Raw genomic sequence first — 56087 nt, 5'->3', positions numbered from 1 at the left:
CACGGCCTGGTCGTTGACATCAAGCCGTGCCTCCGGTTCGGCCCGTCCGGCGATGACTGCGGTACCATCCGGCTCCACACGCAGCACATCGAAGGTCGGCACGATGAGCGGCTTCAGTTCGGTGGAAGCGCTGGCGGCCTTCGGCTCAGCCGGCAGGTCGCTCTTGGCCGTCGTTGCAGGCGCCTTTTCCGGCGCGGTCTCCGGTGTGGGGTCTACCAGCTGGCGGGCGGCATCGCCGGTACCGTTTACGGCCTGCTTGATTTCCTGTCCGGCATTGTTGATGGCGTCGCCCACCGGCTGGTCATTCGTCGTGAGACGGGGCATGACGAAAAAAACCATGAGGAGCGTTGCAACGACGAGTACGGATACAGCCAGCCAGCCGGCACGGTTTTTCATTATCAGACCTCTCCAGACGGAAACCCGTCAAACATCACGGAATTACAGGTTTCATGCCGTGTTAACAAGCTTTTAGGCTCTTTTCCGCTTGCTCGAAGCTTGATTTCCCGTCACTTTTACAGGTCGGGGCGCTGCTTTGCCTCTGATGAGTATGCATGACGGAGAATCTTGTGCCAATTCGATCCATTTGTGTTTACTGCGGCTCGCAGCCCGGCCGTGACCCTGCCTATGTGGCAGCGGGCAGGGCGCTCGGCAAATCCATCGCGGCCCATGGCTTGCGACTCGTTTATGGCGGCGGCACCAAGGGCATCATGGGTGCGGTGGCGGCCGGCGTCCTGTCAAACGGCGGAAGCGTTACCGGCATTATTCCCGAATTTCTTGTCGATATGGAGGCAACGCGCCATTCTCTCGGGCAGTTGAGCGAGTTGATCATCACCAAGGACATGCATGAACGCAAACATGCCATGTTCGAGCGGTCGGACGCTTTCGTGACGCTTCCCGGCGGCATCGGCACGCTGGAGGAGATCGTCGAGATCATGACCTGGGGCCAGCTCGGCCGTCACCGCAAGCCGATGGTGTTTGCCAATATCGGTGGCTTCTGGGATCCGATGCTGGAGCTGGTCGATCACATGCGCGGCCAAGGGTTCATCCACAACGCTAGCCTGGTGCGCCCGCTGGTCATCGGGGAGGTGGATGACATCGTGCCGGCCATTCTCGATGCGGCCGGTGACGAGCCGGTCGATCAGGGCAAGTCGTCGGTGATCGAAAAGCTCTGAACTAATCCACGATAAACAGTGTCGCACCGGTTTCTGTCGAAGAGCGGTGCGGCTCGGCGCCATCGGCCACCTGATAGCTCATGCCAGGTTTGAGCACGAAGATACGCCCGTCAGCCAGTTCCGTTGTCAGTTCGCCGCTCAGGCAGAGCAGAATGTGGCCCTTCTCGCACCAGTGGTCCGCCAGATAACCCGGCGTATATTCCACCATGCGCACGCGGATATCTGCGAATTTCTGTGCGCGACGTTGCCATGCCGGTGTCGCCCGCATGTTCGGTGGGGGTGATGGTTGCCCAGTCGGTCGTGCCGAAGGGAATGTCGGAGATGCGCATCGAAGGATCCTCTATCAGCGGGCGCGGTAGGCGCGCAGCATAGACCAGGTGTACATCGCAAGCGCCACCCAGATCAGCGAGAAGGCAAACAGTTTCAACGGGCTCATCGGTTCGTGGAAAACGAAGACGGCGATGAGGAAAATGATCGTCGGCGTCAGATATTGCATGATGCCGATGGTCGAGAGCCGCAAAAGCTTGGCCGCATTGGCATAGATCATCAGCGGCACCGCGGTGGCAAGGCCGGCAGCGGCCAGAAGCCAGGCATCGGTCGTGGTGCCGTGGGTGAGGTGGCCGGCACCGCTCATTTCCATCCAGATGATATAGGGAAGGGCTGGCACCGACAGGATCGCCACTTCGAGGAAGAAGCCCTGGTTGGGGCCGACCGGCAGCGTCTTGCGCAGGAAGGAATAGGCACCCCAGCTGAAGGTCAGCGTCAGCGAAATCCAGGGCAGGCGTCCGGCGTCCCAGGTCAAGAGGGCAACGGCTGCGAATGCCAGCACGATGGCAGCCATCTGCACCGGCGCCAGCCGTTCCTTGAGCAGGATGGCGCCCAGGAGGATGCTGAACAGTGGATTGACGAAATAACCGAGCGCGCCTTCGATTGCATGGCCGGAGCCGACCGCGTAGACGTAAGTCACCCAGTTGACGGTAATCAGCGTTGCCGTGACGGCCGCCATCACCATGGTGCGCGGGGAGCGCAGCGCCGTTGCGATATCCCCGAAGCGGCGCGTGACGAGCAGGATGAGGGCCGCGAACGGCACCGACCACACCACCCGGTGGGCCAGCACCTCGAATGGCGAGAGATGACCGAGCGCCTTCAAATAAAGCGGCAGGATGCCCCAGAACGCATAGGCGGCAAAGGCATAGGCAAATCCGCGCGGCGTATCGCCCGCCGGGGCTTTCGGTGCAGCGGTCTCGATCGCCATGATGTCATTCCTTCACGTCAGTGCGGCCCGTCTACGACTGATGCACGCCGCTGACCAATTCATTTCGCTGAAGCATCTATTCGTGGGTCTGACAGGGCTGTCCCTGCAAGCCGCTTGAAAATTCACTCCGCCGCAAGCCTTCCTGCCATGTGGCGGTTCTTCATCAGCTTGTAGACGATGGAATCGACCAGCGCCTGGAAGGAGGCATCGATGATGTTTTCGGAGACGCCGACCGTCCACCAGCGGGTGCCCTCGCCATCGGTGGATTCGATGAGGACGCGGGTGATCGCCTCGGTGCCGCCATTGAGGATACGGACCTTGTAATCCACCAGTTCCAGATCGACGATTTCGGCGTTGAACTTGCCGAGATCCTTGCGCAGCGCGAGATCGAGCGCATTGACCGGACCATCGCCTTCGGCAACCGACATCACCCGTTCGCCATCGATCACGAGGCGCACCACGGCTTCGGAAACCGTCTTCATCTGGCCATTGGCATCAAAACGCCGCTCCACCATGACGCGAAACCCTTCTATGGCAAAGAATTCCGGAATAGTGCCGAGCGTGCGGCGGGCCAGAAGTTCAAAGCTCGCGTCGGCGCCTTCATAGGCATAACCTTCCGCCTCGCGCTCCTTGACGATGGTGATCAGCGTGTCGAGGCGCGGATCGTCCTTGGCGACCTCGATGCCGCGCCGCTTCAACGCGTTAAGGAAGTTGGACTTGCCGCCCTGGTCCGACACCATGACCTTGCGGAAATTGCCCACGGTTTCCGGTGGCACATGTTCATAGGTGCGCGGATCCTTCAGCAGCGCCGAGGCATGGATGCCGGCCTTGGTGGCAAAGGCGGAAGCGCCGACATAAGGGCACTGGTGGTTCGGCGAGCGGTTCAGCAACTCGTCGAAAGCGTGGGAGAGCGGTGTGAGGCCGGTCAGCCGGTCGCGGTCGATCGATGTTTCGAAACGGTCGGTATAGGTTTCCTTCAGCGCCAGTGTGGCGATGAGGGTGATGAGATTGGCATTGCCGCAGCGCTCTCCGATGCCGTTCAGCGTGCCCTGGATCTGGCGCACACCGGCCTCCACGGCTGCCAGCGAATTGGCAATGGCCTGTCCCGTATCGTCATGGGCGTGGATGCCAAGCGAGGTGCCGGGAATGCCGGCGGCGATCACTGATGACACGATGTCGCGCACCTCCTGCGGCTGGCTGCCGCCATTGGTGTCGCAAAGCACCACCCAGCGCGCGCCGGCCTCGTAAGCGGTTTTGGCGCAGGCGAGCGCATAATCCGGATTGGCCTTGTAGCCATCGAAGAAATGTTCGCAATCGATCAGCGCCTCGCGCCCGGACGCGATGACGGCGGCCACACTCTCGCGGATCGAGCCGAGATTTTCCTCGTTCGTGCAGCCGAGCGCCACGCGCACATGATAATCCCAGCTTTTCGCCACAAGACAGATGGCATCGGTTTTCGATTGCAGAAGCGCTGCCAGCCCCGGATCGTTGGCGGCGGAGACACCGGCGCGTTTGGTCATGCCGAAGGCGGTAAATTTGGCCGCGCGCGTGCGTTTTTCCGCGAAAAACGCCGTATCCGTCGGGTTTGCACCGGGATAACCGCCTTCGACGTAATCGATGCCAAAATCATCCAGCAGCTTGGAGATGGCGATCTTGTCCTCGACGGAAAAATCGACGCCCGGCGTCTGCTGGCCGTCGCGAAGCGTCGTGTCGAAGAGATGGATCTTTTCCCGTGTCATGTCGGTGCCTCCCCAGGCAGCAGTGTCTTGCCGTGTTTTCCCTCTCTGGCCTGCCGGCCATCTCCCCCACAAGGGGGGAGAATAGCTGAACGGTTGCCGTTCGCCCCACGGCACGAGCGCCCTTGCTCGTATCCGGGAGAAGGCGGCGCGGCACGGTTTCTCCCCCCTTGTGGGGGAGATGGCCGGCAGGCCAGAGGGGGTCTTCCAGTCTCAGTTCTTGCCCGCAAACCGGTCCGTCGCGCGGATCAGCTGGTCGAGAATGCCGGGCTCCAGATAGGCATGGCCGGCGCCCTCGATCAGGTGGAAATCCGCCTTCGGCCAGGCCTTGTGCAACATCCAGGCATATTTAGCCGGGCAGGGCATGTCGTAGCGGCCGTGGATGATGACGCCGGGAATGTCCTTCAGCTTATAGGCATCGCGCAGCAATTGCCCTTCCTCCAGCCAGCCGGCATGGACGAAATAATGGTTTTCAATACGCGCAAAAGCCAGCGCATACTCTTCCTCGCCAAACGGGCCGGAATAATCCGGGTTAGGCAGAAGCGTGATGGTTTCGCCTTCCCAGAGGCTCCAGGCGAGCGCTGCCTGCACCTGTTCCGCGCGGTCTTCGCCGGTCAGGCGGCGGCGATAGGCGGCCATCATCTCGTGGCGCTCTTCTTCAGGGATTGGCGCCTGGAAACGCTCGAACTTGTCGGGAAACATCTCTGAGACGCCGAACTGATAATACCAGTCCAGTTCGGCCTTTGTCAGCGTGTAGATGCCGCGCAGCACCAGTTCCGACACCCGTTCGGGATGCGTTTCGGCGTAAGCCAGCGCCAGCGTCGAGCCCCAGGAGCCGCCGAACACCAGCCATGTCTCCACGCCCATCATCTCGCGCAGCCGCTCGATATCGGCCACCAGATGCCAGGTGGTGTTCGCCTCCAGCGAAGCGTTCGGCGTGGACTTGCCGCAGCCGCGCTGGTCAAACAGGATCACATCGTAAAGTGCCGGATCAAACAGCCGCCGCTGCGTCGGCCCGCTGCCGCCGCCGGGGCCGCCATGCAGGAACACGGCAGGCTTTGCCCCCTTGGTGCCGACGCGTTCGAAATAAACGCGGTGGCCATCGCCGACATCCAGAAAGCCGGTCTCATAGGGTTCGATCTCGGGATAGAATGTGCGCAACTCGTTGGTCATCTCATGCGTCCTGCTGAAGAAATCGGGTCATTCGTCTTCCGGTGGCCACTGGTCCGTATCATGGTCGGGGTGCTGGTAGCTTTCGATGGAGGCGAAGAAGGCTTCCATTTCGGGGCTGGTATGGGCCGGCTTGTCGAACAGCTGGTCGATCCACGGTAGCCGCTTGTCGTGGTTGACCTGCACCTGCGGCTCGAGCATTTCCGGCTGGTCAAACGCGCCGATGGCAAGCTCCACGCCGCCGGGATGCAGGTAAGCGAGTGGCGTGCCGCATTTGCTGCAAAAGCCGCGCTTTACCTTGGCCGAGGATCGATAGAGGCTTGGCCGGCCGCGCGTCCAGGTCAGATGCGCCTGATCGGCGGTGACGAAGGCGCCGAAAAAGCTACCAAATTGTTTTTGGCACATGCGGCAGTGGCAGATCGAAGGACGCCCGAGCTTTTCCGCCCGAAACCGCACCGCGCCGCACTGGCAGCCGCCGGTAAACACGCCTGTCATGGTCATGGTTGCGTTCCCATCTCTGGCCACTCGGCCGTGTCATGGTCGGGATGCTGGTGGGAGACGATGTCAGACAGGAACGGCGCTTGTTCGAGGTCTTCCTCGGTCGGATGCCCCGGCAGTTCGTGCAGATGGTCCACGAAAGCGATTTTTCCCTCGGTGCCGAATTGCATGGTCGGGGGAAAGGCTGCCGGATCGTCAAAAACACCGGCCGCGATGGCCATACCATCCGGCGCCTCATAGGTGAGCGGCGTGCCGCAATCGCCACAGAAGCCGCGCGAGACGACATTGCTCGACCGGAAGATTTTTCGCTCGCCGCGCGTCCACTCGAAGTCTGTGCCGCGAACCGACACCAGCGGCGCGTAATAGGCACCAAACGCCTTCTGGCACATGCGACAATGACAGATCGAGGCATCCTTCAAGGGGCCGCTCACGCGAAAACGAATGGCGCCACATTGGCATCCGCCGGTCTGAATCTTGGTCATGCTGTCGGCCTCCTTTTGTCTGCGCAGTGTCGTTTCGTTTCGGCTTGCGGTTGGTGATGGCGCAAGCCGCCCCCTCATCCGCCTGCCGGCACCTTCTCCCCGCGGGGGAGAAGGGAGGTAAACATTTGCCCTCCCAGCCAGCCGCCTAGAGAGTTAAACATCGGCCCCGAGCCCTCCCGCCAAGAGCGGTAAACATTTGCCCCGAGTCTGCCGCCAAGAGAAGAGCCTCGACGGCTGCGACATTCCCCTTCTCCCCTCGGGGAGAAGGTGCCGGCAGGCGGATGAGGGGGGCAGCTTGCTCCACCACACACCGTCTCCGCCGTCGACGGAATTTACCGCTTCACTTCCCAGGTCGTCACCCGCTCGCCGGTTGCCGGATCCTTGCCATCCTTCAACTGGATCCCCTTGGCCAGCAACTCGTCGCGGATCTTGTCGGCTTCGGCGAAGTTCTTGGCTTTGAGGAGTTCGAGGCGTGCTTGCACTGCCGCGTCCAGATGTTCTGAATCTATTCCCAGTTCGTTCAACTCAACAGCCAAGACTGCGCGCTCAATGGCTCCGGTGATTTCCGATTTTTGGTGCGCGCGGACATTCGCAACGATGCTTGCCAGCTGTTTATTTTCAAGGCCCAAGAAGTAAAGCGATGCAGCCAGATCCTCGCCCGATGCGCTACTTTTTTGTATCGCTTGTATGGCCTGAGGCGTGTTCAAGTCATCGTTAAGTGCTGCGATAACTTCGGGGATCACATTACCTGTATCCGGCCCGTGCCGACGCATAACATTGTGAAAGCCGAAGTTGATCTGATACGCCTCCTCCAGCCGCTTCACCGAAAAATCAATCGGCTCGCGGTAATGCGTCATCAGCATGGCCAGCCGCAGCACTTCGCCCGGCCACTTGCGTCCGCCAAAATTGTCCGTCTCCAGCAACTCGTTAATCGTCACGAAATTGCCGTCCGACTTCGACATCTTGCGGCCTTCCACCTGCACAAAACCGTTGTGCATCCACACGCTTGCCATCACGTCGGTGTCGTAGGCGCAGCAGGATTGGGCGATTTCGTTTTCGTGGTGGGGGAAGATGAGGTCCAGACCGCCGCCGTGGATATCGAACTGGTGCGGGCGCGCCTTGCCCTTGGGCGAAAGCCTGTCCTTGATCTCTTCCCAGAGGTATCGGTCGGCCATGGCCGAGCATTCGATATGCCAGCCGGGGCGGCCGTAGATGGCAAATGTCTCGCCCTCGAAGGTAAAATCGGCGGGCCAGCCGGGTTCGGTGTCGGCCGATTGTTTCCACAGCACGAAATCGCCCGGGTTCATCTTGTGGGCTTCCACGGCCACGCGCGCGCCGGCCTGCTGGTCTTCCAGCCGGCGTTTGGAAAGCTGTCCGTAATCGGCCATGGAGGCGGTGGCAAACAGCACCTCGTGGCCTTCCGAACCCTTGGCCACATAGGCGTGGCCTTGGCTGAGCAGGCGCTGGATGATGGCGATCATCTGGGGAATGTTTTCGGTGGCGCGCGGTTCGTGCGTCGGGGCAAGGCAGCCGAGGCGCGCCACATCCGCCTTGAACTGGCTTTCCGTCGTGCCGGTCACGCCACGGATCGCCTCGTTGAGGCTCATCGAGCCATCGGCGATTTTGGGGCCGAAATCGCGCAGCGCCCGCGCGTTGATCTTGTCATCGACGTCGGTGATGTTGCGCACATAGGTGACATGATCTTCGCCGTAGATGTGGCGCAGCAGCCGATAGAGCACGTCGAACACGATGACCGGCCGCGCATTGCCGATATGGGCAAAATCATAAACCGTCGGGCCGCAGACATAAAGGCGCACGTTTTCGGGGTCGATGGGCTGGAATTCCGCTTTCTCGCGGGTCAGCGTATTATAAAGCTTGAGCGTGTCGCTCATCGAAATTCTCCCGAAACAGGTATGGACTCGCCGGCCCGGTTCCTGTGTCTTCTTTGAATTTCGAGAGACGAGAACGGCCAGGCCAGCGGTGCGCTAGCGAATAATTTTCCCGCAGATGATGCAGAGGCCGTTTTTCATGGACACGGTTATGGCGCGCGCCAAAGCCGCGGTCAAGGGGAGGGCAAGGCGCAATTGTTCGTCGGCTGGCGCCAAAGCGAAATATTCGTTCGGGCGCTTTGCGCGGTGCGGATGATCAAGGTTGCAGCGGGATCTTGTCCTTGGCCGGCAGAAGGCCGAGCACCAGCGCACAGCCGGCAATGATGACGGCGCCGCCCGCCACCTGCATCAGCGTCAGTGGCTCATCGAGAATAAGCGCACCGACCAGCACCGCGACAACGGTCACGGCAAATTCCACGCTGATCGCCCGCGTCGCGCCAATGCTGGCCACAAGCCCGAAATAGAGCACGTAGGTGAGCGAACTCATCAGGCCCGCCAGCGCCACGAGATAAAGGTAATCGATCGGCTGCGGCGAAACCGGCACCGGCACCACAAATATCAGCGGCAGCGCAATGACGCCGCCGGCCAGAAACGCGCCGATGGTGACTTCCCAGGGGCCGGTGTCTTTGAGGAAGCGGCTCGCATAATTGCTGCCGAAGGCGGCGCAGAAGGTGGAAAACACCATGGCAAGGCAGCCGAGCACGAAGGCGAAGGTGACAGGCACAGCTGGAAAACCAACCAGCATGACAATGCCGAGCGTGCCGAGCAGCAGGCCCGCGACCCGCGCCGGTGTAATCCGCTCCAGCCCCCAGACCTGCGCAATCACCATGGAAAACAGCGGAATGGAGGCAACGAAAATCGCCGCCATTGCCGTGCCGATGCGCGGCGCCGCATAGGACAGCCCGATCAACTGCCCGGCAACGGTCGTGGCACCCACCACGGCAAGCGGTATCCAGCTTGCCGGAAACGACAGTTTTCGGCCTGTGCTGCGTGCGAGGATGACAAGGATGGCAGCGGCGATGAAGCAACGGAAGGTGACGGCCCCCACCCAGCCGAATGCCGCCACCACTTTCAACAGCAGCACGAAGGAAAGGCCCCAGGCGAGAGCCAGAAACACATAGGCGGCAATGTCACGGGGGCGCATGCGGGGAAATTCCGCTAAAGGGAGGGCGAAGGAAACGGACGGCCGGATTATTCCGGCAGGCGGTAATCGAGGAATTTATTGTCGCGCACAACAAAAAGCCGGCCGGTTTCCGTCATGTCGGGCGCGCAGAGCGGCAGAAGTTTTGCGGCAACCTCGGAAGGATGCGGCAGCGTTGCCGGGTCTTCACCGGGCATGGCCTGCGCACGCATGGCCGTGCGGGTGGCGCCGGGGTTGACGTTGATGACGCGCAGTTTCGTCTTTTGCGTTTCGGCAGCCCAGATGCGGCCGAGCATTTCGACGGCGGCCTTGGAGGCGGCATAGGCACCCCAGAAGGGGCGCGCATCATTTGCAACGCTGGAGGAGAGGATGAGCGCGCGTCCGGCATCCGATTGCAACAGCAGCGGCTCGACGGAGCGGATCAGCCGCCAGGTCGCCGTGACATTGGTCAGCATCACCTTGTCAAAAACCTTTGCCTCGATATGGCCGACAGGCGAGATCACGCCGAGAATGCCGGCATTGGCCACGAGAATATCGAGCTTGCCCCAGCGCTCATGGATCGAGGCGCCGAGCTTGTCGATGGCGGCCATGTCGGTCAAGTCGAAGGGAACGAGGGTTGCCGTGCCGCCTGCCGCCTGAATGGCGTCGTCCAGCTCTTCCAGCCCGCCCACGGTGCGCGCGCAGGCAATCACATGCGCGCCGGCCTTGGCCAGAGCCAGTGCCGTGAAATAACCGATGCCGCGCGAGGCGCCGGTCACCAGCGCAATGCGTCCCTTGAGATCAATCGTCATTACCCGTTCCGTCCCGTCATGCCGGCGAAAGCCTTGGCCTTCGCCGGTCCTCCTCAACCGTTGCTGGCGAGAACCGAGACTTTCCGTCCCATCGGTTCCCCATGCTTGTCAAGCAGGCGCGTCGGATAGTCGCCGGTGAAATAGTGGTCGGTAAATTGCGGCCGGGCATTGTTGCGGGCTTCGCCGCCAACGGCCTGGTAAAGCCCGTCGATGGTGAGAAAGGCCAGCGAATCGGCGCCGATAAAGCGGCACATGGCTTCCATATCATCATACTGGTTGGCCAGTAGCTTGTCGGCATCCGGCGTGGCGATGCCGTAGAAGTCCGGATAATAGATCATCGGCGAGGCAACGCGCAGGTGCACTTCCTTCGCGCCGGCATCGCGGATCAACTGTACGATCTTGAGCGACGTCGTGCCACGCACGATCGAATCATCCACCAGAATGACGCGCTTGCCTTCGATCATGGCGCGGTTCGCCGAATGCTTCAGCTTCACGCCAAAGGCGCGGATCTGCTGCGTCGGTTCGATGAAGGTGCGCCCGACATAATGGTTGCGGATAATGCCGTATTCGAAGGGAATACCGCTTTCCTGCGCATAACCAAGCGCTGCCGGCGTGCCGCCATCGGGCACCGGCACCACGACATCGCCTTCGACAGGCGATTCCTTGGCAAGGTTGATGCCCATGTTCTTGCGCGCGACATAAACGCTGCGGCCGCCGACGACGGAATCGGGGCGGGCGAAATAGACATATTCGAACAGGCAGAGCCGTTCCGGCTGCATGTTGGTGGATTTACGCGATTCGATCTCGATGGACCCGTCCGGCTGGATCTCGCAGATGATCACTTCGCCGTTTTCCACGTCGCGGATAAACTTCGCGCCGATCATGTCGAGTGCGCAGGTCTCCGAACAGAAGATCGGCTTGCCGTCGAGTTCACCCATCACCAGCGGGCGGATGCCGGTGGGGTCGCGCGCGGCAATCAGCTTGGTGCGGGTGATGCCGAGCATCGAATAACCGCCTTCCATCTGGCGGATCGCATCGATGAAGCGGTCTGTGGTGGAGGCATAACGCGAGCGCGCAATCAGGTGCAGCACCACTTCCGTATCGGAGGTGGACTGGCAGATGGCGCCACCGGCGATCAGCTGGCGGCGCAGCGTTAGGCCGTTGGTGAAATTGCCGTTATGGGCAACGGCAATGCCGCCGACTTCCAGTTCGGCAAACAGCGGCTGCACGTTGCGCAGCGCCACTTCGCCGGTCGTCGAATAACGCGTGTGGCCTATCGACATATTGCCCGGAAGCTTCGCCAGCGTCACCGGGTTGGTATAGTGGTCGCCGACCAGACCCATATGCTTTTCGGTATGAAACTGCGTGCCATCGAAGGACACGATGCCGGCCGCTTCCTGGCCACGGTGCTGCAGGGCATGCAGGCCAAGCGCCGTCAGCGTTGCCGCATCGGGATGGCCGAGAATGCCGAACACGCCGCATTCCTCATGCAGCGTATCACCATCCAGATCGAGAAAAACATCATGTGCAACCGGCTGATTCATGTCTGCAGGTCCTTGGGGGCTGGTTCGGAACGGGGTGTGTTGCGAATATGGGTGTTATCGGTTGAAACGGAAAGAGGCCGGCGGGGAGCGTTAACGCTTCATCCTCTCATCCGGCCTTCTAAGCTGTGTTTTATCACAAATAGCGATGCTTGGCTTCCCTTGGAATGGTTACAAAGCGTCAATTATTTGGCGTCGTGGTTGCCGGAGCGTCATCGGACGGCGCCTGTTCCGCTCCGGTCGCGGGGGCTTTTTCGCCATGACCGAGCAGGCGGTCGCGCGCCTGCTGCTCGACGTTTTCCGGCAGCGCGGCTACGAGACGAGAGACCAGCGTATCAAGGAAGGGCTTGGACTTGGCCTGAGTGACCCAGGCCGGCTGCGACTGGACGCCGACCAGCCAGTTCCAGAAGGCAACGGCAACAACCAGAAGCAGGATGCCGCGGGCAGCCCCGAACAGAAAGCCGAAGGTGCGATCAAGCGCCCCGATGCGGCTGTCGATGATGAAATCGGCAATGCGGCTGGTGATGAAGGTGATGATGATCAACGCGATGAGGAAGATGACGCCGAGAGAACCGGCCAGCGCGATGCGGTCATCCGTCGTGTAGTTCTTCGCATAGGGCAGAAGAAACGGATAGAGGTAATAGGCTGCGGCAATCGCGCCTGCCCAGCTGGCAATCGACAGCACCTCGCGCGAAAAGCCGCGCACCATGGCGAGCACTGCTGAAAACAGGGTGACGCCGATGACAATGCCGTCGAAAATCGTGATGGGCATAAATGGTCTACTCCAAGACTGACCCGGCCTTAAGGCCAAGGGGTACACTGGTGGCTGAACGGGCGCAAGAACATGCCTTGCGGCCCGCCTTTGCGGCACCTCTTACAACAGCGAGCCCGCCGGTGGAAGATCAATCCTCATCCGGCTGTTTCCCCAGGTTCTTCGCAGAACCGGCTATTTTTACGACGAGATCCGGCAGCCCATCGATCTCGCTCCAGCGGCTCTTGCCGCCTTTCGGAATTTCGGCAGACGAGGAGGGCAGAACCGCTGAGGAAAAGCCGAGCTTTTCCGCTTCCTTCAGGCGCTGCGCCGTCTGCGAGACCGGGCGCACGGCACCGGACAGGCTGACTTCTCCGAAATAAACGCATTCGGCCGGAAGCGGCGTGTTGGCAAGGGAGGAAACGAGGGCTGCGGCCACCGCCAGATCCGCGGCCGGCTCGGTAATCCGGTAGCCACCGGCGACGTTCAGATAAACATCGTGCTGGCCAAGCCGCACGCCGCAATGGGCTTCGAGAACGGCAAGGATCATCGACAGGCGCGAAGAATCCCAGCCGACGACGGCGCGGCGCGCCGTGCCGAGCGACGTCGGTGCGACCAGCGCCTGTACCTCGACCAAAACTGGCCGCGTGCCCTCCATGCCGGCAAAGACCGCAGCACCGGGCGCTTTCGAATTGCGCTCGCCCAAAAACAGTTCGGACGGGTTGGACACTTCGCGAAGGCCGATATCCGACATTTCGAACACGCCGATCTCGTCGGTCGGGCCAAAGCGGTTCTTCACCGTGCGCAGGATGCGGTAATGGTGCCCGCGGTCGCCCTCGAAATAGAGAACCGCATCCACCATGTGTTCCACCACGCGCGGGCCGGCGATCTGGCCTTCTTTCGTGACATGGCCGACCAGCACCATGGCCGCTCCGGTCTGCTTGGCAAAGCGGATCATGGCCTGCACGCCGGTGCGCACCTGGGTCACGGTGCCCGGTGCCGAATCGGCGGTGTCGCTCCACAGCGTCTGGATGGAATCGATGATGACGAGGTCTGGCCGTTTGCCTTCGCCGATGGTGGCGAGAATATCCTCGACATTGGTTTCCGCGGCCAGCAGCACGTCTGTGGAGGCAGCGCCCAGACGCTGGGCGCGAAGGCGCACCTGCGCCACCGCCTCTTCGCCGGAGACATAGATGACCCGGTGCCCGCGCCGCGACAGGGCAGCGGCCGCCTGCATCAGCAGCGTCGATTTGCCGATGCCGGGATCGCCGCCGACCAGCACCGCCGATCCGCGCACGAAACCGCCGCCGGTCGCCCGGTCGAGTTCGCTGATGCCGGTGAAAATGCGCGGCGCTTCCTCGGTTTCGCCCGATAGCGTGGTCAGCGCCACCGCGCGGCCCTTCTTCGGCACCTTGCCGGGGCCGGCACCGATACCGCCCATCGGGTCTTCTTCAACGATGGTGTTCCATTCGCCGCAGCCATCGCACTTGCCCGCCCAGCGGGAATGCACCGTGCCACAGTTCTGGCAGACGAATTGGGTTTTTGGCTTTGCCATGAAATGTCAGTCTTCTTGTTGGTCTTGTGCAAAAAGGTCGGAGGAGAGGTTTTGGTGGCCGTGCAGAACGCGCAGGATCGTGATGACCTCAGGCGTCACATGGAAGAACAGAATGCGGGATCGATAGGCGACGCTGCGGATATCCGCCCCCAGTTCGCTGCGCCCGCGCCCGCTCAGGCCACCTTCCGCAAGCGATCTCGCCTTTTCCTCCAGCCCCATAATCAAACGATCGGCGGCGTCCGCATTGTCCAGCGCGAGATAACGGTAGATGCTGGCGAGATCGGCGCGCGCTGTGTCAGTCCAGAGGAGCCGGCGGGGCTTAATAGCTGCTACCCTTCGCGGCTTGCCTCTTTTGTCTCGGTTTTTCTGCGGCTAGTTGCCTTACGTCCTGCAGCAGCCCGGACGCCGACGCGTATTCATACACACGGCCTTCCTTGACGTCGTCCAGGCCTTGCCCGACGAGGCGGCGCAGTTCCTGCGTTTCATTTTCCTCGCGCTCAAGCGAGCGAAGGCCTGCCCGCAGCACATCCTCGGCGCTCTTGTAGACGCCGGTGCGCAGCTTGGCCTCGATGAAGGCCCGATCTTCCTCTGTCAGCTGGATCTCGGTCATTTCGATCTCCTTTTGTTCTCTTATAGCGCGGCCGGGGACCGCTGACCAGAGGTCAAATCAAGGAGTCGAGGTAGCGGCGCTCGTAGCGCAGGCCAAGGCCGGTGAGGAGCTCGTAACCGATGGTGCCGCCCGCGCGCGCCACGGCGTCAAGCGACAGGTTTTCGCCGAACAGTTCGATATAGTCGCCGGTGGAGATGAGGCCTGCGGGAAGGTCGGTCACGTCGAATATGGTCATGTCCATGGTGATGCGCCCGACAACGGGAACGGCGTGCCCGGCGATAAAACCGACGGCGCCTTCGCACCCGTTCTGGCGTAACGGCACGCCTGCACCGGAAAGACTGCGCAGATAACCATCCGCGTAACCAACGCTTGCGACGGCCAAACGGCTGTCGCGCAAGAGCGTCTGGGCGCCGCCGTAACTTACCGTTTCGCCGGCTTTTGCGTCGCGGATCTGCAGGATGCGCGCTTCAGCCGTGACCACGGGTCGCATGGGGTTTGCCACGCCGCCCACCGCTGCCCCGCCATAAAGCGAGATGCCGGGACGGGTCAGGTCGAAATGGTATTCGGCACCGAGCAAAATGCCGGCAGAGGCCGAAAGGCTCGCCTCGACGCCGTCGAATGCGGCGCTGACGCGGCGAAACAGATCGAGCTGGGCGCGGTTGGCGCTTGCTTCAGGCGTATCGCCGCTATGGAGATGCGAAAGCACGAGGACGGGGGAAAAGCTTGCGGGCCGCGATACATCCTCGGCCAGTTCCATCGCATCTTCCGGCGAAAGGCCAAGCCGGTTGAAGCCGGTGTCCACTTGAAGGGCGCAAGGGTGTTCGCCGCGTTCAGACAGAACCGACATCCAGAAGGCCAGTTGCTCCTGCGAGGCAAGAACCGGCACCAGATCGTTTTCGAAAAACAGCGCTTCCTGGCCCGGCCATATGCCCGACAGGACAAAGATACGGGCCTGCGGCGCGTATGCGCGCAGTGTCGCGCCTTCGGAGGCGAGCGCCACGAAGAAATCCCGCGCGCCAGCGTGATAGAGAGTGGCGCCGCAATCTTCTATGCCGAGCCCATAGGCATCGGCCTTGACGACGGCACCGGCGCGGGCACGGCCGGACAGACGCGACATGTCGCGCCAGTTTTCCGAAAGCGCGGCAAGATCGACGGTCAGGCGTAGTGGCGCGACGTCGAAATCCTCGACCGGCATCTGCGGGCCTGCATCTTCGCCGTCGTCCCACTGGTTCTCGTCAAATCCGGTCATCGCCTGCATCATCCCGTTCGGCGCCCTCTCGGGCCATGGCCGGAAACTATCACCTTTGTTCATGGCGACCATGACGAAGCACGAGAATTTGGCTCTATGCACAATGTTTCGCAGCCGCACGCCGGCGAAACTCCAGCCGCCTCACATCGCAGACGAGGTTTCGCCCGCTTGCACGACATTGTTTCCATCGCGGCCACGAGGTGCGGGCTGTTGCTGCAGCTGCAGCGTTATAACAGTCTTCTCACCCAGAGGCTGCGCCCTAAAAACCGTGTGCAATCCATATCTTCGCGGCGAGGATGTATTTTGGATGCCTTACGATGAAAATGGGAAAATTGAAAAAAATGCGCGGAACCTTTTTCGCCCGTCTTCATTTCAGCGTCCCGAACGGTCCAAGAATTGGGATAGGAAATCCCGATCACTTGGACGAGGCTTTTGAACCGTCAGGCTGATTGTAGAGTGTAGAAGGCTGATGACAGGGCAGGGCGCGCATCGTCCCGTCGCTTCAGGATGTATTGTCTGCATCCGCTTTCCCACCCCTGCAACTACCAGGTTTTAAATCCTCGTGCCCGTTCGGCGCAGGGCATCGCTCTCATGGAGCGCTGTCGGCGGATCTGTCCGGCAATGATGGGCCGGACCTCACGAACACAGCAAGTCTCATGATGAGAGGAAGCGGTTTAAGCGTTTTGCCCAATCATCGGAGACCCCATGTCCTTCCTGACCCATGCCAAGATCCGCACCAAGGTCCTGTCCCTCATCTTGCCACTCTCCCTCGTCGGCATCGCCGGTGTCGGCACGGTCGCCTATAGCTACAAGTCGGCTGATACGGATTATTCAAAGTTTATTGCCTCGGACGCCGTGGTGGCCGTCGAGATGGCACGCGCCAACATCGCGCTGGTGGCTGTGTCTTCCGATCTCGGCCAGATGCTCATCCAGGCCGAAATGTCGCGCAATGTCTCCGATCTGGTGCAAAGTTATAAGACGGATATCGAAACGGTCGGGCAAAAACTTGCTGTGTCGCGAAACCTGACGCCGGAAAAGGCGGCCGAAATCGATGCGTTTTCGGCCCGCATCGCCGACGTCACCACACGCTCGGATCAAATTGTCAGCTTCATCGGCCAGGGTCGCTTCAACGAGGCACGCCGGCTGCTGATCGATCTAGGCCCTGTTGTCGGCGGCCTGCGTGCCGATATCCGCAACTGGAACCAGAAAAGCCTTGATGCAATGCTGGCGAAATCGGGTGAGCTGACCGACCAGACCGATGCGGCGATCTTCTATAGCCTGCTTACGCTCGGGATCATCTTTGCCGCCGGCATCCTGATAGCGCTGCTGGTTGCCGCGCGTGGCATCACCCGTCCCATCGATGGGCTGCGGACCCGGATGCTGTCACTCGCCAACGGCGAGACGGCAGCCGATGTGCCGGGCCTGGAGCGCCGTGATGAAGTGGGCGACATGGCCAAGGCCGTATCGGTGTTCCGTGACAATGCCATCGAACGCCAGCGCCTGGAAGCCGAGGCGGAGGCCAATCGCAGCCTGTCCGAAACGGAGCGGCTGGAGCGCGAGCGGATTGCCGCCGAAGATGCCGCCAACATCAAGTTTGCCGTCGACAATCTGGCCGCAGGCCTGTCGCATCTGTCGGAAGGCGATGTGTCCTATCGCATCGCAAGCCCGTTTGTCGAAAAGCTCGACGGCGTGCGCCGCGATTTCAACGGCTCTGCGGAAAAGCTGCAGGAGGCGCTGACGCGGGTTGCCAAGAATGCCCGCGGCATAGATGCCGGCACCAACGAGATCAAGTCTTCTGCAGATGATCTGGCAAAACGCACGGAACAGCAGGCGGCAGCCGTCGAAGAAACCGCGGCAGCGCTGGAGGAAATCACCACCACGGTTCGCGATTCCACAAGGCGTGCGCAGGAGGCCGGCGAACTGGTTGCCCGCGCCCGTACCGGTGCCGAACAGTCCGGTGATGTCGTGCGCCAGGCAGTGGTTGCCATGGAAAAGATCGAAAAGTCCTCGAGCGAAATTTCCTCGATCATCGGTGTTATCGATGAGATCGCTTTCCAGACGAACCTTCTTGCGCTGAATGCCGGTGTCGAGGCGGCACGGGCAGGTGAGGCCGGCAAGGGTTTTGCCGTGGTGGCACAGGAAGTACGTGAACTTGCGCAGCGTTCTGCGACGGCTGCCAAGGAAATCAAGTCGCTGATCAACACGTCGAACGGTCAGGTCAAGGAGGGCGTACAGCTCGTCGGCGAAACCGGGCGTGCGCTGCAGACGATTGTGAGCGAGGTGCAGGAAATAAACCGGCATGTGCTCGCCATTGTCGAATCGGCGCAGGAGCAGTCGTCAGGCCTCCAGCAGATCAACACGGCGGTCAATCAGATGGACCAGGATACCCAGAAGAATGCTGCCATGGTGGAGGAATCCACTGCCGCCAGCCATAGCCTATCGATGGAAGTCGCCTCCCTCAACCAGATGCTGGCGCAGTTCAAGCTGAGCACGCTTGAGCAGCCGGCGACCCTTCGCCCTGCACGGGCCAGCGAAGCCCCGGTCGCCTCGCCGGTTCACGCACTTGGCCGCAAGATCGTCGGTGCGATGCGTGGCAATGCGGCCTTGGCCGTTGATCGCAACGATTGGCAGGAATTCTGATCTCAGCTAACAGACGACATGAAAAGGCCGGCGTACCCAGAGGGCGCCGGCCTTTTGCTGGACTGGTCCTGGAAGGCTTAATGCTCTTCGTATTGGGTAAAGCTCGGGTCGGCGAGATCGGCAAAGCGGGTGTATTCCGACTGGAAGGCGAGTTTGACGGTGCCGGTCGGTCCGTGACGCTGCTTGGCGATGATCACGTCGGCCGTGCCCTTCACCTTGTCCATGAGCGCTTCCCATTCCGGGTATTTCGGGTCGTTGATGTCGCGCGGCTCCAGGTTCTTTACGTAATATTCCTCGCGGAACACGAAGAGGACCACGTCGGCGTCCTGCTCGATCGAACCCGATTCGCGAAGGTCGGAGAGCTGCGGGCGCTTGTCCTCGCGGTTTTCCACCTGACGCGACAGCTGGGAAAGCGCCACGATCGGCACGTTGAGTTCCTTGCCGAGCGCTTTGAGGCCCGTGGTGATCTGTGTGACTTCCTGCACGCGGTTCTCGCCGGATTTGCCCGACCCTGTCATCAGCTGGATATAGTCCACCACCAGGCAATCGAGGCCGCGCTGGCGCTTCAGACGGCGCGCGCGGGCAGAAAGCTGGGCAATCGAGATACCACCGGTCTGGTCGATATAAAGCGGCACCTTCTGCATCATCTGGCTGCAGGCAACGAGCTTTTCGAAATCGGCCTCGGTAATGTCACCGCGGCGAATTTTTGACGACGAAACTTCCGTCTGCTCGGAAATGATACGGGTGGCCAGCTGCTCGCAGGACATTTCGAGCGAATAGAAGCCGACGACGCCACCGTTCTTGGCCTTGTAGGACCCATCCGGCTGAACCTCCGGATCGTAGGCGGCAGCGATATTGTAGGCGATGTTGGTGGCAAGCGAGGTTTTACCCATGCCCGGGCGTCCGGCAAGCACGATCAAGTCGGAGCGCTGCAGACCGCCCATCTTGCTGTCGAGCGACATGATGCCGGTCGAAATACCTGAAAGATGTCCGTCGCGCTCAAACGCCTGACCGGCCATGTCGATGGCCTGCGCCACCGCATCGGAAAACGCCTGGAAGCCGCCGTCGTAACGGCCGGTTTCGGCCAGCTCGAACAGGCGCCGTTCGGTATCTTCGATCTGCGTCTGCGGCGGCATGTCGAGTGGCGCGTCATAGGCAATGTTGACCATGTCCTCGCCGATGGTGATCAGCGCGCGGCGCAGCGCCAGATCGTAGATGGCGCGGCCATAATCCTCGGCATTGATGATGGTGACGGCGTCGCCCGCAAGGCGGCCGAGATATTGCGCCAGCGTGAGGTCACCGACCTTGGTATCGGCCGGCAGGAATGTCTTGATCGTCACCGGATGGGCGATCTTGCCCATGCGGATGATATCGCCGGCCACCTCGAAAATCTTGCGGTGCAGCGGTTCTTGGAAATGCACGGCCTTCAGGAAGTCCGACACCCGGTAATAGGCATCGTTGTTGACGAGGATCGCACCCAGAAGAGCCTGTTCCGCCTCGATATTGCTCGGGGCTTCGCGGTAATGCGGCTCTGCCGGCGAGGCATTGCCAAGCTTGCGCGCTACTTCATTCATCGACATCATCCATTTCATCGGTTGCCGGGGCACCCTAGTCCCCACGGGGCAGGCGGGGAATGGCCCGATCCTCTACCCACAGGGATTCACAGGCCAGGAGCAGCGATATTCGTTATGCGTGCGATTCGCGGTTGACTGTTGCCAGCGGTGCGAATCGCCATGGCGCGGGACTATTTTACAGCAGGACGCACAAAAAAACGCCCGGAGAAAACTCCGGGCGCTCGATCGGGGCCGAAAAGGCCTGATCTTATTCGTCGTCGCCTTCGTCGTCACGGTCGGCGTCCGGATCGAAGAAATCTTCCGGACGAAGTGCGTCTTCGTCGATGCCGTAGATGGCATCAGCCGAGGTGAGGCTTTCGCCCTTCGACTGGCGCTCAGCTTCTTCGGCCGAACGGGCAACGTTCAGTTCAACGGTGATTTCAACTTCGGCATGCAGGTGCAGAACAACCGTGTGCAGGCCAATGGCCTTGATCGGGTTGTTGAGGTCAACCTGGTTGCGGCCGATGTTGAAGCCTTCGGCAGCCAGAACGTCGACGACGTCACGGGCAGCAACCGAACCGTAGAGCTGGCCGGTTTCGCCGGCAGCGCGCACGACGATGAAGGACTTGCCGTTAAGAACGTCGGCAACCGTCTGGGCTTCCGACTTGCGTTCCAGGTTGCGGGCTTCGAGCGTGGAACGCTCGGCTTCGAAACGGGCCTTGTTGGCAGCGTTCGAGCGCAGGGCCTTGCCGAGCGGCAGCAGGTAGTTACGGGCGTAACCATCGCGAACCTTTACGGTTTCGCCCATCTGGCCAAGCTTGGCGATGCGTTCAAGAAGAATGACATTCATGTGGATATCCTTTCAGTGTCAGTCGGTGTGTTTGTATGCGAGTCTATCTGTGGCCTGATCAGGAACCGGGTTTGTCCGGCGTCCGTGTCGGGGTGAGCGCGATGGTGCGGCGTGTATCGGAGAGGCCAACGAAGAGAATGGCGAGCACCGGAAACAGCAGCAGCGTGGAGAGGTAAACGAGGATGAGGCCCGGCAGGCGCCAGTCCTTGTCCTTCAGGCGAAAATGTAGGCCGGCAAAACCTGCCATCAGGAAACCGGCGCCGAATGTGCCGCAGATGGTGGCGCCGACCATGGCGGGCACGCCGCCGATGAACGTGAGCGCAATGCCGGCGAGGAAAACGAAGATCGCGTTGCGGTTCATGCGCAGTGCTGACGGCATGTCTTCGCGGGGACGCAACGCCCGGCCGCTCCGCGAGACGATGCGCACGGCAAAGTAAAAAGCGGCAAACAGCATCAGCACCCAGATGCCACCCTGGATCAGCGGCAGCATCAGCACGATCATTGACTTGGTCTGCGCAAGGGCGGCTGCATCCGGAACCATTGCGGAATTCTGCTGGTTGAAGTTTTCCACCATGGCATCGACCATGCGGTTGGTCAGTTCCGGGCCGTAGCCGATGACGGCGCCCAGAATGATCACCGCAACGGTGACCAGGCCGCAGAGATGCAGGAGAATATCGGAGATCGGATACCAGGCGACGAGATCGTCGGGGCCGCCGAGTTCAGAGGCCGGACGGGCAAGATTTGCAAGATGCGACAGCCAGCCAGCCGGGATCAGCGTGAAGATCGCCATCGCCAATGCAAACAGCGGCGAGATCAGCAAAGCGCCGATGACGGCGGCCGTCAGGATCGCGATGATGGCAGTGCGGTTGCCCCAGCCAAGGCCGGCGACCAGAACGGGAAGGGCGGAGGAAGCGTAGAGGACGGAGGCAAAGGACGGCTGCGCATTGGCGCCCAGCACAAGCAGGGCGGCGGCAATGCCGGCAAGGATGCCGGTGGTCAGCACTGTCTGGTTCAATCCGGTCACGTCTCGCTGTCCTGCTGTCGAGCAGTTAGGGGAGAGGCTTTTCAGCCCGTTATCCCCAACATGGGTTTTAGAAGGAGTTCCGATCCGCGCCCAACGCGAAAGGGAGATGGGGAAGGCACGAATGCCTTCCCCGAAGCTGTTTTTAGGAAATGACGTAGGGCAGCAGGCCGAGGAAACGGGCGCGCTTGATGGCCTGGGCCAGTTCGCGCTGCTTCTTCTGGGAAACGGCCGTGATGCGCGACGGTACGATCTTGCCACGCTCGGAAATGTAGCGCTGCAGGAGACGGACGTCCTTGTAGTCGATCTTCGGAGCGTTTGCGCCGGAGAAGGGGCACGTCTTGCGACGGCGATGGAACGGGCGGCGTGCCTGAGCAGAGGATGTATCAGCCATTGTGTTTTCTCCTTGTGCTCAATTACGCGCGGTCTTCGCGCGGACGACGCTCGAAGCCACCTTCACGGGGACCACGATCTTCGCGCGGGCCACGGTCAGGACGGGGGCCGCGATCGCGGTCGCCGAACGAACGTTCCGGACGGTCGCCATCACGACGCGGACGGTCGTCACGGTCGCGCTTCTGCATCATGGCAGACGGGCCTTCTTCGTGCTTCTCGACGGCAATCGTCATGTAGCGAAGGATGTCTTCGTTGATGCGCATCTGGCGTTCCATCTCATGCACGGCAGCTGCCGGTGCATCGATGTCCATCAGGGCGTAATGAGCCTTGCGGTTCTTCTTGATGCGGTAGGTCAGGGACTTGAGGCCCCAGTTTTCTACGCGCCCGACTTTGCCGCCGTTTGCTTCCAGAACACCCTTGTACTGTTCGACCAGGGCGTCGATCTGCTGTGCGGACATATCCTGCCGGGCAAGGAATACATGTTCGTAAAGAGCCATGGTAGCTTTGCCTTTCTTGCTGTTGTCGTGTGCCCGGAATTCGGCGGCTAAGCCTCAACGACTGGTCTTGGATGGGGTTGCCCCCGGCAAGAAAAGCGTGTGATCGAGACGGTCGAGAGCGGAGACACGGGAGACCGGAACCCTTTTGGTTCCTGCGGTACGCCTTATCGGCGCGCCTGCCCTCCGTACAGCCACCAGCCAGAAGACCGGGCGGTTCGAACAGGCCGGCTTATACGCGCATTTTCGCCAAAGGCAAGGGGAGGGCTGGAATTTCAGGGGAGAGATCAGCCGATCTTCAGAACGGTGCGGCCGTTTTCAATGGCAAAGCGGCTCGTCAGTGATGTGCCGTCCAGCGTGACGGAAATAGCATCCTCACTGCCGTTGATACGCGCCGTCAGCGTGTTGCCGGAGACGGTAATGCTCAAATCCTGTTCGCTCAGGCCATCGAAGCGGATGGAGAGCGGACCGTTGCTGGCAAGTGTATCCTTGCCCCCGCCGCGCCCGAAGGCATAGTCCATCACGGCATCGGAGCCGGTCTGGCGAAGCGTCACGGTGTCGTTGCCGGCGCCGCCGGTTGCAAAGATGCGATTGCCTTCAAGGTTCAACGTATCATCGCCGTCACCGCCATCAAGGCCGATGATGGTGTCGGCGGAGACTGCGATCGTGTCCTTGCCCGCGCCGCCGAGGACGTCGAGTGCCAGCTGCGCCTTGATCTTGATGGTGTCGTCGCCCGCGCCGCCATCGACGGAGCCGATGAAGCCGCCGGCCGCCTGCAGAGTGTCGTTGCCATCGCCCAGCGCGATGCCGGATATGCTGGCGCTTTTGAGTGTCAGGCTGTCATTACCGGCCGCTGTATCAAGATCATAGAGCGCGCGCCCGGTCATCGTCAGCGTATCGTCCGCCTCCGTGCCACGGGCAGACGTGATGTAGCCGAGCTGTTCCTCGACATCAGGGGCGGCGGTCGCATCCGGGGAGCCGAAGGTGAGGATCTCGACGATGCGGGCAAGCGCTTTTTGGCCGGCCGTCTGTTCGGGGGCTGCCGTTCCCCCTGACGTGGCAAAGGGCGCGCGTAACGATGTACCAGCGGCGGAAACGGGTTTTGCCGTCGAAAACAGCGTATCGACGGTATAGGCGGCGTTTGCGCCGGAAAAGAAGCTGCTGATCGCGCTCATCTCGTTCGCCTTGATCGCGCGCCGGTCAAAAGGCCAAGCGCATTCTGCCGCCATGGTATCGGCAAAGCCTTAAGCAGACACTTAAACAGGATGTTCGAACCCGATGCGATCTGCGATTGCCGATGGCGTTACCAGCGTATGAACATCAACCCGCAGGCGCGATTCTGGCACAGGTGAGAAGTCCGGCCGACGGGTCGTGGCGTAGAGGGTGATTATCTGCCGTCCGTACCGGATCCCCTGCCATGGTCTACGTTTCAATCACCGGATTTCGCGCTTTGTCCATCTGGACGGTGCCACGTTTCTGGTGGCATGCCCTTGGTTCGATGCGCCAGGCCCAGACTGCGCCGGGCAATCTGTCGGTGGATGCGCGCCGGATCGATGGTGTCCAGCATACGCTTTCCGTCTGGAAAGACCGCGCTGCGATGAGCGCCTATCGCGGGTCCGCGGCCCATCTGGAGGCGATGCGGGTCTTTCCGAAGATCGGCACCGGCCATTCCTTCGGCTTTTTGACGGATGAGGTGCCAGTCTGGAGCGCCGTGCCCGGGCTGTGGCGTGCGGAAGGCGAGCACCGGGCCACCGAAGCGGCCCGGCGAGCGCACGTCTGAAGGTCAGATCGGCATTGGATACTGGCGGTGAATGGCGGCAATTGCCGTCATCACCTCGTCGGAGAGCGTGATATCCGCCGAGCCGATGTTCAGCTTCAACTGCTCCATCGACGTGGCGCCGATGATGGCCGCCGCCATGAACGGCCGCGTCAGGCAGAAGGCGAGCGCCATCTGCGACGGGTCGAGGCCGTGGGCCTTGGCAAGCTCCACATAGGCCCGCGTCGGCGCATCCTGTTCCGGCACCAGCCGACCGCCGATATTGCCGTTGATCGAGCCGCGCGAGCCCGCAGGCTTTTGCCCATCGAGATATTTGCCCGAGAGAATGCCACCGGCGAGCGGCGAATAGGCCAAAAGCCCGACATCCTCGTGATGCGACATTTCCGCCATGTCGAGATCGAAGTGGCGGTAGAGCAGGCTGTATTCGTTCTGCACGGTGGCAACCCGCGGCAGGCCTTTCTGTTCAGCCAGCGTCAGGAATTTCTGCGTGCCCCAGGTGGTTTCGTTGGAAAGCCCGATGGCGCGGATTTTTCCGGCCTTCACGCAATCGCCGAGCGCTTCCAGCTTTTCGGTGATCTCGTCCAGTGTCTGCGTCTTGTCCTGGTTGAAGGGGTTATAGCCCCAGGCGCCGCGGAAATGGAAATGGCCGCGGTTCGGCCAGTGGACCTGGTAGAGATCGATATAATCCGTCTTCAGGCGCGAAAGGCTCGCATCCACCGCCTCGTGAATGGCCTTTGCGGTGATCGGCGCGCCGCCGCGAATATAGGGGCGGCCGGCACCGGCGACCTTGGTGGCCAGCACCACCTTGTCGCGTTTGCCGGTCTTTTCGAACCAGTTGCCGATCAGCCGTTCCGTATCGGCATAGGTTTCCGGAGAGAGAGGCGTGGTGGGGTAAAGTTCAGCCGTATCGAAAAAGTTGACGTCGTGATCGAGCGCGTAATCCATCTGCTCGAAGGCTTCGACTTCAGTATTCTGCGAACCCCAGGTCATCGTCCCGAGGCAGATTTCGGACACGGAGATGTCCGTGCGGCCGAGTGTCTTGAATTTCATGAGAGCGGTCCCGTCCTGGCAGGCTGTGGTGAAAAGCGAGGCGAATGTAGGCCGGTTTTGCTGCAACGCAAGACAAACAAGCACGGAATACCGCTATTGCGCGGCAAAGCATGAGCCGGCCGGTTCATGCAACCAATCCTGCCCGGGAACATTCTGTCTTTTTTAGCCAAAAGCGTGGCCTTTTGAAGAGGATGGGAGGACTGGATGACGGATGTGACGAAACCGGGCGGGATGGGCGAACAGGTGAGGGACGCCGGCGAGCCGCCGAAACGGGGGCAGTGGAAGCTCATCGGTCCCGGCATCGTGGCAGCCGCCACCGGTGTCGGGGCCGGCGATCTTGTGGCCACCCTGATTGCCGGATCGCGGTTTGGTTATGCGCTGCTCTGGGCCGCCGTCATCGGTTGTATCGTCAAGATTGCGCTGGCTGAAGGGTCGGCGCGGTATCATCTCGCCACCGGTTCGACCATGCTCGACGGCTGGCGCTCGCTCGGCCGCTGGACCAGCTGGTATTTCGGCATCTACATCCTCGTCTGGGGTTTCGTCTATGGCGCAACGGCAATGAGCGCCACGGCGCTGCCGCTGGTTGCTTTGTTTCCCATCCTGCCGCTTTGGGCCTGGGCGATGATTTCCGGTCTGGCCTGCGCCAGTTTCGTGGCGCTCAATCGCTACGAAATGTTCGAAAACGTCATGAAGGTGCTGATCGGCATCATGTTCGTCATCGTCGTCGGTGTGGCCATCATGGTGGGTCCCAATATCGGCGACGCGCTGACCGGTCTCATCCCGGCCATCCCGGAAGGCTCGGCTATTTATACGCTCGGCCTCATCGGCGGCGTTGGCGGCACCATCACCATGGCCTCCTATGGCTATTGGGTGAACGCCAAGGGGTGGCGCACGCCGGCCTGGATGGGCGTCATGCGGCTTGATAACCGCGTCGCCTATGTCGTCACCGGCATTTTTGTCATCGCCATGCTGATCATCGGCGCCGAAATGCTCTATTCCGCGCAAATTGCCCTTTCTTCAGGTGACCGCGGCCTGCTTGATCTCGACCGGGTGCTGGAGGAGAGGTTTGGCCCCTTCGTGTCGAAACTGTTTCTCGTCGGCTTCTTCGCCACGTCCGTCTCGTCCATTCTTGGCGTGTGGAACGGCGTATCCCTGCTGTTTGCCGATTTCGTGCGTAACCATATCCAGGGCGAAACCGGCACGCGGGCCGGTCTTGAGAAGACGCCGGCCTTCCGCTTCTACCTGTTCTGGCTGACCATCCCGCCGATGGTGCTGCTTTATTTTGGCCGCCCGTTCCTGCTCGTAATCATCTATGGTGCGCTCGGCGCCTTCTTCATGCCGTTTCTGGCGCTGACCCTGATCTGGCTGTTGAATTCGTCGCGTGTTCCGGCAGAGTGGCGCAGCGGCTGGCTGTCGAACGGACTGCTCGGCATTGCCGCTCTTCTGTTCATTGTCCTGTGCATCAACGAGGTGATCGGGCTCATCGCATAGGGCGGAAATGGTGCCCGGCCTTGACTTGGCCGCATAGAATGTGAATGGAAAGGCAAAAAAGGGAAGGAAATTACATCCCATGAGCATTGCATTCACATTTCCCGGCCAGGGAAGCCAGGCCGTCGGCATGGGCAAGGATCTGGCGGACGCCTTTCCGGAAGCCCGTGCCGTCTTCGACGAAGTCGATGAGGCGCTGGGCCAGAAGCTCACCGACATCATGTGGAACGGCCCGGAAGAGGCCCTGACACTGACGGCGAATGCGCAGCCGGCGTTGATGGCGGTCTCGATGGCCGTCATGCGCGTGCTGGAAGCAGGCGGATTGTCGCTTGCCGACAAGGTTTCTTATGTCGCCGGCCATTCGCTCGGCGAATATTCGGCGCTGTGTGCTGCCGGCACCTTCTCGCTTTCCGATACGGCCCGTCTGCTGCGCACCCGTGGCGATGCCATGCAGTCGGCGGTTCCCGTCGGTGAAGGCGCGATGGCTGCCATCATCGGGCTTGAACACGCCGATGTCGAAGCGGTCTGCCTTGCCGCCCGCGATAGCGGCATCTGCCAGATCGCCAATGACAATGGCGGCGGCCAGCTGGTCATTTCAGGCTCCAAGGCGGCTGTCGAAAAGGCAGCAGCGCTTGCAACCGAAAAGGGCGCCAAGCGCGCCATCATGCTGCCGGTCTCGGCCCCCTTCCATTCCGACCTGATGGCGCCGGCCGCTCACGCCATGAGCCACGCGCTCGACAAGGTGGCAAAACACAATCCGGTCGTGCCGCTGATCGCCAATGTGCGCGCCGCGCCCGTTCGTGATGCCAATGAGATCGCCCAGCTGCTCGTCAGCCAGGTCACCGGCCAGGTGCGCTGGCGCGAAACCGTCGAGTGGTTCGGTGCAAACGACGTCACCACGCTTTACGAGATCGGCACCGGCAAGGTCCTGACGGGCCTGGCGCGCCGCATCGACAAGTCGGTCACCGGCATTGCCGTCAACACGCCCGCCGATATCGACACCGTTTTGAAGACACTCCTCGGCTGATTGCAAAGGGATACACCATGTTTGATCTGACCGGCCGCAAGGCCCTGGTAACGGGCGCCACCGGCGGCATCGGCGAGGAAATCGCCCGCATGCTTCATAAGCAGGGCGCAACCGTCGGCCTGCACGGCACCCGCGCCGAAAAGCTTCAGGCGCTGGCCACGGAGCTTGGCGAGCGCGTTTTTGTGTTTCCGGCGAACCTGTCCGACCGCGCCGAGGTAAAGGCGCTTGGTGAAAAGGCCGAAGCCGACATGGGCGGCGTCGATATTCTCGTCAACAATGCCGGCATCACCAAGGACGGCCTTTTCGTGCGCATGAGCGACGAGGACTGGGATGCGGTTCTGGAAGTGAACCTCACCGCCACCTTCCGCCTGACGCGCGAACTGACCCATCCGATGATGCGTCGCCGCTTTGGCCGCATCATCAACATCACCTCGATCGTTGGCGTCACCGGCAATCCGGGCCAGGCCAATTATTGTGCCTCCAAGGCCGGCATGATCGGTTTTTCGAAGTCGCTGGCCCAGGAAATCGCGTCCCGCAACGTCACGGTCAACTGCGTCGCGCCGGGTTTCATCGAAAGCGCGATGACCGGCAAGCTCAATGACAAGCAGAAGGACGGCATTCTTGGTGCCATCCCGATGAAGCGGATGGGGGCGGGTGCCGATATCGCCGCCGCCGTTCTTTACCTCGCCTCCAATGAAGGCGGATATGTTACGGGCCAGACGCTGCACGTCAACGGCGGCATGGCAATGATCTGAATGGGTTGGGTCCGCCACGCCCTCCAGCAGCATTGCCTGTTGGTGGCGGGGTGGCGGGACAATTTCTGGCTTTGCGGCACGATAAAACCGTGTTAAGCGGGCCATTGACTGTGAACAGTCACCCCGAATATTGATGGACTTGGTGCAATTTGCGCATCTAAAGTTTACAGTCTTGTTTCGGGTGAGCGAGTTTGCCCTTAAGCCGGCCTCTTTAAAAAAAGGCGGTCAAGGGTTTCAACAGGGTGCGGATGCCGGTGAGGCAATCCGGAAAGATAAAGGTCGAGGAAACCGACATGAGCGATATCGCAGAGCGCGTTAAGAAAATTGTCATTGATCATCTCGGCGTCGATGCCGACAAAGTTGTCGAAGGCGCGAGCTTCATCGACGATCTGGGCGCCGACTCGCTCGACACCGTCGAACTCGTCATGGCCTTCGAAGAAGAATTCGGCGTTGAAATTCCTGACGACGCTGCTGACTCGATCCTGACGGTCGGCGACGCCGTCAAGTTCATCGAGAAGGCCCAGGCCTGATTTCGATCGATATCTGACGAACACGCCCTTCGGGTGATTGTTCATGAGCGGCCCGGCATGCTCGGGCCGCTTCGATATTGTGATATAACATAATACATGCGGGGTGGGACGCTGGCATGAGGCGTGTCGTTATCACCGGTACCGGAATGGTATCTCCTCTTGGCTGCGGCACGGAAATCAGCTGGTCCAGGCTGATCGCTGGCCATAATGCTGCGCGCCGCGTTACCGAATTCGAAACCGAAGATCTTCCTGCCAAAATCGCCTGCCGCATCCCCACGGATCCCGCAACGGAAGGCGCTTTTATTGCCGATGACTGGGTCGAGCCGAAAGAGCAGCGCAAGGTCGATCCGTTCATCGTTTATGGCATTGCCGCTGCCGACATGGCGTTGGCCGATGCCGGCTGGCATCCGCAAAGCTATGAAGACCAGTGCGCCACCGGCGTGCTGATCGGCTCCGGCATCGGCGGCATCGAAGGCATCGTGGACGCCGGCTATACGCTGCGCGACAAGGGCCCGCGCCGCATCTCGCCTTTCTTCATTCCCGGACGCCTGATCAATCTCGTTTCCGGCCATGTTTCCATCAAGCACAAGCTGCGCGGTCCGAACCATTCGGTCGTCACCGCCTGCTCGACGGGCGCGCACGCCATCGGTGACGCAAGCCGCCTCATTGCGTTCGGCGATGCCGATGTGATGGTGGCCGGCGGTGCGGAAAGCCCGATCAGCCGCATTTCGCTCGCCGGCTTTGCCGCCTGCAAGGCGCTGTCCACCCAGCACAATGACGATCCGACCAAGGCCTCGCGCCCCTATGACCGCGACCGCGACGGGTTCGTTATGGGCGAGGGGGCAGGCATTGTGGTTCTGGAAGAGCTTGAGCACGCCAAGGCGCGTGGCGCCAAGATCTATGCGGAAGTCGTCGGCTACGGCCTGACGGGTGACGCCTACCACATTACCGCTCCATCAGAGGATGGTGATGGTGCCTTCCGCTGCATGAGCGCTGCCGTCAAGCGCGCCGGTCTCACGCCGGCTGATCTTGACTATATCAATGCCCACGGCACCTCCACCATGGCCGATACGATCGAGCTTGGCGCTGTCGAGCGTCTTGTCGGCGATGCCGCCTCCAAGGTCTCCATGTCTTCCACGAAGTCGGCCGTCGGCCATCTTCTGGGAGCCGCGGGCGCTATCGAGGCAATTTTCTCCGTGCTTGCCATTCGTGACAATATCGCGCCGCCGACGCTCAATCTTGACAACCCGGATGTCGAAACGAAAATTGACCTCGTTCCGCATGTGGCGCGCAAGCGCGAGATCAACGTGGCACTTTCCAATTCCTTCGGTTTCGGCGGCACCAACGCCTCCCTCGTGCTGCGCCGCTACGAAGGCTAAAACGACAGACGGGTCTGCCGGGCTTCTGTGCCGGGCTGTCGTCTTCTGAACCGTGTTTTTGCCGTATTGCTTGAGCAAAAGCGCAAGCAATACGCAAGTCTCAGAAGGAGTGCCGGTGACCGACACGAACAACAGCAGCGACATGGCTTCGGGCCGCGGCACCGGTTCATCCGGCGGCGGCCCTTTCATTCCGAAATCGCCCAACGAGGCGCTGAAGCCGGAACGCGTGCCTGAACCGCCGCGTCGTTCGAAAAAAGCCCGCAGCCAGATCGTCATCTTCCTCAACTTCCTGATGACGATGGTGGTGCTGGCCTGTGTCGTCGGTGTCGCCGGCTTCTATTATGTCATCACCACCTATCAGCGGCCCGGGCCGCTTGAAACCAACAGCCATGTCATCATCCGCCAGGGGGCCGGTCTGGTCGAGATTGCCCAGACGCTGGAGCGCAACGGCATCGTCTCGGATGCCCGCATCTTCCGTTACGTCACCGATACCTATCTCGGCGATACCAAGACGCTGAAGGCCGGCGAATACGAGATCAAGGCGGGCGCTTCGATGAAGGAAGTGGCGGCATTGCTCGAATCGGGCAAATCCATCCTCTATTCGGTCTCGATGCCGGAAGGTTTGACCGTGCAGCAGATGTTTGCGCGTCTCTCCGACGATCCGGTGCTGGAAGGCGACCTGCCGCAGGAAAAGCCGGTGGAAGGCAGCCTGCGGCCCGATACCTACAAGTTCTCGCGCGGTACCAAGCGGACCGAAATCCTGTCGCAGATGCGCGCCGCCCAGGAGCGGCTGATCGACCAGATCTGGGAAAAGCGTGATCCGGACCTGCCGATCAAGACGAAGCAGGAATTTATCATCCTCGCCTCCATCGTCGAGAAGGAAACCGGCAAGGATGACGAGCGCGCCCATGTCGCATCCGTCTTCATCAACCGTCTGAACAAGGGCATGCGCCTGCAGTCGGACCCGACGATCATCTATGGCATATTCGGCGGCGCCGGAAAGCCATCCGACCGTCCGATCACCCGCGCCGACCTCGACAAGCAGACACCGTACAACACCTACCAGATCAAGGGCCTGCCGCCGACGCCGATCGCCAATCCGGGCCGCGCAGCACTGGAGGCGGTTGCCAATCCGTGGCGCACGAAGGATCTCTATTTCGTCGCCGACGGCACCGGCGGCCACGCCTTTGCGGCAACGCTGGACGAGCACAACGCCAATGTGCGCCGCTGGCGCCAGATCGAGGCGCAGCGTCCCGCAGGAGGTGCGGCTGATTCCGAAGTGACCGATGGCCAGCCGGGCGGCGCCGAGGCGGAAAAGCCGGCCAACAACAATTAAGATCGCGGCTGCCGTCCGGCAGCCGTCAGCGTTTGAGGAATGTGGCATGAACGTTCAGTCCATGACCGGCTTTGCCCGGCATGAGGGCGTCGTCGGGCGCTATCGCTTTGCCTGGGAACTGCGCTCGGTCAATGGCAAGGGGCTGGACATGCGCCTGCGCCTGCCGCCCGGTCTCGAGCTTCTCGAAAACGACATCCGCAAGCAGGTTGCGGCCCGCCTCAACCGCGGCAACATCCAGGCAAGCCTGTCTTTGTCGGTTGCCGAGGCGCGCGTGGAGGCGGTCGTCAACCGCGATGCGCTGGATGCGGTGCTGGCGCTGCGGCAGCAACTGGGTGACCTCGTGGACCCGGCGCCGCTGAAGCTCGACAGCCTTCTCTCCATCCGTGGCCTGGTGGAGATCAAGGAAGCAGAAGACGGGCCTGAGGCAGCCGAGGCGCGCAATGCAGCCGTGATGGCGGGGCTTGAAACAGCGCTCGACGATCTCGTTGCCATGCGTCTTGGCGAGGGGGCAGCGCTAGCCGCCATCCTCGACCAGCAGGTGCGCACCATCGAACAGCTGACGCAGGTGATCGAACAGGATCCCTCGCGCACGCCGGAAGAGACAGCGCGGCGGCTTTCCGCGCAGCTTGCGCTCCTCATCGACGGTGCAGGCGGGCTGGACCGCGACCGGCTTTATGCAGAGGCTGCACTTCTTGCCACCAAGGCGGATCTGCGCGAGGAACTGGACCGGCTGAAGGCCCATGTGGCTGCCGCCGACGAGCTTTTGGCCAAGGGCGGGCCCATCGGCCGGCGGCTGGATTTCCTCGCCCAGGAATTTAACCGTGAATCCAACACGATCTGTTCCAAATCCAACTCGGCTCAGGTCACGGCTGCTGGTATAGAGCTGAAAGTGGTCATCGATCAGTTCCGAGAACAGATCCAGAATTTGGAGTAGCGCATGAGCCCGGCGCCGTCATCGCCCGTCAAAATCGCCCGTCGGGGCCTGATGCTGGTCCTGTCCTCGCCCTCAGGCGCGGGCAAATCCACCATTGCCGGCAACCTGCTGCGTGACGATCATAGCCTCGAAATCTCCGTCAGCGTCACCACACGCGCCAAGCGCTCGAGCGAGATCGGCGGCAAACATTACCACTTCATCACCATCCCGCAGTTCGAGCGGATGCGTGACAATGGCGAACTGCTGGAATGGGCGGAAGTCCACGGCAATTTCTACGGCACCCCACGCGAGCCGGTGGAAGCGGCGATGGCGGACGGCCGCGACATGCTGTTTGATATCGACTGGCAGGGCGCATTGCAGCTGCAGGACAAGATGAAGGCGGACATCGTCTCGATCTTCGTTCTGCCGCCATCGATGACGGAACTGCAGTCGCGCCTGCATCGGCGCGCCGAAGACACCGAAGAGGTCATCCGCACCCGCCTTCTCAATTCCCGTTCGGAAATCGCCCACTGGCGCGAATACGACTATGTCATCGTCAACGACAATCTGGATGAAGCCTTTGGCCATGTCAGCTGCATCGTGAACGCCGAACGCATCCGCCGTGACCGTCGGTACGGCCTGTTCGATTTTGTCGAGAACCTGCTGCAGGAAGAGCCGGAGCTTTCCGCCCGCGCCTGAAGCATCATTCGCCAACAGACAAAAGGGCACCGGCATCTTTGGATGCGGTGCCCTTTTCGTATGGTTTCGGTGCCGTCAGATGAGATTGGCAAGCGTCACGAATTCCTCGACCGACAGTGTCTCGGCGCGTCTTGCCGGATCGATGCCGGCGCGGTTGAGCAGTGCTTCGCCGCCAACCGGTTTCAGGCTCTGGCGCAGCATCTTGCGGCGCTGGCCAAAGGCTGCAAGCGTCACCCGCTCCAGCTTTGCCACATCGCAGGGCATCGGCGTTTCGCGCGGCGTCAGATGCACCACGGTGGAGGTTACCTTCGGCGGCGGGGTGAAGGCCTGCGGCGGAACGTCAAAGGCCATGCGCGCCTCCGTGCGCCAGCCGCAGAGCACGCCAAGCCGGCCAAAATGGTCATCATTGCCCTTGGCGACGATCCGCTGGCCGACTTCCTTCTGGAACATCAGCGTCAGCGATTGCCAGAAGGGCGGCCAGACCGGCGGCAGCAGCCAGTTGATCAAAAGCTGCGTGCCGACATTATAGGGCAGGTTGGCAATGATCTTCACCGGGCCGTCAGGAACAAGCGACTGGAAATCCGTTTTCAGCGCATCGCCCTCGATTACCTCAAGGCGACCGGGGTAATGATCACCGATCTCGGCAAGCGCCGGCAGGCAGCGGGAATCGCGCTCGATGGCGATCAGCTTCTTTGCGCCGAGCGACAGGATAGCGCGCGTGAGACCGCCGGGGCCGGGGCCGACCTCGATCACCGTCGTCTCCTCTAGCGGTCCTGCGGTGCGGGCAATCTTCTGGGTAAGGTTGAGGTCGAGCAGAAAGTTCTGCCCGAGCGCCTTTTTCGCATCAAGGCCAAAGCGATCGATGACATCGCGCAGTGGCGGAAGACCGTCGAGTGTCGCCATGGTCAGGATGCGTCCCTGGCCGTATCGGCAAGGCTTGCGGCAAGCTTCAATGCGGCAACGAGGCTCGTTTCGCGCGCAACACCCTGACCGGCGAGCCCGAAGGCCGTGCCATGGTCCGGGGAGGTGCGGATGAAGGGCAGGCCAAGCGTCACATTGACCGAATCGTCAAAGCCGAGCGCCTTCGCCGGGATCAGCGCCTGATCGTGATACATGCAGATCGCCACGTCGTAACGGGCGCGCGCCTCGTCATGGAACATGGTGTCGGCGGGCAGGGGACCAAAGGCATTGATGCCGTGCTGGCGCAGTGTGCTGATGGCGGGCTCGATCAGATCGCGGTCCTCAAGGCCGATCGCGCCGTCCTCGCCCGCATGCGGGTTGAGGCCGGCAACGGCGAGACGCGGATGCGCCATGCCAAAGCGCGTGCGCAGGTCATGGTCGGCAATGCGGCAGGTCTCGATGATCAGGTCCTGCGTCAGCGCCGTCGCCACATCCTTCAGCGGAATGTGGATGGTGACGGGGATCGTGCGCAGCTTGGGGCCAGCCAGCATCATGACAGGTGTGAAGGGCGTTCCGGTTGCTTTCGCCGCGAGATCGGCGAGAAATTCCGTATGGCCGGGAAAACCGAAACCGGCCTCGTAGAGCACGGATTTTGCAATCGGGTTGGTCACGACAGCAGAGGCCTTGCCGGCAAGGCAAAGCGCGACGGCCGTTTCGATGGCGGTAATCGTGCTGCGGGCAGAGGCCACATGCGGACGCCCGGCCTCGATTTCCGCGCCGATGGCAACCGGCAGAACAGGGAAGGCATCGGCAAAGATCGCGGATGCCGTATCCGTATCCGCCTCGCGAAACGCCACGTCGAGGCCGATCAGACGCGCGCGCGCGGCAATGACCGCGGGATCACCGATGTAGAGGAAGGGCCGCAGGCCAAGCTGCCGGCGTTTTGCCCAGGCGACAAGGGCGATATCCGGGCCAATGCCGGCCGGATCCCCCTGGCTCAGCGCCAGCGGGCGATCATCGCCATGAAGACCGGTCGAGGAGACGTCCCGAAGGCCGCTCAAGGATAGACGATCTGCGCCTTGCTGCGCAGGTCCTCGAGATACTTGGCGTCGTTGGGGTTCTCGCCGTTCTTGTCCTGCTTGCCGATATCTTCGGCGCGGAAGACGACTTCGGCGGCCGTATCGTCAGATACCTGGCGCTTGGTGCAGATCGCCAGGAATTCGATGCCGCGCTCGGTCTCGCGGGTTGCCGTCGTGCCATTGGCAGACGCCTTCTCGATCAGCGGTTTCCATTCAGGGGGAAGTTCCGGCTCCATCACGCGGCCGAGGCTGCGCACGGACACATCGCGCATGGTCTTGGCAAAATCCTTTGCCTGGTCGCAGCCCGGATAACGCGAGCGCGAGGATTCGGCTTCCGCCTTGCGCTTGCCAAGGATTGCCCCGCGTTTGGCCGGCGGTACGACAAAAATGATCTGCTGGAGGAAATATTCGGTGGTAACCGGCTTTTCCTTGTTCTGCATCATGCGCTTCACCAGCTCTTCCGACGACATCTTGCCGCCAGAGCCATAACGCGCGTTGACGAGGCGTGGCCAGCTCATCTGGATGGCGATGAAGGCCTTGAAGTGATCGACGCCGACGCCGGCCTTGTCGAGGATCTGTGCCATCTGGTCAGGCGACAACTTGTTGCTTGCTGCAAAGCGGCCAAAAGCCTTGTCCACCTCGTCGGTGCTGACCGACATGCGCACGCGGGCGATTTCCTCCCGCTTCAGGGCTTCCTCGACCAGTTCGTCGCGGGCCATCTTCTCCAGGTTGCCTGTCTTGCGCTGCAATTTGAGGAAGGCGACGCGCTTGGTGACGTCGGTGCTGGTGATCGGCGTCTTGTTGACCACCGCCACCACCTGGCTTGCGGCAAAGGCCTGCTGCGGTGCCGGTGTCACGACGAAGGAGACAGCGAGTGCGGTCGCGGCAAGGGCCGCCCGGCGCAAGGCTATGCTGGCAAACATCATTCGTTCCTCCTGCGGTGGGGCGTCACCTTCAAGGGTCACCCGCTCATCCGGTAATGTACATCGCGTTCGATTGCATAATTCATGCGGCGAAACAATGACCTTCGCAAGGGCCGGCAAGCCGGAGCCCCTGCGTTTCGCCCGCAGGCTCCGCAAAAGCTCCGGTCAGTGCCCGATCCGTTCAATTGTCGCTGCTGTCTTCCGAACCGATGGCGATTTCGCCGAGCGTGCGGAATGTGAGGCGGGCCGTCACCGTCCAGTCGTTCGGATCGGTATTGGCCGGCTCGTCGCTGTAGGCCACCGTGAACACAGTGCATTCGTCGGCATAGGTCATGCCGATGCCGCGCCGGATGACTTCCTGCTTGTTCATGTCCCAGGTCGCAGACGTCGCCAGAGACCAGTTTTCGTTGACGCGCAGGTTGTTGCTGGACTTCAGGTATTCGCCCTTGTCCACCGACCCGTATTCCGGCTGTGGCTGGATATTGGTGTAGACAAGCGAGCCGCTTGTGCGCGCCAGGTTGTAGTTGAAGCCCACATCGGCGCGGCGAAGGTCGAGCGATTTTTCATCGAACCGGCCCTGCACTGAAAGGCTGTAACCCTTGGGCAGATCGATGGCGGCCATCCCGACAAAATCGGAGACGTCCGATTCGAGGCCCGAATCGGCGCCGACATTAACCAGGTCAGGCGTCGAGAACGAGTTGAGGCCCGCCAGCTGGTAAGACTGCCCGACGATGCCGCGAAGGCCGATGCCATTGTCGAAGGAACCGTTGTAGCGGATGCCGACATTGGCGCGCGTGCCGCCTTCAACGCGGTCGTAACCGGAGAACTTGTCGCGGTCGAAAAGCGAGGTCGCATCAAAGACGAAGCTTTGCGCATCCTCGTTCGGCAGGCCGCCGGCCATCTGCTCGTCGGGGCGCACGTAAAGTTGCGCGATCGGCTCAAAGACATGCGTGCTGTTGTCGGTGCTGAGGAGGATCGGGTAACGCGCCTCGAGACCGGCTGTCAGCATGTAGCGTGTATCGGCATTGCCGCCGCTGAAGTCACCGTCATAGGATACGCCGTTGAAGCTTGGCGCGTCCGAGCCCGTGGCGCGAAGCGCATCGCCGCGCGCCGCCAGAAGCGGCGTCAGCAGCAGGCCTTCGTCGGTGGTGAAGGTGCGTTCCCACTCGGCTTCGGTGGTGAAACGGCTATAGCTGCCTTCCAGGCCGCGGAAGCGGGTGGCGCCACCTTCGGAGTAGAAATCATCTTCACGACGCGAAAGGTTGGTGAAGTTCGACGTGATCGACAACTGCCCGCCAAACACCGGCTCGGGGGCATAATATTTGTAGTCGATGACCGGGTAGACGATCGCCTGCTGCTTTTCGGCCTTCCGCGAAGAGGTGTTGTCCTGCACGTCGAAATAGTAGTTGTGCAGATCGAAGGAATTGCGGTTTCCAAGGCCCGTCAGGTAGATGTCGTTGGTGAAGGGCGTCGAATTGACGCCGGTCAGCCGGTAGGTCTTGGAAAAATTATTGTCCGTCTGGAGCATCACGTTCCAGCCGAAGGTCCATCGCGGATTGATCTGGAAATGTGCCTTGGAGGCCACCATGGCGCGCGTGCTGGCGCGTTCGTCGCTTGTCCCGGCGTCAAAGGCGCTGCGGCTCTGCTGATCGATGGCGGCAAAGCGCAAGATGTGATCGCCCGTCTCGAAACGGTTGCGGATCTCGCCCTGCAACAGCAGACCCTGCTTGGTATAGTAGGTCGGGCTGATCGTCGCGTCCATGCTGGGCGAGAAGACCTGATAGTATGGTATGGTCGTGCCGAAGCCGAGCTTGTCGGTGAGGCTCATGCGCGGAAACAGGAAACCCGACTTGCGTTCGACCGTTTCGTCGGGAACCGTGACGAAAGGCACATAACCGATCGGCATTCCGAACAGTTCAAACTTGGCATGTTCAAGGCGGATCGTGTGGTTCTTGCCGTCGCGGATGACGCGCTGCGCCTTCACCTGCCAGAGCGGTGCCTTGTCGGGTCGCTGGGCGCAGGGCAGACAGGCGGTGTAGACGCCATTGTTCAGCACCATCTTGTCGTCGGGCAGGCGTTCGGCGCTTTCGGCGGCCAGGCGCGTGTTATCGGTCGTCTCGACGCGCAGCGAATTGACAAAGCCTTCGCCGAAATTGTCGGTGACGTCCATCGAATCGGCATAGATGCGCGCCCCGTCGGGCTCGATCAGTTCGATATTGCCCGTCGCCATGACGCGACCGGTCTTTTGATCGTATTCCACGCGCTGGGCGACCATGCGGTGGCGATTGTAATAGATCTGCACGCCACCGACGGCGGTGACGCGCTCGATATCCTGATTATAGGTCAGTTCATTGGCGCGCAGGAGCATTTTCGCTCCGTCGGCGACTTCAGGCGCCAGAGGCGCGCTCTGGGCCAGAACAGGTGAGGGGCCAACGACAACAAGTGCTACAGCCGTGCTTGTCAGCAGGGCCGCAAAAAGCCGTCTGATATTCCCGCGGTCAATTACCGCCACTAGCCATCCTCCTGATGAAGCAAAATCGTTGCTCCGAGCGCCATGGCGACGACGACTGGAATCCAGACGGCGACGAATGGCGGAACAACTCCGCTGCTCCCGAATGCCCTTACGAGCACGGTTACAACATAAAGCACGAAGCCACAGACGATTCCACCCAGAATCACCGAGCGCGACTGCGCCATGCGGCTGAAACGGAGAGAAACGGTTGCGGCGATCAACGTCATTGCCACCAGAAGAAGTGGCATCGACAGAAGCGAGTGAAACTGCGTTTCCAGCGGCTTGGTGGAAATACCAAACGTGCGGGCTACATCAATTTTTCTTAAAATGTCAAAGAAAGCAACGCTATCCGGCTTCGAGAGGGATTCCTGAAGGAACTCTTTTCGAAGGTTGGTCGGCACTTCGGCTTCCGGTTTGCGTGACGGTGGTGCATCGGTGCGCGTTTCCAGAACGTTGTTAAGCTTCCAGTAACCATCCTCCAAGGTCGCACTCGTTGCGTCCTGTCTCAGAATGACGCGGCCCTTCTGATCGAAGTGGAAAAGCACCACGTCGCTCAGTTCGCTGCCGCCCTTGGTATAGCTCTTGGCACCGATGATCGTGTCGTCATCCTTGCTGATCTGGCGAAGCCAGGGCAGGAAGTTGGAGCCGCGTTCGGCATTGCTCGCCTTGCGCCAGTCGGTCTCGATATTGGTCGCCTGATTCTGTCCCCAGGCCGCCAGCGGATTGATGGCCATGGTGGCAAACAGGCCGATCATGAAGGCGCCGGCGACGAAGGGCATGATGAACTGCCAGACGGAAAGCCCGGCTGCCCGCGCCACCACCAGTTCGGAGCGGCGGTTGAGCGTGATCAGCGTCGTCATGCCGATGAAGAGGGTGAGCGTCGGGATGGTCTGCTGGAAGATCAGCGGCAGGCGAAGCAGGCTCATCAGCAGGCCGCCCGGCACCGTATAACCGACGAAGTTCGACATGCGCCGGCTCGTCTCGGAGAAATCGGCGAGAAAGATGATGCCGCAGACGCCGAGGAAGAACCAGCCGGCGGTCACGATGTAGCGCTTGAAAAAGTACCAGCTGAGGGTGCGCGAGATCATGGGCTGTCGCTCCCCTTGCCCGCCGTCACCCGTGCCAGGCGTCGTTCGGCGCGGTTCATCCAGTGCCCGGCAAAATTCGCCACGAACGAGGGCATCCGCAGTTGCCGGTTGGTGGCCAGCATGAAGATGGCGATGAGACCCGAACCGATCGGCACGAGATAAACGAGCGGCACGAAGCTCGCATCGTTTTTCGAACCGTTCGACACATAAAAGCTCAGCCAGCGGATCGCAAAGGCGATGATCAGCGCCGACACCATGGGATGCAGGCGGGCGCGGCGGCTGGAACGGGCACTGCCGGCCACCACCAGGGACACGAGCGCAAACACCAACGGCAGCATCCAGTCCGACAGGCGCCGATGGATTTCCGCCCGGAAACTGCCGGGCGAGGCGAGGAATGCCTTGTCGGTCGGGTCTGGGTTGAGCAGGAAACCAAGGCTGCGGTCGCCGGCATAGATCGTGGCATTGCCGGTCGATTCGGTCATGGTCGAGAGATCGAAGGCATAGGAGAGGAACTTGACGACGGAAATGCGCCCGTCCTTTGCCTTGCGGTGCACTTCGCCGTCGCGCATGGTCAGCGTCGTGCCGCTGTCGTCGATGGAGCCTTCGCGGGCGTAATAGATGAGGTCCCAGTTGGGGTCGCGGTAATCGACCAGGAACAGGCCCTTCAGCACACGGCCCGAATGGCGCTCCGAGATCTGCACATAAAGCCCGTCCTCGATGCTGCGGAAGGTCTTTTCCTCGATGACGGAGGAGAGCAGGTCGGCATAAGCTTCCGCCACCATTTCGCGCGCGCTGGTGCGGGACGCAGGCTCGACGAAATTGCTGATGAGGAAGGACAGCGCCGCAAGGCCGAGCGCCATCATCATCACCGGCCGGTAGAGCACCATGCGGGGCGAACCTGCGGCGTCGATGACGGCCATTTCCGAATCGTTGTTCATCGCGTTCAGCGTCTGCGTGATGCCGATGACGACAGCAAACGGCAGAACGACCGGAATGATGGTGGGCAGGATGAAGGTGGCAAGCGTCGCGAACGAGCCGATCGACTGGCCCGTATCGGTTACCAGATTGATGCGGCCGAGCACCTGTATGGTCCAGATGATGGTCAGCACCGGAACGAGGGTGACCAGGAACATCTGGAAGGATCGCCGCAATATGTAGAGTTCGAGGAGCTTCATTCTGATCCGGTACGTCGCTTCACTGCGGCCACGATTGGCGTTCTATGCAATTTGACGCGCCATGGCGACAGTGACTTTTTCACAAAACTGTTTGTGGTCACTGTTTTTTTTCCGGCTGTGTCATTTGGAAGTATGTGGCAACCGCGGCATAAACGACGCAGGACGACAGGAAGCCCAGCATCACATCGGACAGATAGTGCCCGCCGAACGAAATCCTGAGCGCCGGCGGGATGAGGCAGATGGCAAACATCGGCGGTCCGAGGATCGGTCGAAGCGGCGGCGGCAAAAGCACGATCAGGCAGACGAGCCACCCGGCGCCCGCCGCCTCGCCCGAAATGAACGAGCAGTTGTTTGTACAGGCGCCGTCCAGCGTGCCGGCGGCGGTAAAGAGATCCGGTCCGCCGAAAAGATCCGTCTGGTAGGGGCGCGGCCTGCCGGAAATCGTCTTCAGCACCAGGTTCACCAGCACATAGGGGCCGGCGACGAAGGAAATGAGTGCAATCGAGTAGCGACGCGTGGCAGCTGCACTGTAGGTCGCACCATGGTGCTGGAGGTTGCGGATCAGCAGGATCAGGATGACGCCGGCAACGGAGACCGGCAGATAGAAGAAGAATTTTCGGATCATCACCAGCAGCCATTGCTGCGAATAGGGAAACAGCCCGCAGATCCGTCCCGCCGCAAGCTCTGCGCCACAGGCCGTTTCCCGGAAGAAGGTGCGTGCGACATCGATGTCGAGGCCGGGAAAGACATAGAAGATTGCGAGCAGCAACCACCAGGCGCCCATGAGCGTGATCAGCCACGTCGCTGGACGGCGAAAGAGAACCCGGGCGCGGCGCCCGGAAAACTGACCGCGTGACTGGAACGTGTATGCCAAAACGGTTAAGCCTTCGGTGAGCGGTGCAGGTGACTTTAGCCGTTAAGAGTGCTCAATGACAATATTGCGACGCTGGTGTGGAACCTTTGTGCCGCCACCCTTGCCGTTCAAGTGCCATTGTCCCAGATTGGCCCTGACGTATTACCACATCCTCTGCATCCGGAGATAAAATGTCTGTTCAGTACACGATCCGTTTCGCACCATCCGCACCCGCCGATGGTGGCCTTGCTATTGCCATGCAGCTGTCGGGCGATCATGCGCCTGCAGGGCTTTCGGTCGCCGATCCGGCAGGTGTGATTGCGCGTGCCGCCGGGATTTCGGGCTTTTCGGCCAAGCAGATGGGTGTGCTGGAGCTTCTGGCGCCGCACCAGTCTCCATTCGACCGCGTGGTGGTGATCGGGCTTGGCAAGCCGGACGAACTGAAGGCCTATGACTGGCTGCGCGCCGGCGGCAAGGCATCCAGCGTGATCAAGCGCGCCGAAACCGTAACCGTGTTTCTCGATGCGCCGGGCGCTGAGGTGACGCCTGAGAAGGCTGTGGATTTCGCGACCGGCCTTCTGCTGCGCGCCTACAGTTTCGATGCCTACAAGACAAAAAAGAAGGACGACGAGGACAAGGCGGCAAAAGCCGTCACGATCACCATCGTCACATCAGCCCATCAGGCGGCAACAGAGCTACTCGTTTCGGCTGAGGCAGTCGCCGGCGGCGTCAATCTTGCCCGCGAACTCGTCAACCTGCCGCCGAACGTGCTTGGTCCCGTCGAATTTGCCGATCGTGCCAAGGCGCTCGAATCGCTTGGGCTCGAGGTGGAAATCCTCACCGAAACCGAAATGACCGCGCTTGACATGGGTGCGCTGCTCGGCGTGGCGCAAGGCTCGTCGCGTCCGGCCCGCATGGCCATCATGCAGTGGAACGGCGGAACAGCCGGCGAGGCGCCGCTGGCCTTCGTCGGCAAGGGCGTCGTCTTCGATACCGGCGGCATCTCGATCAAGCCGGCCGCCAGCATGGAAGACATGAAGGGCGATATGGGCGGCGCTGCTGCCGTCACCGGCCTCATGCACACGCTTGCCGCCCGCAAGGCCAAGGTGAATGCCATCGGCATCATCGGGCTTGTGGAAAACATGCCCGACGGCAATGCCCAGCGCCCCGGCGATATCGTCACCTCCATGTCGGGCCAGACCATCGAGATCATCAATACCGATGCCGAAGGCCGCCTCGTTCTGGCCGATGCGCTCTGGTATACGAAAGAACGCTTCAAGCCCCGCTTCATGATCAATCTGGCCACGCTTACCGGTGCCATTCTGGTCGCGCTCGGCAATCTGCAGGCGGGCCTTTTTTCCAACGATGACGAACTGGCAAACGGACTGCTGGCAGCCGGCGAGGAAAGCGGCGAAAAGCTGTGGCGCATGCCGCTCGGCAAGGAGTACGACAAGATCATCGATTCGAAGTTTGCCGACATGAAGAACAGTGGCGGGCGTTATGCCGGATCGATCACGGCTGCCCAGTTCCTGAAGCGCTTCGTTGGTGAAACCCCTTGGGCGCATCTGGATGTCGCGGGCACCGCCATGGCCTCGCCGTTCAACGAGATCAACCAGTCCTGGGGTTCCGGCTACGGCGTTCGCCTGCTCGACCAGCTGGTGCGCGATCGTTACGAGGCGTGATGGCGCAATGACCGAGGTTCTCTTCTACCATCTGACCGAATCGAAGCTTGAGGAGGCGCTGCCGGCGCTTCTTGAGAAAAGCGTCGAGCGGGGCTGGCGCGTCGTGCTTCAGACGGTGGGAGAGGCGCGCCGCGATGCGCTCGACCTGCATTTGTGGACCTATCGGGAGGAAAGTTTCCTCCCGCATGGCACCGATCAGGGGGATATGGCGGAACACCAGCCGGTGCTTCTGACGGTCACCGGCGCCAATGCGAACGGTGCGACGGTTCGCTTCATGGTGGATGGCGCAGAGCCGGCCGATCTTGCGCCCTATGAGCGCGTGGTCTTCATGTTCGATGGTTATGACGCTGCCCAGCTGGAGGGCGCGCGGAGGCACTGGAAGCAGCTGAAGATGCAAGGTCACCAGCTCACCTACTGGCAGCAGTCTGAAGAGGGGCGCTGGGTCAAGAAGGCGTGAGCGACACGCCCTGCATGCCGCCAGCCAGTCTGCTCTCGCTACGGCTACTTGTGCATCGCAGCATGCCTTGCTAGCGGTAGGTATCCTCGAAACTCGGAGTTTGGATGCCATGAACGCGAACGCCCCGGTCAATACCCGCACCGCCGACCATCCGGTTGCAGATGTCTTTCCCGCACGCTGGTCGCCGCGCGCCTTTACCGATGCGACGATGAGCGAAGAAACGCTGCTTGGCCTTCTGGAAGCCGCCCGGTGGGCGCCGTCTGCCTTCAACGCCCAGCCCTGGCGCTTCATCTATGCGCTGCGTGGCGATGCCGGCTGGCAGCCGATCCTTGATGCCATCATGCCGTTCAATCAGTCCTGGGCCAAGAACGCCTCGGCGCTCGTCATCATCGCCAGCGCGACGAAATTCACCGCACCCGGCAAGACGGAAGCCAGCGACAACGGCAGCCACACGTTTGATGCCGGCACCGCCTGGGGCTATCTTGCCCTGCAGGCCCATATGGCAGGCTTTGCCGCCCATGCCATGGCCGGTTTTGACAAGGCCGCCATGGCCAAGGCCGTGAACCTTCCCGAAGACCATGTGCTGCACGCAGCCGTTGCCATCGGCACGCAAGGAGAGGCATCGCTCCTGCCGGAAGCGCTTCAGGCCCGCGAAGTGCCAAGCCCGCGCCAGCCGCTCGACACACTGGCCGTCCACGGCGCCTTCAAAGCCTGATCCCGGACCGGCAAGGACATCAGTGATCAATTGAGATCGGATGGAAAACCGTTTTCCGGTTTTCCATCCAGGTCCGGGCCGGCCGGCACTGCTTCGTTCCGCGCCAACGCTGCCGGCATTTTCGCTCATTGGAACGTCAGCCGTTCCGAAGCCGGCGACCAACGCCCCTGCCTTGTTCAGCCGCCACCACCGAAGGAAACCGCTTCCCACAAGGAACGGATCGCTGTCCCAGGGATTACAGTTGCAACTGCACGCGGCAAAAGCCTCCCGCACGGGACAGGCCTTGCTGAACATGGAGAACCCAGATGCAACTTCCCCAGAACACTGTGATTGCGGTCGCCGACGGCGAAAAACTCAGCCTTTTCCAGAACAATGGCGATGCGAAAAATCCGAAGCTGAAGGCCATGGATTCGGAGGTCATCGATGACTCGGTTATCGCATCCGGTGCCCGCCATCCCAGCAGTGCTGCCAATCCCGATGACAGCCAGCAGAACGAGGATGCCTTTGGTTCAGGCGTGATTTCCATGCTGAACAGCCATGTCCTGAGCGGCAAGATCAAGAGCCTCGTCATTGTCGCATCGCCCCGCACGCTTGGCGAACTGCGCAAGGGTTACCACAAGTCTCTGTCCGACGTGCTGATCGGCGAACTCGACAAGGACCTGACCGGCCATTCGATCCAGGATATCGAAAAAGCTCTGGCTGCTGCCTAAACGAGAGGCTCGCGACCCCTTCCTCTTTCGAAGACAGAGGGACAGGGCCGCGGGCGGAGATATGCAAAACTGCGTCAGGCCGGTGGCCTGATGCGCACCTGGCTGTAACCCTCGGCCGAAATTGCACTGCACAGATCAGACCATTCGCAGCCTGCGCAGGCTTGGCGCGTTCGACCGTCTGCAAACGCGCCGCGCATCTGGTGCAGCCACGCTTCATCTATGCTGAGGCGTGAACCGGCTTTAATCGAATGGTTCAGCAGTTCGCCCACGTCATGCGCTGCCTTCTCATCGCGTTCGCGCACGCTTGTTCGCCTGCAATGCGGATCAGCCTCGTTCAGCAGCGGCGCGCAGATGTCGTCCGGTCCCTCGACGATCAGAATATCTTCACCGTGCGACATGCGCTCCGCGATCCGATCGTAATTGGCGACAAAGGGCGCACTGTATCCCTTGCCTGCATAGGTCAGCAGGCAAAGGAGATGGTGGGGCCGCAGGCGTATGGTCATTTCAAAATGGTCTGGCGCAGAAAACTGTAACCCATCGCCGTACGCCTTGCCATTTCAGCGGAATTACCGGCGCCGCCATGGCCGCCGGAGCCATATTCATGAAACAGGGGCGTGTGGCCGGACGCTTGCAGAGCCTTGTCGAAGCGGCGTGCATGCGAGGGATGCACCCGGTCGTCATTGCTGGAGCTTTCGATGTAGAGCGGCGGGTAAGCCTGTTCTGCCGCCGGCTTGATCTGGTGCAGCGGCGAATAGCTGAGGAGATAGTCACGGTCGGCCTCGTCATCCGGGTTGCCGTATTCGTCCATCCAGGCCTTTCCGGCGGGAAACAGGTGGAAGCGCGTCATGTCGATGACCGGCACACGGCACCAGATGGCGCCGAAATCATCCGGATAACGCGTCAGCATCACGCCCGTCAGAAGACCGCCATTGCTGCCACCGGTGCAGGCAATGCGCGACGGCTTTGAATACCCGCGCTTGACCAAATCGCGGGAAATGGCGACGAAATCCTCATACGCCTTGTGGCGGCCGTGGCGCTTTGCGGGCGTGTGCCATTGCGGCCCAAGTTCTGCACCACCGCGAATATAGGCTTGCACATAAGCGCCGCCCTGTTCGAGAAACCGGCCGGTGGTGCCGGAATAATGCGGGGCGAGCGAGGCGGAAAAGCCGCCGTAGCCATAGATCAGCACCGGCAGCTCGCCTTTGGTCCACTCTTTCGGCAGCACAAGATGGTACGGCACCTTCGTGCCATCCTCAGACGTGGCCTCCAGAAGCTCGCTTGTCATGCCCTCAGCATTGAAATAGGCGGGCGAGGTATCTTCCGACACCAGAACCGGCGGCACGGAGATCGGACGCCGGTCCTTGTCAGACAAAGATAGCGTATACCGGGTCGGCGGCACCAGGAAACCGGAGCCGATCACCGACAGTGTGTCATCCCCCAGATGCAGGTCGGCATAAACAGGCGTGAAGTAAAGCGCCTCGACGCCCTCAGGTAGAGCAATGCGCTGGGGCTCCGCCTCCGGCCGCGTCAGATCCAGCACGTAGAGCGAGGGGGAAAGCCGGTCATCCACCGAATAGACGGCGAAGTGGCGCAGCAGCGCGAAATGATGCACGGCGCGTCCCGGTGCCGGTTCCACCAGAATGCGGCGCGTGGGGGAGAGCGGCTCCTCGCCAAAGGGCGTCAACGCCTGCAGCACAAGACTGCCGCTTGCCACCTGCTCATCATTCTTGGCAAGCCACAGGCAATGGCTGTGATTGAGGTCGAAGCCGATCTCCGTCGGAAGCGGCAGACGCCGGGCGATACCCGCGCCGTCCTCCACCTGCACGCTGACCTTGCCGATCTCGTGGCTTATGCCGAACACGCGGATCTCCCGCTTGTCCGGCCCCTCGTAACCGCCAAGCTTAGGGTCGATGATGAAGCCATAGCCGGTCACATCCGTTTCGGCGGCTGCAAAGATCACCTCGGCCTCTGCCGGCGCTTGGCCACGCCGCAGCCGTCGCCCGACGCGCGGCCAGCCGGACTGCGTGGCAGAAAATGCGTCGATCGAGCCGAAATAGGCAATCTCGTCGCGGCTCAGCCAGTTGGCGTGGGCGCGTACAGCCGGCGTATCGAAACCGCCCTTAACGATCTCCTTTGCCTCAAGGTCGAATTCCAGAAACCGCGTCAGGTCCGAGCCGCCGTCCGACAGGCGCAAAAGCACGCGCGTCGGCTCGAAGGGGCAGGTGACGGAGCCGCCAAAGATCCAGCGCTTGCCTTCGCTGGCGCAGAACTGATCGACGTCGAAGACCGTTTCCCAGGGGGCATCGGCGCGCGGGGCACGATCTGCCGGCAGGCGGCGCAGCACGCCGAGCGGATTGTCGCGGGAGCGGTTGAAGTCAAACAGCCAATTGCCGCGCCGGGTGGGGACGATCAGCCTGTCCTGGCGCTCCATCATGGCCTGAAGCGCTGCCGCATCAGCCTCCATGGCGGGCGTCGTCAGCGCCTCTTGCGACGCGGCATTGCGCGCGGCGACATAGGCCAGCGTCTGCGGATCGTCGTCTTTTTCGAGAAAGAGATCCATGGCGCTGCTCCTTTTGCAATCTGATGTGTGGTCGTTCAGGCGAGATCGGTGCGGCGAAAATCATCGCCCACATAAAGAAGGGCGGCACCGGCAGCCTTGGCGCCTGCATAGGAAAAGCAGTCGCCAAAATTGAGGCGCGCCGGGTGGCGGCCCTTGCCGTAGCGCGAGAATGCATCGAGGGCGGTGAGCGCTGTTTCGCGGGTGGCAGGCAGGATATCGGCGTTCAGTTCGGCCAGAAACTCCGAGACGAAATCAAAGGCCTCCTCGACGGTCTTGCCCGTTCTCGAGGTGATCACCACGGTCGTTTCGTAAAGCACGGTCGCTGATGTCGAAAACGGCGTGGGTGACGTCGCCATCCGGTCTAGAAGTTCCTGGCGACGGGGTGCATCGGTCAGGATCTCCACCAGCGCCGAACTATCGATGAACATCGGCATCTCCCCACATCTCGTCGAGGAAAGCCTTCTCGTCGAAGGGCTCAAGAGTGTCGTAGGCCGGCATATTGTGTTTTGCCCGGATCTTCTCCAGCCGTTCCGCCAGCGGCGGGCGCTGCTCGTCCTCTTTCACCACGCGCTCCAGCGCCTGGCGGATGGCATCCGTCTTTGTGGGGGCCTTGAGGATTCTTTGGGCCTGTTCGGCGAGCTGGTTCACCTGTTCATCGCGCACATAAAGCGGCATGGCGTCACCCGTTTGAATATACGCCATCAAGGTAGTGCATATTCAGCCGTGCCACAAGCAAGGCTCAGCCGGCCATCGCCTCTTCATATTCGGCCGAAAGCTCCAGCCACTGCTCTTCCGCCTGCGACAGTTTTGCAGCCGCCTCGCCACGCTGCTTGACCTTTTCCGCAGCCTTCGCCGGAGACTTTTCGTAGAGCACCGGATCTGCAAGCTCTTGATCAAGAGCCTGAATCAGTTTTTCCAGTTTTGCCGTCAAGGCCTCGGCTTCGTTGATCTTTTTCTTCAACGGCGCCAGCGACGCACGCTTTTCGGCATTCGCCTTACGCTGCTCGGCCTTTTTTCCGGCGTCGAGGCTTACGTCAACTTTTTCTTCTTTTTTTTTACCCGAGGAGACGATGAGGTCGCGGTATTCCTCCATGTCGCCTTCGAATGTGGTGACGGTGCCGTTGTTGACGAGCCAGAGACGGTCGACGGTTGCCTCGATCAGGTGGCGATCATGCGAGATGAGGATGACGGCGCCGTCGTAATCGTTCAATGCCTCGATCAGCGCGCGGCGGCTGTCGATGTCGAGATGGTTCGTCGGCTCGTCGAGGATCAAGAGGTTCGGCGCGTGGAAGGCGGCAAGGCCCATCAAAAGCCTGGCCTTCTCGCCGCCGGAGAGATCCTTGGCCGCCGTGTTCATCTTTTCCGTCGCAAGGCCCATCTGCGCCACGCGCGCGCGAACCTTGGCTTCCGGCGCTGCCGGCATTAGGCGGCGCACATGCTCTACCGGCGTATCCTCAGGAACGAGATCGTCGAGCTGATGCTGGGCGAAAAAGCCGATCTTCAGGCTCGGTGCCAGGCGCAGATCGCCGGTTTCCGGCGGCAGGCGGCCGGAGATGAATTTGGCAAACGTGGACTTGCCGTTGCCGTTCGAGCCTAAAAGCGCGATGCGGTCATCCGCATCGATGCGCAGGTTGAGGTTCTTGAGGATCGGCTTGCCGGGCTCGTAACCGACGGCGCCGCCATTGATGGCGATGATCGGCGAGGCCGGCTGCTTTTCCGGCTCCGGAAAGGTGATCGGCTGCACATGGTCTTCGATGACGGCGGCAACCGTGCCCATTCGCTCCAGCGCCTTCACGCGGCTCTGCGCCTGTTTGGCCTTGGTGGCTTTCGCCTTGAACCGGTCGATGAAGCTTTGCAGGTGCTTTCGCGCGGCGTCGTTCTTCGCCTTGGATTTCATCTGCAATTCGTCGTTCTCGGCCTTCTGGCGCTCGAACTGATCATAGCCACCGCGATAGAAGGTGAGCTTCTTCTGGTCGAGATGCACGATGGCATTGACCGCGTTGTTCAAAAGGTCGCGGTCATGGCTGATGATGATGACCGTGTGCGGATAGCGGCGGATATAATCTTCCAACCACAGCGTGCCTTCCAGGTCGAGATAGTTGGTGGGCTCGTCGAGCAGCAGCAGGTCCGGCTCGGCAAACAGCACGGCCGCCAGCGCCACGCGCATGCGCCAGCCGCCGGAAAAGGCAGAGGCCGGACGGAGCTGGGCTTCGGCATCAAAACCGAGACCGGCCAGAATGCTGGCTGCGCGCGCCTCTGCTGAATGCGCGTCGATATCGACAAGCCGCATCTGGATGTCGGCGATGCGGTTGGGGTCGGTTGCCGTCTCGGCTTCCGCCATCAGGGCGGTGCGTTCCTTGTCGGCGGCAAGCACGATGTTGATCAGCGGATCTTCCGTGCCCGGCGCTTCCTGCGCCACCTGGCCGATGCGGGCGGCCTTCGGCAGCGATACCGAACCGCTTTCCGAACCGAGGTCGCCGGTGATGACGCGAAACAGCGTGGATTTGCCCGCACCATTGCGGCCGACAAGGCCAGCCTTGATGCCCGTCGGCAGGCTGATGCTGGCGTGGTCGAGAAGCAGGCGGCCGGCGATACGCGCGGAAAGGTCTGTGATGGTGATCATGCGGGCGTTTTGGCCGAAGTCCTGCTGCGATGCAAGAGAGACGGGCGCCTATTGCCAGCGCTTGCCGTCTCCAAGCAGGAAATAGACGAGATCAAGCACCACGGAGGGATGTCCGAGAGATGTCAGGATGGTGTGAACCTGCCCACGGTGATGGGTCTGGTGGTTGAAGACATGGGAAAGCAGCGGACCAAGCGGCAGCTCGATTTTGTCAGGCATCGTGACGGGTTTATAGGAAATGATCGCCGAAAGGTCGGCCTCGGCCAGAGTATCCACCCAGTCGATGATGCGCTGGTCTTCTGCGGCACGGGCGGCGCGCAAGTCGGCAAACGTCTCATAGAGCGGGGCATCAAGCGAAGCAGGCACAACGCCTTCGCCGGTGAAGCGTTTGAGCCAGATCCGGTCTGCGGCGAGAATGTGGTTCAGCGTGCCATGGGCGGAGCGAAAGAAGGCACCCTTGTCTGCGCGAAACGCCTCGTCGCTCAAGAGCCCGCAGGTCTCGTAAAGGCGGGCGTTGGCCCAGCGGTTGTAATCGGCAAACATGCGGAAATGCTGGGCCATGGGTTTCTCCAGTCCTTCGTTAAATCGGATCTTATGACGCCCAAACGCAAAAGGGGGTGATCGCTTCCATGAAATTTCCTGATTTGATCTTTGGCAGTGTGAAGGGTTCAATGGATGCTGTTTGCAATGAGGGATCCCGATGACCAGAATTCTCTATTCGCTCTGCGGCCGTGATGAGCACCGCCCGTTTTCGCCCCATTGCTGGAAAGTGTCGATGGCGCTGGCCCATAAGGGGCTGGATTTCGTCGAAAAACCGGTGCCGTTTACCGATGTGCCGAAAATCGAAAACGGCTTTTCGAAAACCGTGCCGATCCTGCGCGATGGCCAGATGCTGGTGCGCGACAGTTTTGATATCGCGCTCTATCTGGAAGACACCTATCCAGACCATCCGACGCTGTTTGCCGGGGAGGGCGGCAAGGCCCTGTCGCGCTTCGTGGAGGGCGTATCGCTGACGCTGGTGCATCCGGTGCTGACCAAGCTTGCCGTGAAGAACATCCACGACATGCTGGCCGAAACCGACCAGATCTATTTCCGCGAGAGCCGCGAGCCGCGCCTCGGGCGCAAGCTTGAGGAGTTCGAGGCTGAACGCGAGGCGGAGATCGCCGTTCTCTCGGCCCGGCTGGAGCCGCTGCGCTACATGTTGAAGTTCCAGCCCTTCCTGGGTGGCGAAAGCCCGCTGTTTGCCGACTATATCCTGTTCGGCGCGTTGCAATGGCTGCGCATCACCACCGGGCTTGAAGCGCTGGGGGCGGATGATCCAGTCAATGTCTGGTTCGAGCGATGCCTGGATCTCCACGGCGCCATGGCCCGCGCCGTTGCCTGAGTGAGACGGGGCTTCAACATGACAGCGGCGTGAAATTCGAAAAGGCCCTCTTGTCTTCGTGATTCGGGGCGGCTAAACACCGCCCACTTATCCCTAGAAAACAAGGATTTCTGGCAATGGCGATCGAACGCACCTTCTCCATGATCAAGCCCGACGCAACCAAGCGCAACCTGACCGGCGCCATCACCAAGGTTTTTGAAGAGAATGGCCTGCGCGTCATCGCTTCCAAGCGCGTCTGGATGAGCCAGCGCGAAGCCGAAGGTTTTTACGCCGTTCACAAGGAACGCCCCTTCTTCGGCGAACTGGTTGAAGGCATGACATCCGGCCCGACCGTCGTTCAGGTTCTCGAAGGCGAAAATGCCATCCTGAAGAACCGCGAAATCATGGGCGCCACCAACCCGGCCAATGCTGACGAAGGCACCATCCGCAAGACGTTTGCGCTCTCCATCGGCGAAAATTCGGTTCACGGTTCGGATGCTCCGGAAACCGCTGCCCAGGAAATCGCCTACTGGTTCGCTGAAACCGAAATCGTCGGCTGAATTTTTTGATCTTTGGGCGCCTTCCAAAAGGCGCCTGCAAGGAATTCCAGAACGCCCGTGACACATGCTGTCGCGGGCGTTTTGCGTTTGAGGCCTGCCTCTCAGGCCGCCGCATCCGCCTCGCGCGGATCATGCCCCTTCGGCTTGCCGTAAAGCCCGATATGGGCATCGCCCCAGGTTTTCAGCGCCACCAGCACCGGCTCCATGCTGCGCCCGAGCGGCGACAGGCTGTATTCCACCTTCGGCGGCACCTGCGCATAAACGGTGCGGATGATCAGCCCGTCCTCCTCCAGCTCGCGCAACTGGTTCGTCAGCATGCGTGGCGTGACATTTGCGATGATGCGGCGGATCTCGCTGAAGCGCAGCGTGCCGGAAAGCAGATGGTAAAGGATCACCGATTTCCATTTGCCGTCGATGAGGCCGACAGCCGCCTCCACGGCACAGCCGGGGCTGCAATCGAAGCGGGAATGGCGGGCCTTGGCCATGACGGTATCCTTTTCGACACTATAGGCTGATTTTGTGCGTATGGCTTTTTGGAAGCATAGAAACATATGTGGGGTGACACAACGCTTTGAAAGGGAACCACCCGATGAAATCAGTCGCATATCAGGCCGCAGGCGCACTCGAGCGGCCGGAGGCACTCGTCGATATCGAACAGGAAAAGCCGGTGGCGACGGGGCGTGATCTGCTGGTTGCCGTCCGCGCTATCTCGGTCAATCCCGTCGACACAAAGATCCGCCGCGGCGTGTCCGCAGCTCCCGATGGCTGGAAAGTGCTCGGCTGGGATGCCGTCGGCGAGGTGATCGAGACCGGCGAAGCCGTGACACGCTTCAAGCCCGGCGATCAGGTGTTTTATGCCGGCGCGCTGGACCGGCCCGGCGCCAACAGCGAATTTCATCTGGTGGATGAGCGGCTGGTGGGCAAGAAGCCGGCAACGCTCTCGGACGCGCAATCGGCTGCCCTGCCGCTGACGGCGATTACCGCCTGGGAAATGCTGTTCGAGCGGCTGGATGTGCGCCGACCTGTTCCGGGAGCGGCAAATGCCGTGCTCATCATCGGCGGGGCCGGCGGCGTCGGCTCCATCGCCATCCAGTTGTTGCGGGCATTGACCGATCTGACGGTCATCGCCACCGCCTCACGCCCGGAAACGCAGGCCTGGGTGCGTGAACTGGGCGCCCATCACGTGCTCGATCACGCAAAGCCGCTTGCCCCGCAGGTGGAAGCACTCGGGCTCGGTGCGCCCGCCTTCGTGTTTTCCACCACCGAGACAAGCCTGCATCTCGCCGATATCGCCGATCTCATCGCGCCGCAGGGCCGCTTCGGCCTGATCGACGATCCCGCCGTGCTGGATGCCATGCCCTTCAAGCGCAAGTCCGTCTCGCTGCACTGGGAGCTGATGTTTACCCGCTCGCTCTACCAGACGCCCGACATGGATGCGCAGGGCAGGTTGCTGGATGACGTCTCGGCGCTCATCGATGCCGGCCGCATCCGCACCACCGTCACCGAGGTTCTGCAGCCGATCAATGCGGAAAATCTGAAAGCAGCCCATGCGATCCTTGAAAGCGGCAAGGCGCGCGGCAAGATCGTCCTGGAAGGGTTTTGAGGCGGGCGTGAAGTTGTGGGCAGGCGGCTAAGGGCAGGGCCCATCCGCCTGCCCACCAAAAATCAGGCGTCGAGAGCCGCCAGCGCTTCCACCACGCGCGGCATCGCCTCAGCCGGAATTGGCAGAACCGGCCGGGGCGGTGCGGCATGAAACAGGTCGAGTTCGGCGGCGATCGCATACATGACGCGAAAACTGCCGTACTGGCGAAACAGCGCCCAGAGCGGCTGGAAACGCTCGTTCAGCCGGTGGGTCTCGTCATTATGTCCGGCTTGGGCTGCACGGGTCAGCGCCAGCGCCGGGGCGGGCAGGAGGCCGGCGACGACGCTGTACCAGGCATCAGCGCCTGAAAGCAGCGCTTCGGCTGCACCCCAATCGCCGCTGTAGCCGATCGGAAACCTGTTCGGCAGACGCGCGCGCAGCGAGGCCATTTCCGCCTCGAAACTGGCATCCACCGGCAGCGGCATCTTCACGGTCGCAATGTTGGGCAGGTCCGCCAGCCGCACGATCAAATCCGGGCTGAAGGTGAATTTCGTTGTGCCCGGATTGTTGTAGATGACGAGCGGCAGATCGGTGACGCCGGAGACGGCGGAAAAATGCGCAAACACCTCGTCTTCGGTGAGCGGCGTGTAGGAGACAGGCGCCAGAAGCAGGCCATCTGCGCCGGCCTCTGCCGCATCGCGTGCCAGTGCCTGCGCCTCGTCGGTGCGCAGTGCGCCGATGCCGACGATGAGCGGCGTGCGGCGCTGAAGGATTTCGGCGGCAATTTCCACGGCGCGGCGCCGTTCGGCGCGCGTCAGGTAGGCATAACCGCCGGTGCTGCCGAGGAGCCCGATGGAATCGACGCCCGCGCGCGTCAGGCGTTCGATCAGCCGGGACAGTGCATCCGCATCAATGGCGCCGTGCATGTCGGTCGGTGTGGGCGGAAAGGCGGAAAGACCACGCAGCATAATGCATCCTCGGTTACGGCTTGACCCGAGTCGTAACACCGCACCGGGGCGTCGTGAAGCGCCTTATGTCGGGCATGGGACCGGTGAAAGATCCACCACGCCGCCCGCCTTGAACACTTTCGGGTTCATGTCATAGGCCGGGCCGACCACGATGGAATTGGCGGGCAGGATGCTCTGGTCGATGGTGGCAAGCACCCTTGTTTCCAGTTCTTGCAGCACTTTGCTATCGCGGTCGGCAAGCTCGATATGGACGCCGTAGCTTTGGCCTTCGCGCACGCACTGCACGTCCGGGCTTTCCAGCACCACCTTGTCCATCTTCGGGTAAAGCGCCTGTCGCGTTATGAGCGGCGCGCCGCCCTGCGGATTGTCAAACCGTGCAAGCGCCACGCCGCCTTCGGGAAGGGGCCCGGTCGGGCGCAGCGTCACCACGTAATTGGCCCGTGAAAGACGGTAGTTGAAGACGAAGATATGGCCGGAAAACTCCGCCAGGTTTGCCGCTTCGCGCTGGCAGCCGACAAGGGTTGCCACGCAAAGCGCAAGGCCCGTTGCTCTGGCGGTGAAGGTTCCTTTCATCATCCTGCAATTCCTCCTGTCG

57 protein-coding genes and 1 pseudogene (2 of these 58 running past the window's edge) are annotated in these 56087 nt (G+C 61.3%); 18 read left to right on the top strand and 40 right to left on the bottom strand.

All coding sequences use genetic code 11. The features are described 5' to 3' along the window. Positions 1-399: the beginning of a LysM peptidoglycan-binding domain-containing protein gene (locus AC4CWF_RS12385; RefSeq protein ID WP_491285385.1), read on the bottom strand. The gene continues 1386 nt to the left of window position 1, outside the view; the window shows 399 of its 1785 coding nt (coding positions 1-399); its start codon is at positions 397-399; the stop codon falls past the left edge of the window. Between the two features lie 152 nt (positions 400-551). On the opposite strand from AC4CWF_RS12385, the gene AC4CWF_RS12380 reads away from it, so the two are divergent. Continuing rightward, the gene (locus AC4CWF_RS12380) at positions 552-1172 is read left to right on the top strand and encodes an LOG family protein (protein ID WP_491281956.1); all 621 of its coding nucleotides are present in this window, start codon (positions 552-554) and stop codon (positions 1170-1172) included. Position 1173: 1 nt separating this feature from the next. Here the strand turns inward: AC4CWF_RS12380 and AC4CWF_RS12375 are convergent. The 15 genes and pseudogenes from AC4CWF_RS12375 to alr all read right to left on the bottom strand — a co-directional run bounded on the left by AC4CWF_RS12375 (position 1174) and on the right by alr (position 15786). Continuing rightward, positions 1174-1501 (bottom strand): annotated as a pseudogene (locus AC4CWF_RS12375) (DHCW motif cupin fold protein). 14 nt (positions 1502-1515) lie between these two features. Continuing rightward, positions 1516-2427 carry an EamA family transporter RarD gene (rarD, locus tag AC4CWF_RS12370; protein ID WP_491281955.1) on the bottom strand — a complete coding sequence of 304 codons (912 nt, stop codon included), beginning with the start codon at positions 2425-2427 and terminating at the stop codon, positions 1516-1518. A 122-nt stretch (positions 2428-2549) separates the two neighbouring features. Continuing rightward, the gene (gene cimA, locus AC4CWF_RS12365; RefSeq protein ID WP_491281954.1) at positions 2550-4166 is read right to left on the bottom strand and encodes a citramalate synthase; all 1617 of its coding nucleotides are present in this window, start codon (positions 4164-4166) and stop codon (positions 2550-2552) included. 210 nt (positions 4167-4376) lie between these two features. Further along, a complete protein-coding gene (gene pip / locus AC4CWF_RS12360; protein ID WP_491281953.1) occupies positions 4377-5336 on the bottom strand; it encodes a prolyl aminopeptidase in 960 nt (319 codons plus the stop codon). 27 nt (positions 5337-5363) lie between these two features. Then, complete coding sequence (locus AC4CWF_RS12355) at positions 5364-5834, bottom strand: GFA family protein (protein WP_491281952.1); 471 nt, start codon at positions 5832-5834, stop codon at positions 5364-5366. Continuing rightward, the gene (locus AC4CWF_RS12350; RefSeq protein WP_491281951.1) at positions 5831-6313 is read right to left on the bottom strand and encodes a GFA family protein; all 483 of its coding nucleotides are present in this window, start codon (positions 6311-6313) and stop codon (positions 5831-5833) included. Before AC4CWF_RS12350 ends, AC4CWF_RS12355 begins: the two co-directional genes overlap by 4 nt. A 332-nt stretch (positions 6314-6645) precedes the next feature. Further along, positions 6646-8205 carry a cysteine--tRNA ligase gene (cysS, locus tag AC4CWF_RS12345; RefSeq protein WP_491281950.1) on the bottom strand — a complete coding sequence of 520 codons (1560 nt, stop codon included), beginning with the start codon at positions 8203-8205 and terminating at the stop codon, positions 6646-6648. A 253-nt stretch (positions 8206-8458) separates the two neighbouring features. Next, the gene (locus AC4CWF_RS12340) at positions 8459-9346 is read right to left on the bottom strand and encodes a DMT family transporter (RefSeq protein WP_491281949.1); all 888 of its coding nucleotides are present in this window, start codon (positions 9344-9346) and stop codon (positions 8459-8461) included. 47 nt (positions 9347-9393) lie between these two features. After that, positions 9394-10134: an SDR family NAD(P)-dependent oxidoreductase gene (locus tag AC4CWF_RS12335; protein ID WP_491281948.1), complete on the bottom strand. Its 741-nt coding sequence runs from the start codon at positions 10132-10134 to the stop codon at positions 9394-9396. Between the two features lie 53 nt (positions 10135-10187). Continuing rightward, positions 10188-11678 carry an amidophosphoribosyltransferase gene (gene purF, locus AC4CWF_RS12330; RefSeq protein ID WP_491281947.1) on the bottom strand — a complete coding sequence of 497 codons (1491 nt, stop codon included), beginning with the start codon at positions 11676-11678 and terminating at the stop codon, positions 10188-10190. 178 nt (positions 11679-11856) lie between these two features. Further along, positions 11857-12447: a CvpA family protein gene (locus AC4CWF_RS12325; RefSeq protein ID WP_491281946.1), complete on the bottom strand. Its 591-nt coding sequence runs from the start codon at positions 12445-12447 to the stop codon at positions 11857-11859. 130 nt (positions 12448-12577) lie between these two features. After that, positions 12578-13981 (bottom strand): DNA repair protein RadA, encoded by a 1404-nt coding sequence (gene radA, locus AC4CWF_RS12320; RefSeq protein ID WP_491281945.1) that lies wholly within the window; start codon positions 13979-13981, stop codon positions 12578-12580. A 6-nt stretch (positions 13982-13987) separates the two neighbouring features. Beyond that, complete coding sequence (locus AC4CWF_RS12315) at positions 13988-14233, bottom strand: type II toxin-antitoxin system RelE/ParE family toxin (RefSeq protein ID WP_491285383.1); 246 nt, start codon at positions 14231-14233, stop codon at positions 13988-13990. Between the two features lie 67 nt (positions 14234-14300). Beyond that, positions 14301-14591 carry a type II toxin-antitoxin system ParD family antitoxin gene (locus tag AC4CWF_RS12310; protein WP_491281944.1) on the bottom strand — a complete coding sequence of 97 codons (291 nt, stop codon included), beginning with the start codon at positions 14589-14591 and terminating at the stop codon, positions 14301-14303. Between the two features lie 52 nt (positions 14592-14643). Continuing rightward, entirely contained in the window at positions 14644-15786 is a 1143-nt protein-coding gene (gene alr / locus AC4CWF_RS12305; RefSeq protein WP_491285380.1) for an alanine racemase, read from the bottom strand. 759 nt (positions 15787-16545) lie between these two features. Here alr and AC4CWF_RS12300 point away from each other — a divergent pair. Then, positions 16546-18480, top strand: coding sequence for a methyl-accepting chemotaxis protein (locus AC4CWF_RS12300; RefSeq protein WP_491281943.1), 1935 nt, complete (start codon positions 16546-16548; stop codon positions 18478-18480). A gap of 77 nt (positions 18481-18557) precedes the next feature. Here AC4CWF_RS12300 and AC4CWF_RS12295 read toward each other — a convergent pair whose 3' ends face one another. From AC4CWF_RS12295 to AC4CWF_RS12270, 6 genes are all read right to left on the bottom strand, one after another. Further along, positions 18558-20054: a replicative DNA helicase gene (locus AC4CWF_RS12295; RefSeq protein ID WP_491281942.1), complete on the bottom strand. Its 1497-nt coding sequence runs from the start codon at positions 20052-20054 to the stop codon at positions 18558-18560. Between the two features lie 247 nt (positions 20055-20301). After that, positions 20302-20883, bottom strand: coding sequence for a 50S ribosomal protein L9 (gene rplI, locus AC4CWF_RS12290; protein WP_491281941.1), 582 nt, complete (start codon positions 20881-20883; stop codon positions 20302-20304). 58 nt (positions 20884-20941) lie between these two features. Continuing rightward, positions 20942-21907 carry a DUF2232 domain-containing protein gene (locus AC4CWF_RS12285; protein ID WP_491281940.1) on the bottom strand — a complete coding sequence of 322 codons (966 nt, stop codon included), beginning with the start codon at positions 21905-21907 and terminating at the stop codon, positions 20942-20944. Between the two features lie 142 nt (positions 21908-22049). Continuing rightward, positions 22050-22298, bottom strand: coding sequence for a 30S ribosomal protein S18 (gene rpsR / locus AC4CWF_RS12280; protein ID WP_491281939.1), 249 nt, complete (start codon positions 22296-22298; stop codon positions 22050-22052). A gap of 22 nt (positions 22299-22320) precedes the next feature. Further along, complete coding sequence (rpsF, locus tag AC4CWF_RS12275) at positions 22321-22794, bottom strand: 30S ribosomal protein S6 (RefSeq protein ID WP_491281938.1); 474 nt, start codon at positions 22792-22794, stop codon at positions 22321-22323. A 284-nt stretch (positions 22795-23078) separates the two neighbouring features. After that, complete coding sequence (locus AC4CWF_RS12270; protein ID WP_491281937.1) at positions 23079-23966, bottom strand: RTX toxin; 888 nt, start codon at positions 23964-23966, stop codon at positions 23079-23081. Positions 23967-24208: 242 nt separating this feature from the next. Between AC4CWF_RS12270 and AC4CWF_RS12265 the strand changes: the two genes are divergently transcribed. Beyond that, positions 24209-24571, top strand: a complete 363-nt coding sequence (locus tag AC4CWF_RS12265; RefSeq protein ID WP_491281936.1) for a hypothetical protein — start codon at positions 24209-24211, stop codon at positions 24569-24571. Between the two features lie 3 nt (positions 24572-24574). Here the strand turns inward: AC4CWF_RS12265 and AC4CWF_RS12260 are convergent, their stop codons facing one another. Continuing rightward, a complete protein-coding gene (locus tag AC4CWF_RS12260) occupies positions 24575-25618 on the bottom strand; it encodes an aldo/keto reductase (protein ID WP_491281935.1) in 1044 nt (347 codons plus the stop codon). A 204-nt stretch (positions 25619-25822) separates the two neighbouring features. Here AC4CWF_RS12260 and AC4CWF_RS12255 point away from each other — a divergent pair, with 204 nt between their 5' ends. From AC4CWF_RS12255 to gmk, 8 genes are all read left to right on the top strand, one after another. Beyond that, positions 25823-27109, top strand: coding sequence for an Nramp family divalent metal transporter (locus tag AC4CWF_RS12255; protein WP_491281934.1), 1287 nt, complete (start codon positions 25823-25825; stop codon positions 27107-27109). A gap of 79 nt (positions 27110-27188) precedes the next feature. Continuing rightward, positions 27189-28133 carry an ACP S-malonyltransferase gene (fabD, locus tag AC4CWF_RS12250; RefSeq protein WP_491281933.1) on the top strand — a complete coding sequence of 315 codons (945 nt, stop codon included), beginning with the start codon at positions 27189-27191 and terminating at the stop codon, positions 28131-28133. 17 nt (positions 28134-28150) lie between these two features. Continuing rightward, the gene (gene fabG, locus AC4CWF_RS12245; RefSeq protein ID WP_491281932.1) at positions 28151-28888 is read left to right on the top strand and encodes a 3-oxoacyl-[acyl-carrier-protein] reductase; all 738 of its coding nucleotides are present in this window, start codon (positions 28151-28153) and stop codon (positions 28886-28888) included. A gap of 293 nt (positions 28889-29181) precedes the next feature. Next, positions 29182-29418, top strand: coding sequence for an acyl carrier protein (locus tag AC4CWF_RS12240; protein WP_003502080.1), 237 nt, complete (start codon positions 29182-29184; stop codon positions 29416-29418). Between the two features lie 116 nt (positions 29419-29534). Then, on the top strand, positions 29535-30797 hold the full coding sequence (gene fabF / locus AC4CWF_RS12235; RefSeq protein ID WP_491281931.1) for a beta-ketoacyl-ACP synthase II: 1263 nt from the start codon (positions 29535-29537) through the stop codon (positions 30795-30797). Positions 30798-30912: 115 nt separating this feature from the next. Next, entirely contained in the window at positions 30913-32133 is a 1221-nt protein-coding gene (gene mltG, locus AC4CWF_RS12230) for an endolytic transglycosylase MltG (protein WP_491281930.1), read from the top strand. Between the two features lie 46 nt (positions 32134-32179). Next, the gene (locus AC4CWF_RS12225; RefSeq protein ID WP_491281929.1) at positions 32180-33067 is read left to right on the top strand and encodes a YicC/YloC family endoribonuclease; all 888 of its coding nucleotides are present in this window, start codon (positions 32180-32182) and stop codon (positions 33065-33067) included. 3 nt (positions 33068-33070) lie between these two features. Next, entirely contained in the window at positions 33071-33745 is a 675-nt protein-coding gene (gene gmk / locus AC4CWF_RS12220) for a guanylate kinase (protein WP_491281928.1), read from the top strand. A 75-nt stretch (positions 33746-33820) separates the two neighbouring features. Here the strand turns inward: gmk and rsmA are convergent, their stop codons facing one another. The 7 genes from rsmA to AC4CWF_RS12185 form a co-directional block, all read right to left on the bottom strand. Continuing rightward, a complete protein-coding gene (gene rsmA, locus AC4CWF_RS12215) occupies positions 33821-34648 on the bottom strand; it encodes a 16S rRNA (adenine(1518)-N(6)/adenine(1519)-N(6))-dimethyltransferase RsmA (protein ID WP_491281927.1) in 828 nt (275 codons plus the stop codon). A 2-nt stretch (positions 34649-34650) separates the two neighbouring features. After that, on the bottom strand, positions 34651-35706 hold the full coding sequence (pdxA, locus tag AC4CWF_RS12210; protein ID WP_491281926.1) for a 4-hydroxythreonine-4-phosphate dehydrogenase PdxA: 1056 nt from the start codon (positions 35704-35706) through the stop codon (positions 34651-34653). After that, positions 35703-36650, bottom strand: a complete 948-nt coding sequence (locus AC4CWF_RS12205; protein ID WP_491281925.1) for a SurA N-terminal domain-containing protein — start codon at positions 36648-36650, stop codon at positions 35703-35705. The genes pdxA and AC4CWF_RS12205 overlap by 4 nt, the downstream gene beginning before the upstream one ends. A 178-nt stretch (positions 36651-36828) precedes the next feature. After that, the gene (locus AC4CWF_RS12200; protein ID WP_491281924.1) at positions 36829-39159 is read right to left on the bottom strand and encodes an LPS-assembly protein LptD; all 2331 of its coding nucleotides are present in this window, start codon (positions 39157-39159) and stop codon (positions 36829-36831) included. Next, positions 39159-40247, bottom strand: a complete 1089-nt coding sequence (gene lptG / locus AC4CWF_RS12195; RefSeq protein ID WP_491281923.1) for an LPS export ABC transporter permease LptG — start codon at positions 40245-40247, stop codon at positions 39159-39161. The genes AC4CWF_RS12200 and lptG overlap by 1 nt, the downstream gene beginning before the upstream one ends. Next, the gene (gene lptF, locus AC4CWF_RS12190; RefSeq protein ID WP_491281922.1) at positions 40244-41422 is read right to left on the bottom strand and encodes an LPS export ABC transporter permease LptF; all 1179 of its coding nucleotides are present in this window, start codon (positions 41420-41422) and stop codon (positions 40244-40246) included. Before lptF ends, lptG begins: the two co-directional genes overlap by 4 nt. 97 nt (positions 41423-41519) lie before the next feature. Further along, entirely contained in the window at positions 41520-42296 is a 777-nt protein-coding gene (locus tag AC4CWF_RS12185; protein ID WP_491281921.1) for a phosphatase PAP2 family protein, read from the bottom strand. 170 nt (positions 42297-42466) lie between these two features. Between AC4CWF_RS12185 and AC4CWF_RS12180 the strand changes: the two genes are divergently transcribed. From AC4CWF_RS12180 to AC4CWF_RS12165, 4 genes are all read left to right on the top strand, one after another. Continuing rightward, positions 42467-43957, top strand: a complete 1491-nt coding sequence (locus tag AC4CWF_RS12180) for a leucyl aminopeptidase (protein ID WP_491281920.1) — start codon at positions 42467-42469, stop codon at positions 43955-43957. A 7-nt stretch (positions 43958-43964) separates the two neighbouring features. Beyond that, positions 43965-44414, top strand: coding sequence for a DNA polymerase III subunit chi (locus AC4CWF_RS12175; RefSeq protein ID WP_491281919.1), 450 nt, complete (start codon positions 43965-43967; stop codon positions 44412-44414). A gap of 109 nt (positions 44415-44523) precedes the next feature. After that, complete coding sequence (locus tag AC4CWF_RS12170; protein ID WP_491281918.1) at positions 44524-45129, top strand: nitroreductase family protein; 606 nt, start codon at positions 44524-44526, stop codon at positions 45127-45129. A 305-nt stretch (positions 45130-45434) separates the two neighbouring features. Further along, a complete protein-coding gene (locus AC4CWF_RS12165) occupies positions 45435-45839 on the top strand; it encodes a host attachment family protein (protein ID WP_491281917.1) in 405 nt (134 codons plus the stop codon). Positions 45840-45913: 74 nt separating this feature from the next. Here the strand turns inward: AC4CWF_RS12165 and AC4CWF_RS12160 are convergent, their stop codons facing one another. The 6 genes from AC4CWF_RS12160 to AC4CWF_RS12135 are packed head-to-tail and all read right to left on the bottom strand — an operon-like array spanning position 45914 to position 51580. Further along, positions 45914-46342, bottom strand: coding sequence for a DUF1284 domain-containing protein (locus tag AC4CWF_RS12160; RefSeq protein ID WP_491281916.1), 429 nt, complete (start codon positions 46340-46342; stop codon positions 45914-45916). Then, positions 46339-48399: a prolyl oligopeptidase family serine peptidase gene (locus tag AC4CWF_RS12155; protein WP_491281915.1), complete on the bottom strand. Its 2061-nt coding sequence runs from the start codon at positions 48397-48399 to the stop codon at positions 46339-46341. Before AC4CWF_RS12155 ends, AC4CWF_RS12160 begins: the two co-directional genes overlap by 4 nt. Before the next feature lie 35 nt (positions 48400-48434). Next, on the bottom strand, positions 48435-48827 hold the full coding sequence (locus tag AC4CWF_RS12150; protein ID WP_491281914.1) for a type II toxin-antitoxin system VapC family toxin: 393 nt from the start codon (positions 48825-48827) through the stop codon (positions 48435-48437). Next, positions 48814-49101, bottom strand: a complete 288-nt coding sequence (locus AC4CWF_RS12145) for a type II toxin-antitoxin system VapB family antitoxin (protein WP_491281913.1) — start codon at positions 49099-49101, stop codon at positions 48814-48816. The genes AC4CWF_RS12150 and AC4CWF_RS12145 overlap by 14 nt, the downstream gene beginning before the upstream one ends. A gap of 37 nt (positions 49102-49138) precedes the next feature. Beyond that, positions 49139-51022, bottom strand: coding sequence for an ABC-F family ATP-binding cassette domain-containing protein (locus AC4CWF_RS12140; RefSeq protein ID WP_491281912.1), 1884 nt, complete (start codon positions 51020-51022; stop codon positions 49139-49141). Positions 51023-51070: 48 nt separating this feature from the next. Next, a complete protein-coding gene (locus tag AC4CWF_RS12135) occupies positions 51071-51580 on the bottom strand; it encodes a DinB family protein (protein ID WP_491281911.1) in 510 nt (169 codons plus the stop codon). Positions 51581-51719: 139 nt separating this feature from the next. Between AC4CWF_RS12135 and AC4CWF_RS12130 the strand changes: the two genes are divergently transcribed. Together AC4CWF_RS12130 and ndk are read left to right on the top strand one after the other, a co-directional pair. Then, positions 51720-52403, top strand: a complete 684-nt coding sequence (locus AC4CWF_RS12130) for a glutathione S-transferase family protein (protein ID WP_491281910.1) — start codon at positions 51720-51722, stop codon at positions 52401-52403. Between the two features lie 116 nt (positions 52404-52519). Then, positions 52520-52942, top strand: coding sequence for a nucleoside-diphosphate kinase (gene ndk, locus AC4CWF_RS12125; protein ID WP_491281909.1), 423 nt, complete (start codon positions 52520-52522; stop codon positions 52940-52942). A gap of 101 nt (positions 52943-53043) precedes the next feature. Here ndk and AC4CWF_RS12120 read toward each other — a convergent pair whose 3' ends face one another. Next, entirely contained in the window at positions 53044-53427 is a 384-nt protein-coding gene (locus tag AC4CWF_RS12120) for a winged helix-turn-helix transcriptional regulator (RefSeq protein WP_491281908.1), read from the bottom strand. Positions 53428-53531: 104 nt separating this feature from the next. Here AC4CWF_RS12120 and AC4CWF_RS12115 point away from each other — a divergent pair, with 104 nt between their 5' ends. Beyond that, positions 53532-54545 carry a zinc-binding alcohol dehydrogenase family protein gene (locus tag AC4CWF_RS12115; protein ID WP_491281907.1) on the top strand — a complete coding sequence of 338 codons (1014 nt, stop codon included), beginning with the start codon at positions 53532-53534 and terminating at the stop codon, positions 54543-54545. Between the two features lie 62 nt (positions 54546-54607). Here AC4CWF_RS12115 and AC4CWF_RS12110 read toward each other — a convergent pair whose 3' ends face one another. From AC4CWF_RS12110 to AC4CWF_RS12100, 3 genes are all read right to left on the bottom strand, one after another. Then, on the bottom strand, positions 54608-55492 hold the full coding sequence (locus AC4CWF_RS12110) for a dihydrodipicolinate synthase family protein (RefSeq protein ID WP_491281906.1): 885 nt from the start codon (positions 55490-55492) through the stop codon (positions 54608-54610). Between the two features lie 63 nt (positions 55493-55555). Further along, positions 55556-56068, bottom strand: a complete 513-nt coding sequence (locus AC4CWF_RS12105; protein ID WP_491281905.1) for a hypothetical protein — start codon at positions 56066-56068, stop codon at positions 55556-55558. Then, positions 56065-56087 carry the 3' end of a CGNR zinc finger domain-containing protein gene (locus AC4CWF_RS12100; RefSeq protein ID WP_491281904.1) on the bottom strand. Its footprint extends 532 nt past the window's final position, so the window shows 23 of its 555 coding nt (coding positions 533-555); its start codon lies off the right edge, out of view; its stop codon occupies positions 56065-56067. Before AC4CWF_RS12100 ends, AC4CWF_RS12105 begins: the two co-directional genes overlap by 4 nt.

The sequence above is a fragment of the Neorhizobium sp. PAMB6630 genome (assembly GCF_058242775.1).
This window is presented reverse-complemented; position numbering and strand designations above follow the sequence as displayed.

Bases quoted from the DNA above. Each gene is read 5' to 3' on its own strand.
- cysS (WP_491281950.1), bottom strand. From the start codon at position 8,205: ATGAGCGACACGCTCAAGCTTTATAATACGCTGACCCGCGAGAAAGCG.
- fabD (WP_491281933.1), top strand. From the start codon at position 27,189: ATGAGCATTGCATTCACATTTCCCGGCCAGGGAAGCCAGGCCGTCGGC.
- rsmA (WP_491281927.1), bottom strand. From the start codon at position 34,648: ATGGCGACACTCGACGGTCTTCCGCCACTGCGCGATGTCATCGATCGC.
- ndk (WP_491281909.1), top strand. From the start codon at position 52,520: ATGGCGATCGAACGCACCTTCTCCATGATCAAGCCCGACGCAACCAAG.
- gmk (WP_491281928.1), top strand. From the start codon at position 33,071: ATGAGCCCGGCGCCGTCATCGCCCGTCAAAATCGCCCGTCGGGGCCTG.
- AC4CWF_RS12380 (WP_491281956.1), top strand. From the start codon at position 552: ATGACGGAGAATCTTGTGCCAATTCGATCCATTTGTGTTTACTGCGGC.
- AC4CWF_RS12225 (WP_491281929.1), top strand. From the start codon at position 32,180: ATGAACGTTCAGTCCATGACCGGCTTTGCCCGGCATGAGGGCGTCGTC.
- cimA (WP_491281954.1), bottom strand. From the start codon at position 4,166: ATGACACGGGAAAAGATCCATCTCTTCGACACGACGCTTCGCGACGGC.
- AC4CWF_RS12180 (WP_491281920.1), top strand. From the start codon at position 42,467: ATGTCTGTTCAGTACACGATCCGTTTCGCACCATCCGCACCCGCCGAT.
- AC4CWF_RS12120 (WP_491281908.1), bottom strand. From the start codon at position 53,427: ATGGCCAAGGCCCGCCATTCCCGCTTCGATTGCAGCCCCGGCTGTGCC.
- rplI (WP_491281941.1), bottom strand. From the start codon at position 20,883: ATGAATGTCATTCTTCTTGAACGCATCGCCAAGCTTGGCCAGATGGGC.
- AC4CWF_RS12150 (WP_491281914.1), bottom strand. From the start codon at position 48,827: ATGTTCATCGATAGTTCGGCGCTGGTGGAGATCCTGACCGATGCACCC.
- AC4CWF_RS12325 (WP_491281946.1), bottom strand. From the start codon at position 12,447: ATGCCCATCACGATTTTCGACGGCATTGTCATCGGCGTCACCCTGTTT.
- AC4CWF_RS12175 (WP_491281919.1), top strand. From the start codon at position 43,965: ATGACCGAGGTTCTCTTCTACCATCTGACCGAATCGAAGCTTGAGGAG.
- AC4CWF_RS12335 (WP_491281948.1), bottom strand. From the start codon at position 10,134: ATGACGATTGATCTCAAGGGACGCATTGCGCTGGTGACCGGCGCCTCG.
- AC4CWF_RS12255 (WP_491281934.1), top strand. From the start codon at position 25,823: ATGACGGATGTGACGAAACCGGGCGGGATGGGCGAACAGGTGAGGGAC.
- AC4CWF_RS12105 (WP_491281905.1), bottom strand. From the start codon at position 56,068: ATGATGAAAGGAACCTTCACCGCCAGAGCAACGGGCCTTGCGCTTTGC.
- AC4CWF_RS12350 (WP_491281951.1), bottom strand. From the start codon at position 6,313: ATGACCAAGATTCAGACCGGCGGATGCCAATGTGGCGCCATTCGTTTT.
- radA (WP_491281945.1), bottom strand. From the start codon at position 13,981: ATGGCAAAGCCAAAAACCCAATTCGTCTGCCAGAACTGTGGCACGGTG.
- AC4CWF_RS12155 (WP_491281915.1), bottom strand. From the start codon at position 48,399: ATGGATCTCTTTCTCGAAAAAGACGACGATCCGCAGACGCTGGCCTAT.
- fabF (WP_491281931.1), top strand. From the start codon at position 29,535: ATGAGGCGTGTCGTTATCACCGGTACCGGAATGGTATCTCCTCTTGGC.
- AC4CWF_RS12300 (WP_491281943.1), top strand. From the start codon at position 16,546: ATGTCCTTCCTGACCCATGCCAAGATCCGCACCAAGGTCCTGTCCCTC.
- rarD (WP_491281955.1), bottom strand. From the start codon at position 2,427: ATGGCGATCGAGACCGCTGCACCGAAAGCCCCGGCGGGCGATACGCCG.
- AC4CWF_RS12135 (WP_491281911.1), bottom strand. From the start codon at position 51,580: ATGGCCCAGCATTTCCGCATGTTTGCCGATTACAACCGCTGGGCCAAC.
- AC4CWF_RS12205 (WP_491281925.1), bottom strand. From the start codon at position 36,650: ATGATGTTTGCCAGCATAGCCTTGCGCCGGGCGGCCCTTGCCGCGACC.
- AC4CWF_RS12265 (WP_491281936.1), top strand. From the start codon at position 24,209: ATGGTCTACGTTTCAATCACCGGATTTCGCGCTTTGTCCATCTGGACG.
- pip (WP_491281953.1), bottom strand. From the start codon at position 5,336: ATGACCAACGAGTTGCGCACATTCTATCCCGAGATCGAACCCTATGAG.
- purF (WP_491281947.1), bottom strand. From the start codon at position 11,678: ATGAATCAGCCGGTTGCACATGATGTTTTTCTCGATCTGGATGGTGAT.
- AC4CWF_RS12110 (WP_491281906.1), bottom strand. From the start codon at position 55,492: ATGCTGCGTGGTCTTTCCGCCTTTCCGCCCACACCGACCGACATGCAC.
- fabG (WP_491281932.1), top strand. From the start codon at position 28,151: ATGTTTGATCTGACCGGCCGCAAGGCCCTGGTAACGGGCGCCACCGGC.
- AC4CWF_RS12140 (WP_491281912.1), bottom strand. From the start codon at position 51,022: ATGATCACCATCACAGACCTTTCCGCGCGTATCGCCGGCCGCCTGCTT.
- AC4CWF_RS12160 (WP_491281916.1), bottom strand. From the start codon at position 46,342: ATGACCATACGCCTGCGGCCCCACCATCTCCTTTGCCTGCTGACCTAT.
- AC4CWF_RS12145 (WP_491281913.1), bottom strand. From the start codon at position 49,101: ATGGCGTATATTCAAACGGGTGACGCCATGCCGCTTTATGTGCGCGAT.
- lptF (WP_491281922.1), bottom strand. From the start codon at position 41,422: ATGAAGCTCCTCGAACTCTACATATTGCGGCGATCCTTCCAGATGTTC.
- lptG (WP_491281923.1), bottom strand. From the start codon at position 40,247: ATGATCTCGCGCACCCTCAGCTGGTACTTTTTCAAGCGCTACATCGTG.
- AC4CWF_RS12240 (WP_003502080.1), top strand. From the start codon at position 29,182: ATGAGCGATATCGCAGAGCGCGTTAAGAAAATTGTCATTGATCATCTC.
- AC4CWF_RS12340 (WP_491281949.1), bottom strand. From the start codon at position 9,346: ATGCGCCCCCGTGACATTGCCGCCTATGTGTTTCTGGCTCTCGCCTGG.
- AC4CWF_RS12310 (WP_491281944.1), bottom strand. From the start codon at position 14,591: ATGACCGAGATCCAGCTGACAGAGGAAGATCGGGCCTTCATCGAGGCC.
- AC4CWF_RS12355 (WP_491281952.1), bottom strand. From the start codon at position 5,834: ATGACCATGACAGGCGTGTTTACCGGCGGCTGCCAGTGCGGCGCGGTG.
- alr (WP_491285380.1), bottom strand. From the start codon at position 15,786: ATGCCGGTCGAGGATTTCGACGTCGCGCCACTACGCCTGACCGTCGAT.
- AC4CWF_RS12295 (WP_491281942.1), bottom strand. From the start codon at position 20,054: ATGAATGAAGTAGCGCGCAAGCTTGGCAATGCCTCGCCGGCAGAGCCG.
- rpsF (WP_491281938.1), bottom strand. From the start codon at position 22,794: ATGGCTCTTTACGAACATGTATTCCTTGCCCGGCAGGATATGTCCGCA.
- AC4CWF_RS12165 (WP_491281917.1), top strand. From the start codon at position 45,435: ATGCAACTTCCCCAGAACACTGTGATTGCGGTCGCCGACGGCGAAAAA.
- AC4CWF_RS12130 (WP_491281910.1), top strand. From the start codon at position 51,720: ATGACCAGAATTCTCTATTCGCTCTGCGGCCGTGATGAGCACCGCCCG.
- AC4CWF_RS12270 (WP_491281937.1), bottom strand. From the start codon at position 23,966: ATGAGCGCGATCAGCAGCTTCTTTTCCGGCGCAAACGCCGCCTATACC.
- AC4CWF_RS12115 (WP_491281907.1), top strand. From the start codon at position 53,532: ATGAAATCAGTCGCATATCAGGCCGCAGGCGCACTCGAGCGGCCGGAG.
- AC4CWF_RS12260 (WP_491281935.1), bottom strand. From the start codon at position 25,618: ATGAAATTCAAGACACTCGGCCGCACGGACATCTCCGTGTCCGAAATC.
- AC4CWF_RS12170 (WP_491281918.1), top strand. From the start codon at position 44,524: ATGAACGCGAACGCCCCGGTCAATACCCGCACCGCCGACCATCCGGTT.
- rpsR (WP_491281939.1), bottom strand. From the start codon at position 22,298: ATGGCTGATACATCCTCTGCTCAGGCACGCCGCCCGTTCCATCGCCGT.